Genomic DNA, 56155 nt, shown 5'->3' on the forward strand with positions numbered 1-56155 from the left:
GGGCCGTCGCCCGGGGGAGACTCGTACACGACCGGCGCGGGAGCGGAGGCGACGACCTCGCCTTTGCCCGTGCTGAGCTTCAGGCCGCCGTCTTCGGTGACGCCGAGCGTGACGCCCTCGGTCTGCACGGGAAGCTCGAATCTCACCGGTGCGGTGGGGCGCTGACGCAGGACCACATCGTGGCGGAAACCCGCGGGAAGGGCGGTCACCACGAGATCGGCGTTTCGGCCGGCGGCGTCGGCGTACGTGGCGACGGCGCCCTTCACGGTGGGCCTGGGCAACGCGGTCGGCCACGACAACGCGATGAACCGTCCGTCACCGTAGGACATCTTCGCCAGCGGACGGTCGCCGCCGCCGGCGGAGAATTCCACGTCGGCCTTGGTCGCGCGCGGGCGCAGCACACCGCCGGCCTCGGCCAGCGCCGGGTCCACCGGGACCCACGCCTCGCCCCGCTTGACCCGGGCGATCCCGCCCGCCGCCTCGATGGTGAAGGTGGAGTCGGCATTGGCGTAGGTGAGGTTCGACTCCGTCGTCTCGCCGGTGACGAGGACACGGCTGCCCTGGGAGCGCGCCGCCAGCGATGCCGACACGCGATCCGGGCGCTCGGTCACCGGGACCGTCCGCTCCGGCGACCGCGAGGGAGGGTCCTGTGCGGACGTCCGGTCGGCGGTGACCGGAGTCAGGGCCAGAGCAGGGGTGAGGATCAGCACCGCGGCGCGCCGTGTGAAGCGCCGGTGGCGCACCGTGGCGAAAAAGCTTGTAGGTAATCGGGACATCGGGCTCCGATCTTCGAAATGGGGTGAGGGAGAGGTGTCTTCGCGTGGTTCTTCCGCGCGCCGTTCTGAACGTCCGGCGGCCGGACCGGTCAGGATGAATGCCGCCGTGAAGAATCCGCGGACGAGGAATTCCTGTCATCTGTGCCCGCGGTGAAGGGGGTGGCGATCAATCGCCTTGGGTCTGCACCCATGCCACCCTCGGCGTCTCGTTGCCGGCGCAGGGCGCGAACGATTCCTTCGAGGTTCCGACCCACGGGCCGTATCGAATGACGTCGGTCGTGTATCGACGATCGCAGGAGACCTTGACCCGGTGGCTCCCGGAACCACCCGCGCACGTCGACACCCCGGAACCGCCGGTGAAGTCCGGTGTGTCCGGGAGGACGATGGCCGAGCAGCCGACCGGTCCCGCGTGGGCCGGAGCGGCCGTGACGAGGCTTGTGCCGACGAGCGATACGCAGGCCGCAGCCGATATCGCACACTTGTCGATGAATCGCATCCATGCTCCTTTTCGAGAATTGATGCCGCCCGACACGCCGGCGCGGTCGTGCGGCAGGTGGAGATCTCGGCCATGTCCGGGCGGCGTAAGACGCTACGCGCCGTGCGAAGCGCGCGACCTTGCATAGGATGCCGGAGGGTTCGAGCGGCGTTCTGGCGCCGTACTTGCGGCGCCCTTTTCCTTGTCGGCGGTGCGGCATTCCGAATATGGGATTTCGTCTCCGGTGACTCTCGGAACATTCATTCGCGGCCGGTCGAAATGAATGGGTGTCCGAGGGGACGGCGCTCCGGGAACGTCGCCGGCGTGCCAGGCCGGCCGGGCGCCCGGCCGGATGCGGAGGGAGGGGAAACGGCCCCAGACGCGCCCCAGGTGGCGGACGCCGCAATCTGGAAGGTGCGGGGAAGCCCGTGGGCCCTCAGCATTGACGTGCCCGTACCCGCCGCCGAGGACGTCCGCCGCGCGGGTGCGGTGACCGCAGCCTGGGGTGGAGGAGGACGTGGTGGTTGCTGGGAGCGGGGCCGAGCTGTGGGCGATGGCCCATCTGGGGACGCCCATGGCCGTGCGCGTCGCGGCGACGCTGAGGATCGCCGACCACATCGCCCGCGGCGTGGACACCGCCGCCGCGCTGGCCCCGGTGGTGAACGCCGACGCCGACGCGCTGGAACGGCTCATGCGCTACCTGGCCGCCAGGGGAGTGCTCGCCCGCGACGCCGAGGGCCGGTACGCGCTGACCGCCACGGGCGACCCGCTGCGCGACGACCACCCCGACGGCATGCGCGCCCAGCTCGACATCGAGGCGTGGGTCGGCCGCGCCGAGCTGGCGTTCGCCCACCTGCTGCACAGCGTCCGCACCGGCGAGCCGGCGTTCCCGCTGCTGTTCGGCCACACCTTCTGGGACGACCTGGCGCTGAACCCGGCGCTCGGCGAGGCGTTCGACGCCGCGATGGCCAAGGACATGCCGGTGCGCGCGCCCGCCATCGCCGGGGCGTACGACTGGGGGGCGCTCGGGCACGTCGTGGACGTCGGCGGCGGGGACGGCTCGCTGCTGATCGCCCTGCTGGAGCGGCACCCCGCCCTGCGCGGCACGGTCGTCGACCAGCCGGAGACCGCCGAGGCCGCGCGCAAGGCGCTGGCCGCCGCGGGCCTTGCCGACCGCGCGGACGCGGTGGCGGGCAGCTTCTTCGACCCGCTGCCGCCGGGCGCGGGCGGGTACGTGCTGTCGCTCATCGTCCACAACTGGAACGACGAGGCGGTGCGCGCGATCCTGGGCCGCTGCGCGGACGCGGCGGGCCGTGACGGGCGCGTGTTCATCGTCGAGAACATCGGCGACGACGGGGAGTCGCCGCACACCGGGATGGACCTGCGGATGCTCGTCTACTACGGCGGCAAGGAGCGCGGGCTCACCGACCTCGCCGCCCTGGCGGCGGACCGCGGGCTGGCCATCACCGGGGTCCACCGGGCGGGCAGGTTGTCCGTCGTCGAGCTCGCCGCTCGCTGAGCGGCGGGACGGGGAAAGGAAGCCGAGTGGCGGAGCAGGTGCTGGAGCAGGTCCTCGGACCTGCGGAGATCATCGCGGCCATGGTCGCCCCCGAGGGGCGCCAGAACCCGTACCCCTTCTACGAGGCGCTGCGGGCCCACGGGAACCTGCTGCACGTCAAACCCGGGCTCGTGGTCGTCGTCGGCTACGCCGAGTGCACGCGGGTGCTGCGGGACGGCCGCCTTGAGGTGCAGGACGACAAGAACTACGACCAGATCTACCCGGACTGGCGCTCGCACTCCTCGCTGCGCGGGTTCACCAACTCCATGCTCTACACCAACCCGCCCGACCACGGCCGGATGCGGCGCCTGGTGACCAGCGCGCTCACCCCGCGCCAGGTCAGCGGGCTGCGGCCCACGGTCGAGCGCATGAGCGACAAGCTGCTCGACCGCCTGGCCGAGCTCGGCGCGGGCGGCGCGCCCGTCGACCTGATGGCGGAGTTCGCCTTCCGGCTGCCCGTCGCGGTGATCAGCGAGCTGCTCGGCGTCCCCGAGGACAAGCAGGTGTGGTTCCGCCAGGTGGCGGCCGACGTGATGATCGCGCTGGAGGGGCTGACCAAGCCCGAGGAGCTGGCCATCGCCGACCGCGCGATGGACGACCTGGCGGCCTACCTCAACGAGCTCATCGAGCGCCGCAGCGCCGAGCCGTCCGACGACCTGCTGAGCAGGCTCGTCCAGGCCCGCGACGACGACGGCGACCGGCTCACGCACGACGAGCTGATGGGCAACCTGATGCTGCTGCTCAACGCCGGGTTCGACACCACCACCCACCTCATCGGGCACGGCGTGCTCCAGGCGCTGGAGCGGCCGGACTTCGCCGACCGGCTGCGCGACGAGCCCGGCTTCCCCGTCGGGTACGTCGAGGAGACGCTGCGCTTCGAGCCGCCGGTGCAGGCCACCAGCCGCTGGGCCCCGGCGGACGTCACCATCATGGACATGGAGATCCCCGCCGACACCAAGCTCGTCGTCATCATGGGCGCCGGCAACCGGGACCCGCTCCGCTTCCCTGAGCCGGACCGCTTCGACCCCGACCGGCCCGACATCCAGCCGCTGACCTTCGCCGCGGGCATCCACTACTGCGTCGGCGCGCCGCTGGCCCGCATGGAGGCGCAGATCGCCCTCCCCAAGCTGCTGCGCCGCTTCCCCCACCTGGCCGTCGCCGGCGAGCCCAGCTTCCGGGACCGCTGGCTCGTCCGCGGCCACGACTACGTTCCCGTCACGCTCGGATAGCCCGCCTCGCCGCTCCACCGCCGCCGCCCCCTGCCCGCCGCACGGGGCGGCGTCGTCATGGAGCCGTCATGGCGGGCGTCACGCGGCCGTGCGCGACAGCGCGGTCGCGAGCTCGGCGTCCAGGGCCTCGACCGCCGACAGGAGCTGCGCGTCGGACAGGTAGGGGGCCGGGCCGAGGCGCAGGCGCCCGGCACGGGCGTCGGTGCGGACGCCGCGCGCGGCCAGGCCCGCCTGCAGGCGGTCGGCGTGCGGGGTGCGCAGGGACAGGAACCCGCCGAAGTCCTCCGGGGCGCCCGAGCGGTCCCGGGTGATGACGTCGTCGGGCGCGCCGAGCGCGTCGAAGGCGGCGGTCAGCAGGCCGACCTGGCGCAACGACACCGCGCGCAGGAACGCGGGCGTCAGCCCCTGCTCCTCGAAGAAGCCGAAGACGTGCGCGGCGCGGTAGTGGCTCGTCGGGTCGTAGGTGGAGCCCGCGTACCGGGCGGCGCCGGTGGGGTAGGCGACCGCGCCGGGACGGTGCGCCGCGGACAGCTCGGCGAACTCCGCGAACCAGCCGGTGATCACCGGGCGCAGCGCGTCGGCGTGCGCGGGCAGGCGCAGGAAGCAGTTGCCCTCGCCGAGCTGCAGATACTTGTAACCGCCCCCGACCACCCAGGCGTTCTGGATGCCGTCCACCGAGAACGGGACGGCGCCGAGCGCGTGGTAGGCGTCCACGAGCAGCTCGGCCCCCCGCCGCGCGCACGCGCCCGCCAGCGCGTCCAGGCCGGGGACGACGCGGGCGCTCTCGAACAGCACCGCGGAGACCAGCACGGCGGCCGTGCGGTCGTCCACCGCGGCGGCCATCCGCGCCGCCAGCGTGTCCGCCGGAGTGGCCGGGACCCGCACCACCTCGACGCCCTCCTCGGCGAGGCGGGCGAGCTGCCGCCGCAGCGTGTGGAACTCGCCGTCCGAGGTGACCAGCCGGGGACGCGCCCGCAGGTCGAGCGCGGACAGGAACCGCAGGACGAGGTCGTGGGTGTTCGCGCCGAGGGCCAGCTCGGCGCGCGGGTCGCCGAGGAACAGGCGGAAGCCCTCGCGCACCCGCTCGGCCTTGGCGAACGCCGCCCCCCATTTCTCGTCCACCTCCAGCGCGGCGTCGCGGAACGCCTCGACCTGCCCGGTCAGCGCCACGTCCGGCCACGCCTGGTGGGAGTGCCCGGTCAGCAGCGGCCGCCGCGACACCTGGAAGGCGGAGTAGTGCGGCGCGAGCCGCCCCGACACGTCGCCGGGCGTCTCCGGCGCGAAGGGCGGCGTCCCGGTGAGGAGGACGCCGGTCGCGGTGGCCGTCACATCAACCCCCGCGCCGCCCACAGGTCGGGGAACAAGGGGGTGAACAGCGTGCCGCGCAGGTAGGCCGCGCCGGAGGAGCCGCCCGTGCCGTGCCGCACGCCGATGATCCGCTCGACCATCTTCACGTGCCGGTAGCGCCACTCCTGCACGGCCTCGTCGATGTCCACCAGCCGCTCGCAGATGTGCGCGGCGCCGCTGTCGTCCTCGTACACCTTCGCCAGCACGGCCTGCACCTCCTCCGACGGCTCCCACGGCGTGGAGAGGTCCCGGTTCAGCGCCGCGTGCGGCACGCCGTACCCGCGGATGAACAGGTAGGTGAGCAGCGAGTCGAACACGGAGGGACGGTTCATCGCCCGCTCGACGCGGTCGCGCTCCCGGCTGCCCGCGGGGTAGTGCGAGTACATCTTGGCGTCGCGGCGCCCGAGCGTCGCCTCGATCTCGCGGAACTGCGCCGACTGGAACCCGCTGCCGCTGCCGAGGCCGTCGCGGAAGGCGGTGAACTGGCGCGGGGTCATGGTCTCCAGGATGTCGACCTGCGAGATCGCCACCTTGAGTATCTTCACCGCCCGCGTGGCCGCCTGCATGGCGTTGGCCGTGTGCCCCTCGGTCAGGTCCTGCTGGAACTTGGCGAACTCGTGCAGGAGCTGCTTGAACCACAGTTCGTAGACCTGGTGGACGACGATGAACAGCATCTCGTCGTGCTGCTCGGAGTTCGGGTGCTGGGCGTCCAGCACGTCGTCGAGCGCCAGGTAGGAGGAGTAGGTCAGCACGGCGGGCGGGTCGACGATCATGGCGTCACCATCCGGCCCTGCGCGCGTGGACGGCGGCCTGCGGCGTGTCGCCGGCGCCGAGCGGCGCCGGTAATGACTGCGGCATTTCTCTGTCCTTTCCCCGGGCTGCTTTTCTGATTACGTGGTCCAATGCTGTGCCGCCCGCCGGGGCCGGGCCACACGAAGGAAAGTCAGTTAGTTGCCCGCCGATAGCAGCTTCCTGCCAGGGGAAAGCTGGACAGAATCTTCCTCCGGTGGATCGGGGCGCACCCGTCCCCACCGGCGGGGACGGCCGTGTCCGGCGGGCGGGCCGCGAACACAGCAATTTGAAAGATGCCGGGCGGCCGATTCCGAGGTCACCATGTCGGGTGACGGCCACTCATGCCCGGGCGTGGCGGCTCGCCCCGGCCGTCGGTTCCCGCGGCGTTCCCGAGTTCGTGCGCGGGTTTTCACGAACCGGTCCCGCCGCAGGCCGCAAAATCGCTTGTTCCCGGAGGTCCGATGCGGTACGAAGACGTGCCCCGCGAATTCAACATCGCGTCACACTTCCTCGATCGCAACGATCCCGGCCGCACCGCGCTGATCACCCCGGAGGGCGCCGCCACCTACGGCGAGCTGTCCGCGCGGGCCAACCGGATCGGCCACGCCCTGCGCGCCCTCGGCGTCGGCAGGGGAGACCGCGTCCTGATCGCGCTCGCCGACGGCGTCGACTTCGTCGCCACCTGGTACGGCGTCCAGAAGATCGGCGCGATCACGGCCGAGGTCTACACCTACCTCCAGCCCAAGGACTACCGCTACTACGCCGACTACGCCGAGCCCAGGATCGTCGTCGCCGACGCGGTCACCCTGGAGCGGCTGCGCGTCGCGGGCGTCGGGAACCTGCTGGTCTCCGGCGTGCCCGAGGACCTGCTGCGGCCCGGCGAGCACCACTTCGAGTCCCTCGTCGCCGCCCAGCCCGCCGAACTGGAGCCCGCCCCCACCCGCAGCGACGACGTCGCGATCTGGAAGTTCACCACCGGCAGCACCGGCGCGCCCAAGGCGTGCGTGCTGCCCGCGCGCAGCCCGCTGCTGGCCTGCGAGTGGTACGCCCGCGGCGTGCTCGACATGGGCCCCGACGACGTCGTCCTGCCGGTGCCCAAGCTGTTCTTCGGCTACTCCCGCGACATGACCGCGCTGTACCCGTTCGGCGCCGGCGGCGCGGGCATCGCCTTCCCCGAACGCAGCACGGCCGAGCGGATCTTCGAGCTGATCGCCGCCCACCGTCCGACGATCCTCGTCAACGTGCCCACCATGATGAGCGCCATGGTCTCCCACCCCGAGGCCGCCGCCCAGGACCTGAGCAGCCTGCGCCTGTGCACCTCGGCGGGGGAGGCCCTGCCCGCGGACCTGCACCGCAGGTGGATGGACACCTTCGGCGTCGAGGTGCTCGACGTCATCGGCTCCTCCGAGGTCTACCACGCCTACATCTCCAACCGGCCCGGACGCACCCGCCAGGGCAGCCTCGGCGAGGTGGTCCCCGGCTACCGCGCCCGCGTGATCGACGCCGACGGCGACACGCTGCCGGACGGCGAGGTCGGCCGGCTGGAGATCGTCGGCGAGACGGCCGCGCTGGAGTACTGGCGCGCGCCCGAGAAGTCCGCGGAGACCTTCCCCGCTCCGCACACCGTACGGTCGGGCGACCTGTTCACCCGGGACGCCGACGGCTACTTCTACTACAAGGGCCGCGCCGACGACCTGCTCAAGGTCAGCGGCGTCTGGGTCGCGCCCTCCGAGATCGAGAACTGCCTCCGCTCGCACCCGGCCGTCGCCGAGGCCGCCGTGGTCGGGTACGAGGTGGACGGCCTGACGCTGCCCCGCGCGTTCGTGGTGACCTCAGGCGAGGTGTCCGCCGCGGAGCTGCAGACCTTCGTGAAGACGACGCTGGCGCCGCACAAATACCCCCGTGACGTCAGATTCGTCGACCGTCTCCCCGAGACCGCCAACGGCAAACTCGACCGCAGAGCGCTCAAAGAAGTGGGGTGATCCGAGCGCGCCACCCCGGCGCGATGGACGTTTCCCGCCGCCGCCACCGCGCGGCATCCGTCGAATTCAGCATTTCAGAAGATGTGCCGTGCGGTGGCGGAGCGCGACGATGTCGTCCCCAGTACACCGTCCACAACGGTACGCAAGAACTTGAGCAGGGGAAACGCCCCTGAGGGGAGGAACGCTAATGGCGGCAACCACTCGTCTGAGCGACGTGGAGATCGGCAGTAACAAACGAATTCCCAAGCTCGAGGGCGTGCGCGGCGTCCTCGCGATGGGCGTTCTCGTCTTCCACGTCGCGTGGCAGGCGGGCGCCACCAACTACGCGGACAAGGTGGGCAACGGGATATGGGGGCATCTGGCTGACGGCCTTACCGTCATGCTGCCGCCGTTCTTCCTGCTGTCCGGCCTTTTCCTGTACCGCCCGTTCGCACGGGCCGTCATGACGCAGGACGCCAGGCCCGGCGCGGGAACGTTCCTGTTCCGCCGCGGCCTGCGCATCCTGCCGGCCTACTGGCTGCTCATCGCCGTCGTGCTGCTCGGCATCAACCTGCGCGGCATCGACAGCGTCTGGGACGTGATCCGCCCGGTCTTCGCGCTGCACTTCTACCTGCCCGACGGGCAGCCGAACATCGGCCTCGGCCACAGCTGGACGGTGCCGACCGAGCTCACCTTCTACCTGCTGCTGCCGGTGCTCGCCTGGCTGGCCGCCGTGTTCGCCGGACGCGGCGGCGACGTGGCCAAGCGGGCGCGCGCGGCGCTGTGGCCGGCCGTCCTGCTGTTCGCGGTGGGCATCGCCTGGGTCACCTACACCAACCTGCCCTCGTTCAAGGGCCCCTTCGAGTTCTGGTTCTGGCCGTTCTACTACGTCAGCGCCTTCGCCTGCGGCATGGCCCTGGCGGTCTTCTCGTCCAAGTCCGAGCTCACCGGCGTCACGCCGGCGATCTACCGCGCGGCGGCCAAGCACCCCAACCTGTTCTGGCTCGCCGCCCTCGTCATCTACGTCGTCAACATCCCCAAGCCGTTCGGCGAGCCGGGCATGGGCACGATCGGGTCGCTCACCCAGGAGCTGGTCGGCCACATCCTGATCCTCGTCTTCGCCGTGCTGTTCCTGCTGCCGCTGCTCGTGCCCGAGGCCCGGTCCCGGCTCATGGACGTGACGCTGGCCAACAAGCCGATGCGCTACCTCGGCCGCATCTCCTACGGCATCTACCTCTGGCACATCCCCTTCCAGAACTTCTACGTCGGCAACGGCAACATGTTCGGCAAGACGCCGGTCATGGACGCCGAGCTGCGCGGCACCTCGGGGTTCTGGGAGCTGTTCGCGTTCGTGGCCGTCGGCAGCGTGCTGGCCGCGACGCTCAGCTACTTCCTGCTGGAACGCCCGCTGGTCAACTACTTCACCCGGCGCGCCAAGCGGAAGCTCCAGTCCCGCATCCCGGTGGCGCCCGCCGACGACACGCCGGTTCCGTCCGAGCGCATCGTCAAGTAGAGCCCTTTCCGCACGGGCCGGGCCGGTGGATCCCTCCACCGGCCCGGCCTTCGCACGTGCGACCGGCATCTCAGCGGGCCGTCGCACCCGGGCTGACGTCGCCCCGGAACAGCCCGCCGGGGTCCACGCGGTCGCGCACCCGGTCGGCGCGCTCGGCCTGGGCGGCGCTCAGGTGCCCCTGCGGCTGGGCGAAGTTCTCCACGAACGACGGCGCCGTCCGCCCGGTGTCCCAGGGGGACAGCGCCGCGCGGACCTTCGCGCAGTGCTCCTCGATGGCCGCCGTCACCGCGGCGTCCTCGGCCACGCCCGCGCCCGAGTAGGCGTAGTGCGCGTCCAGGTGGTCCAGCGCGCCGCCGCCGGGGGAGGGCCGCCCGTAGGCGCCGCCGAGCTGGCGCAGCCCCGCCACGACGAACGGCGAACCCGAGCCCGCGCCGAGCAGCCGCAGGAACGCGGCGGCGCCGTCGTCGCCGATCTCGCGCAGCAGCATGTGGTCGCCGACGATCGCGATCGGGTCGTCCGGCTCCATGTGCGCGCGCAGCACCGCCGACGGCTCGGTGAGCTGCCAGTCGTCCATCACGGGCTCGGCCACCGCGCGCAGCGGCCCGAGCAGGTCCTCCGCCTGCCGCGTGGCCGCGGTCACGTCGTCGTCCAGGCTCAGCACCGCCCCGTCCACGCAGATCACCGGCCCGGCGGCCAGCGCGGGCGGCACCCCGGGCACCGGCGGCAGGTTCATCACCCGCAGCGACGTGGTCACCTCGTCCGGCGCGTCCAGCGTCCACCGTCGCCAGGCCGCCAGCAGGCCCTCGGCGTGCGCGGCCGGCCAGTACGTCGCCCCGGTGATCACCTTGGCGGCCGGGAACAGGGCCACCTCGACGGCGGTCACCACGCCGAAGCCGCCGCCACCGCCGCGCACCGCCCAGAACAGCTCCGGGTCGGTCTCGGCGTCCACGCGGCGCTGCTCGCCGTCCGCGGTGACCAGCTCGACCGCGCGGACGCTGTTGATCGCGAGCCCGATGTGCCGGCCGTAGAAGCTCAGACCGCCGCGCAGCAGGTAGCCGACGACGCCCACGGTGGGGGAGGAGCCGTGCGGCGCGGTCAGCCCGTACGGGGCCGCGGCGTCCACGACGTCGCCCCACAGCGTCCCGGCCGGGACCCTCGCCACCCGGCGCGCGGCGTCCACCTCGACGCCGCCCTCCAGGTTCGTCCGGATCAGCAGCGCGCCGTCCATGGGGCGCGCGGTGCCGGAGGCGTGCCCGGTCGTGTGCACGCGCACCGGCAGCCCTTCCGCCCGCGCGTGCCCGATCGCCGCACGGATCTGGTCGATGGTGCGCGCGGTCACGGCCGCCGCCGGCCGGGCCGGCGTGGCCAGGTTGAACACCCGCGTCGCGGCCTCGAACGCCGGGTCGCCGGGACGGGCGACTCCGGTGTCCCGCTCGTCGATCGTGGTCATGAGTGACACGCCTTCCGGAAACACCCCCGGAGAAGAGGGTGAGGGAAATGTGATTACACGCCGAACGCCGTCGAGTCCGGCGGTGCGGTCAGATTCACACGCGCGCGCCCGCCCGCGCATCTCCGTGATTGCGCTGTGATCCCGGCCGGGCCCAGGTCAGGACGGCACTCTCGGAGATGTCGCCGCGCCCGCGGCCCGCACACCATTAGTGCAGATCATTCTGTCAATCGCTGTCTTCCCCGGGTCCGGCCATCCCGGTCGGCAGCACCGAGGTCATGGGGCCGCTCGACGGGAGCGACGTATTCATGGGTAACGAAGTCATCGACACGGCCGTCATCGGCAGGCACTACGACGAGCGCTCCCCGATCGGGGACGAGCTCCGCGACGGCCAGATTCATATGTGGTACTGGTATGACGACGATGACGACGCCCCGCTGACCGAGGCCGTCCATCGCGTCAGCCGCAAGGTGACCGACACGCTCGGCCTGCGCGCCGGCGAGCACGTCCTGGACGCGGGATGCGGGCCCGGCGCCACCGCCGTCTACCTCGCGCAGGCCTACGGCGTGCGGGTCACCGGCGTCACGGTCAGCGCCTTCGAGATCGACAAGGCCCGCGCCAGGGCCGCCGCCGGCGGCGTCGCCGGCCTGGTCGGCGTCGAGTACGGCGACTACGCCGCGCTCTCCTACGCCGACGGCGCCTTCGACGCCGTCCTCGCCCTGGAGTCGCTGCAGAACGCCGCCGACCTCGGCCAGGTACTGCGCGAGCTGTACCGCGTGCTGCGGCCCGGGGGCAGGCTCACCTTCTCCGACTTCAGCCTGGAGTCGGACTCCGAGCCCGCCCGGGTGGCGAAGTTCATGGACAGCCTCAAACTCCACCGGCTCCCCACCATGGCCGAGTGGCTCGGCCACCTGCGGGACGCCGGATTCCAGATCGAGGAATACACCCAGTGCGGACCGCGGGTGTTCGGCAGGAAGTCGAAGTACCTGAAGTCGGCGATGGGCCGCAGGGACGAGGTCGCCGAGAAGTTCGGCGAGGACGCGGTCGCGCAGTTCTCCCAGAGGCACCTGGGCTTCTTCGCGCCCCGGAAGGAACAGATCGGGTACGTGATCGTCTCGGCCCGCAAGCCCCGGACCTGAGACCGCCAGCCATAGGAACGCCGCCGAACGCCCGCAAGCCGCCGAAAGCCGCCGCAGAGCCGGCACCCGGCGTGTCGCGAGCGGGCGAACGCCCCACAGGCCGGTCGACACGGCCATCCATCAGGAAAGGACCCGCACATGAGTGTTTCCACGGCCCACTCGACCGCCACCGAGGTGGTCGACGCCTTCACCGGCGCCGGCCGCGACCGCCTCGCGCCGGAGTTCCACCGGCTCGTCGCCGCCCTCTGGGACGACGGAACCCTGACCGACCTCGCCGTGCCCGCCGTCCCCGTCCTCGTCGAGCGGCTCGGCCAGGTCGACGACGAGCGCAAGGGCTTCATCGCCGTCCTGCTCGGCATCCTCATCGAGGCCGAGTACCCCGACACCGAGGGCCCGATCACCACGGCCGCCCGGCAGGGCGTCGACCTGTACCTCGACCTGTGGCGCACCGCCCCCAACGGGCAGTCCCTCTCGGTGGCCCTGACGTACCTGGTCGCGCACTTCCCCTCCCACCGCGACCGCGTGCTCGCCGCCGCCGACCACCGCGACCTGCACATCGAGGACTACACCCGCCTCGAGCGCGGCGTGCAGGAGCTCGACCCGGCCAACCCCGTCCTCGGCCGCGTCTTCCCCTCCCCGGCCGTCTGGGCGCTCATGGACGACGACGAGAAGTCGTTCGACCAGACCTGGATCCGGCAGATGACCGCCGAGCAGATCGCCGCGAACTGGGAGAAGGACACCCGCACCGTCTGGGGCCACGCCGGCGCCAAGGCGTACTGGGCCGTGCTCAACGGCACCCCCGCGCCCGTCGTGCTCGGCACCGTCCCGCCCCGCGACCAGGTGCCCCAGCTCCGCGAGCAGAGCGCGGACATCTTCGCCCCGCACGCCGAGGCCCTGCGCTGCCCGAACTGCGGCGGCGGCATCGAGGTCTCCGGCGAGACCGTCCGCTGCGTGAGCTGCTCCACCGCCTTCCCCGCCGCCCACGGCATCCTCAACCTCTCCGAGGGCGCCCAGAACAACCCCGGCGACTTCCTCTACAAGCTCGCCGAGCTGCCGAGCATGGGCCTGTTCTACGAGGCGTACGCCCGCCCGAACTTCCTGCGCATCGCCGGCACCAACTGGGGCGCCCAAGTCACCCCCGAGGACGAGCGCCGCTACATCATCGACCACGTCGTCCCCGTCGAGGGCCCCGTGCTCGACCTCGCCTGCGGCGCGGGAACCTGGACCGAGATGCTGGTGGAGGCCGTCGGCGCCGAGCGCATCATCGCCCTGGACGCCTACGCCCCCATGCTCACCGCCACCCGCAACAAGCTGCCCGAGCTGCCCGCCGTCATGGCCAGCGCCAAGGCCCTGCCCTTCCACGACGCCAGCGTCGGCGCCGTCCTGTGCTGGAACGCCCTCCAGGCGTTCCCCGACGACGCGGCCGCCGCCATCGCCGAGGTCGGCAGGATCCTGCGCCCCGGCGGCACGTTCTCGCTGCTCACCTTCCGCATGCACGACGACCGGCTCGCCCGGTACTTCCAGGCCTCGCACTACTTCCCCGGCCACCAGGAGGGGATGCAGCTCTTCGAGCTCGACGACGTCAAGCGGTGGCTGGCGGACGCGGGGCTCACCATCCGCGACGAGTCCGGACCCGGCACCTTCATCATCATCACCGCCGAGCGCCCGCGCTGACCACCCGCGCCGGTCGCGCCGCGCCACCGGAGCACGCAGCCACCGAGTCACCGAGCACGAGACATATGGGAGAGCCCACATGACCACCGACCAAGTCGCCGCGCCCTCCGCGCCTTCCTCCGAGGGGACGGCCGAGTTCTACGACGTCTTCAACCTCCTCCTCATCGACGTCTGGGACGAGAACTTCCACCAGGGCTACTGGGAGGACGAGAACGACGAGAGCTCCAACCGGCGCGCCGCCGAGCGGATGACCCAGCTCCTCATCGACCACTCCGGTCTGGAGAACGGCGGCCGCGTGCTCGACGTCGGCTGCGGCATCGGCCTGTCGGCGTTCCAGCTCGCCGGCGCCACCCCCGCCGAGATCGTCGGCATCTCCAACAACCAGGCCCAGATCGACGAGGCCAACCGCCGCTCCCGCGCCCAGGGCCTCGCCGACCGCGTCACCTTCGAGTACGCCGACGTCTACGCCCTGCCCTACCCCGAGGGCTCCTTCGACGTCGTCTGGGTCTTCGACGCGCTCCTGCACATGGACCGCCTGCGCACCCTGCGCGAGCTGCGCCGCGTCCTGCGCCCGGGCGGCCGTGTCGTCGTCACCGACAAGCTGCAGACCGGCCCCATGAGCCCCGAGGACGAGCGCGCCGTCAGCGAGTTCATGACCGACCTGCAGGCCAGCCCCATCCTGTGGGAGAACGAGTACCGCGCCCTGGTCGCCGAGGCGGACCTGGAGGTGGCCGAGCTGCTGGACATCAGCAAGCACACCTACAAGTCCTCCACCCGCACCATCGAGGCCGTCAACGCCAAGTACGACGCCCTCATCGACCGCTACGGCGAGCAGGTCATCCCCATGCTGGAGCTCCTCCGCAACCCGGTCGGCCTGGTGAAGGAACTCGGCTACTTGCTCTGCGTGGCCAAGAAGCCCGCCTGACCACCACCCCCGAACGGGCGACCTCCCCGAGGAGGTCGCCCGTTCCCGTATGAACCAGGCCGCGCCCCGGAAATGGGCCTCGCCTCCGGCTCGGACTGTGCTTTCCAGTGGCCTCCGGCCCCGAGGGAGCCCCCTCGGACTCCCCATCAGAGTGACGGCTTCAGCCGCGCCCAGGGATCGCCCACCCACACTGCACGGATGGGCTGGTGGGAGACGCAGGACTCCAGACGGCTAAGAGATTGGCCCGTCCTGGAAATGGGCCTCGCCTCCGGCTCGGGCTGTGCCTTCCAGTGGCCTCCGGCCCCGAGGGAGGCCCCTCGGACTCCCCATCTACCAGGGCAGGTGTCGGCGGTGATCGTCAGTCGCTGCACCGACATCCACGATGCCGTTCCAGCGTGGACGCCTCCACGTCGCCATGGACATGGGACGTTCGTATGGGAGTGCCTATCCCTTGCGCTACTTGAGGCTCGTCCCCGAGATCTCGAACCACACCACGCGGCTCGGGCCGTCCTGCCGCCATCCCCACCCGGACGACAGCTCGCGAACCAGCCACAGCCCGCGCCCGCCCTCGCTCAGCGGGTCCACCTGTGCGGGAATCTGGGGAACGGTCTCTTCTGAGCCCTCGTCCACCACCTCGACGCGTACGGTCCTGCCGTCGTCGTGGACCAAGAGTCCGACCACGCCGCCCCGCCTGTGCCCTGACGCCGAGTGCTTCACCGCGTTGGCGACGACCTCACCCGACAGAAGCACGATGTCGTCCACGGTGCTGCCCGGTATCCGACGCTCGGCCTTCTGCAGCACCTCGCGCATGTACATTCGCGCGAGCCCGATCGAGCATGTGGCGCCAAGAAGGTCGATCTTTCCGAGGAGCACGGGCGTCACCGCGCGACCTCCCAGATACGCTCGGCCGCGTCGTCCGCCACCACCGGCACTCGCTGCGCTCTTCCTCGCCCCCAGGTGTAGAGCCATGCCCCCTTATGGGCGAACGCCATGATGCGAAGTACGCCGGGCTCGCGAGGCACCATCAGTACCGGCTCTCCCTTCGACGGCAGATCCACCACCGCTCGCACCCCGCGCTTGTTCAGCTCCCATCCCAGCCGGACGAGGTGGCGGTACTGCTGTTCTTTGGCCGCTTGGGGACCTTGCCGCGCACGGGACGGTGGGGGGTTCTCGCTGCGAGGTCGAGGACGGTCGATGCCTGTCATCTTGGGCTCCATCGACGTGGGGAGATTGTCGGATAAGTGTCGTGATCTCTCTTGGCGGCGCGTTTGACACGCCCAGAATGCATGCCGGGGGAGCGAATTGAAGTAGCGAAATGCGCGACAGTCCTCGACCATTAACCCCACGCCTTGTAGTGGTTGTCACTATCCTGTCGATGAAGTCCACATGGGATTAGTGCCACTGTGGAGGTGGGTGTGGTGACTGATCTTGAATCACGCATGACCCCTGTCGAGCGTTTCGGTCGTGAGCTGGCCAGATCCCGAAAGGGAAAAGGCTTGTCGCAGGCCAGGCTCGCCGAACGACTCGGCTGTTCGCCTTCGCTTATCGGGCATATCGAGACAGGTAATCGCAGACCGCAGCTAGACTTCGCAGAAGGGTGTGATCGTGTCTTCGATCAGTCCGAAAGCAAGCGATTTGTTAGGTTGTACCGGAGAATCGTGGATTCTCCGTCGGGACCGGAATGGTTCGTCCGCTGGCAGGATGAGATCGAGCCTCAAGCCGTGACCGTGCGTACGTGGGACCCGCTCTTGATCCCCGGCCTACTCCAGACGGAGGCGTACGCACGAGCCGTCTTCCGTGGCCATCTCGCGACCTCGGAGGCGGAGGTGGAGGAGCAGGTCAGATCTCGTATGCAGCGAAGCCTCATTCTGGGCAGGGATGACCCACCGGTCCTTTGGGTTCTCATAGACGAGTGGGTACTGCGCCGGCCGATAGGTGGACCTGAGACGATGCGGGAACAGTTGGGGCACCTGGTCGCCATGGCGAGCCGCCGTCATGTCACGGTGCAGTTCGTCCCTTTCGACAACCCGTGCACTGACGGCCTGATGTCCGGATTCGCGATTGCGGAACTTGCTGACGCGCCCGTTACTGTGTCCGTAGAGTCCGCAGGGACGGGTGAAGTCGTGACTGATCCCGTGGTCGTCTCCGTCATCTTAGGGCGGTATGACGCGATACGAGCACAGGCGTATCGTCCAGGTGAATCGCTCGAAATCATCAAGGAGGCGGAGGCTCTATGGGCGCAAAAGACCTGATTCCAGCGGAGCTTGCTGGGGTTGAATGGAAGAAGAGTTCTCGCAGTGGCAACAGTGGCGGCAACTGTGTGGAGGTCGCAGGCGATCTTCGCGGCGCCGTAGGAGTTAGGGACAGTAAGAATCTGGCCGGACCGGTGCTCGTCGTACGCCCTGCCGCCTGGTCGGCCTTCCTGACCGGCATCAAGGACGGCATGCTCGACGGTTGATCCCGTTATGGCCGAAAGCAGAGGCGACAGAGAGCTCTCGCCGATACGAGGGCTCTCTGTGTGGGCTCCTGTACCGCGAACCTGGAGGCGGCCAGGCTCAGTTGAGTGCTCGGTGTGGAGCGTGGCTTATGGCAGGACGGACGGCGTCGTCGACAGGCCGATCATGACGAAGCGGATCAGTGGATAGATCAGCGCGACAAGGAGCCACCAGGAGCGGATGCGCCACCCCATGATCCATCGGGAGGAGGCGACGGCGATCAGACCGGCGGCCAGGGAGAGTAACAAGCCGGGGATACCTGCTACGGCCTGTGGCCAGCCTGGACGTGCGAGGGAGTAGCCCGTCCAGGCGGAATAGAAGACGTGCCAGAAACCAAAGAACAGCAGGCTCCCCGTGGCACCGGCGGCTCTTAACACCGTGATCACGCGGCCGTCCTCCGACGTGCGATTACGCATGAAATCGCCCCTTCCTCGACCGAGGGCAGGTCGGTCGACGTGCCTCCGGCGTATCACCATCACATCGATGATCTACTCGCCGACGGCCCTACCGCCTGTTTTCGGGAAAGGTGGAGAACGACTTGGGGGCAGGCTCCCTGCCAACTACAAAGTGCTCATGTCAGTTCAGTCGCGGTCAACAGCCTGGACGGTGATCAGGCAGGCGAACGCGGCGAGCGCGAGTGCGGTACGGACGAGGTGCAGGTTCAGCCACCGCCGTCGGGTCTCCTGCCAGTCGGCGGGTAAGGGGTCGGGGTTCCAGGCGTCCACCGCCCGGTTGAGGGGCTCCAGGCCCGTCAGGGTGAGGACCACGGTGAGGATCACCATGATCAGGGCGGCCGCGCTGACGCCCAGAGCGAACCATCCACGGCGCCACGACAGGGCGGTCACGACGATCAGCGCCGCGATGCCCGTCAGCAGCAGCGGCGGCATGGCGCGGCCGTAGTCGACGTTGAGCGCCTGCCAGTACCGGACGTACGCGGGCCCCCACAGGCGAACCACGGACGGGGCGAGCACCGTGAAGACGACGCTGCCCGCGTACTGCGCACCCTGCGCGAGCTGCGCCGCGTCCTGCGCCCGGGCGGACGTGTCGTCGTCACCGACAAGCTGCAGACCGGCCCCATGAGCCCCGAGGACGAGCGCGCCGTCAGCGAGTTCATGACCGACCTGCAGGCCAGCCCCATCCTGTGGGAGAACGAGTACCGCGCCCTGGTCGCCGAGGCGGACCTGGAGGTCGCCGAGCTGCTGGACATCAGCAAGCACACCTACAAGTCCTCCACCCGCACCATCGAGGCCGTCAACGCCAAGTACGACGCCCTCATCGACCGCTACGGCGAGCAGGTCATCCCCATGCTGGAGCTCCTCCGCAACCCGGTCGGCCTGGTGAAGGAACTCGGCTACTTGCTCTGCGTGGCCAAGAAGCCCGCCTGACCACCACCCCCGAACGGGCGACCTCCCCGAGGAGGTCGCCCGTTTCCGTATGAACCAGGCCGCGCCCCGGAAATGGGCCTCGCCTCCGGCTCGGACTGTGCTTTCCAGTGGCCTCCGGCCCCGAGGGAGCCCCCTCGGACTCCCCATTTGCCATGCCGAGTTCACCGGATCGGCTCGGCAGAAGATCTCAGCCGAAATCTCGGCGGATGAAGTCATCCTTCGTCGCCGACTCCTCCCACTCGCCGTCGCTGAGGGGATCGAACCCTAGAAACACGGCCATCGCATCCACCTCCGCACGGGACATATGCCTGTCGGCCAGGAGCGCCTTCGCCCGCCGCCACGCCTCTTCCGCCTCGCGTGACAGGCGTACCGTCTCGACCGCCATGCGGATCGTGCCCTTGCCGACGAGGTGACGCTGATCCTCAGGCGGCCGGCTCCGGTCCCAGAGGAAGAACGACATCATTGCTGATCGACCGGATGGACTGGATCGGCCGGTCGCCGCTGCCGGGGAAACCACGCCGCCACGTCGTGGCCTTCGCACGCGTACGGCACCTCGAACCACAACGTCCGGCCGGCCTCGTGTTCCTCGACACCCCATCGCCGGGCGATCGCGTCCACCAGCACCATCCCACGTCCGCCCTCGGCCACTGGGCTCCTGGGGACACGCGGAGCCGTCCGTCCGCCCGCGTCGGCGATCTCCGCGTAGATGAATGCGCCACAGTCGGCCAACGCCAGCCTGACGCGGCCACCGTTCGTGGAATCGGAGTGCAGCACCGAGTTCGTGACGGCCTCCGACACCAGAAGCGTCACGTCGTCCCGAACCGGGTGGTCCATGCCGAGAATCCGCCGTACGAAAGCACGCGCTTCGTGTACCGATTCGGGAGCACCGAGCAAATCGATAGCGCCCAGTTGGATGCCTTTCGCCCCGCTTATATAGGTGGATGTCTGGCCCTTGGTCCGTGCCACGGATCGCACCTCCAGAATGCGCTCCAGGGACCCGGTGTACGACGAGAAGCGTGGTGCGGGTCCGGTCATTCACGCTGTGGGCTTTCATCACATCGCTCTGTGCGCATGCGGTGACAGTGTGCGTAGGGGAGACTGGGGGAGACAGCCGGATTCCGCCGTTTCCCCCGAGGAGCTTGCGATGAGCGATATCCCGGCCTGGGCCTCGCGCCTCCGAGCGCTGCGGCGTCATAACCTGTGGACGCAGCGAGAGATGGCGAAGCGGCTCGCCGACGCCGCCGACGAGCACACCCGCGCGCGCCTGCCCGAACGTGACTCTCTCATTCGCATGATCAAGTATTGGGAGGCGGGCACGCACCGCCCCAAAGACCCCTATCCGGTGCTGTACTCGCGAGCTTTCGGCATGGACGAAGAGGAATTGTTCGGTACTACAGCGGCGCTGGCACGCCATGATTCCACGGATGCTCTGTCGCAGATCCTTCGCGAAGAAAATCCCCTTACTCCGTACGCCCGCCGCAAAGGCTCACGTATCGGTGCGGAAACCCTCGCCGATATGTCGGCGCGAGTCCATGGTCTGCGGCTCGCCGACGATGTCCTCGCCGGACTCGATCTCATCCAGCCCGCCTTCCGCGAACTCGGCACGGCCGTCCGGATGTTCAGAGACTCGGCGCACACCGAGGAGGCAGGCCGGGACCTGTTGGTCATCATCGGGGAGTTCGCCCAGATCGCCGGCTGGGTGGCAGGTGACGCGGGACGGGCCGACCAGGCGGCGCGCACGTACAAGCTGGGCATAGGCGCGGCCCAGGACGCCGGTGACGGCACCCTCGCCTCGTACCTGATCGGATCGCTGGCCTATCAGGTTTCCGGAGGCGACGACCCTGGCGAGAGCGTGGCCCTCGCGCAGGCGGCGCTGGACGCGGCCGGGACCTCCGCGCCTCCCCGGGCACGCGCCCTCTGCTGGGATCGGCTGGCGTGGGCGAACGCGCGGGCGGGTGACGCGCAGGCGACCATACGAGCCCTCGGCGAGGCGGACGAGGCCCTCGTCCGTGACTTCGGCGGTACGGAGCCCGCTTACCTGTACTGGGTGGACGAGAACGAGCTCCAGATCATGAAGGCACGCGCGTACACCGAACTACGACGACCGCTGCGCGCCGTCCCACTCCTGACCGATGTGCTCAGCCGATACAACCCCGCACATTCACGAGAACTCGCCTTGTACCTGTCATGGCTGGCCGTCGCACTGGCGGACGCCAACGAACCCGAAGAGTCGGCACGAGTGGCCGCCAGAATGCTGGAGCTCTCAGCAGACGTGGCCAGCGACCGCACCGCCCAACGCGCCCGCGTCGTTCTGCATCGCCTCCAGCGCTATCGGGACGTGCCACAAGTACGAGAACTGCTCATGGCGTACGGCTGAAGTCCGCGGCGGTGGAGTGTGGCTTGTGGCAGGGCGCTGGTCTGCGCTGCTCGCCCGGCGGTGCGGACGAGCCCTGCCCCGAAGGCGGGAACTACGCGTCCTTCTCGTCGCGCCAGCCGCCGGGTTCGGGATGGTAGCCGTAAGCGGCGGCCCGCACCGTTTCCTCGTCCTCCAGCCCGGAGCCGATCGTGCCGCCGACGGTGGCGAGCGAGCTGATGATCCAGGCCAGTATCAGGTAGTCGGTGAAATCGACCGACCGGTGCAGGGTCTGTTTCAGCACGGATGTGTCGATCAGCAGCGCTGCGGCGAGTGTCGTTCCGGCGAACAGCACCAGATAGGACACCGCGGTGGCCAGGGTGAGGGTGAGGATCGTGCCCAGGTTGAACAGCCGGGCCAGCTCAGCCGGTGTCTCCCGGTCCGGTTTCTTCCACAGGTCGTGCGCGACGATCAGCCAGGTCACCAGCGCGGTCAGCCCGAGAATCATGATCACGGCGAGGCGGAGTCCGCCGAGCGCGTCGCCCATCTGCCAGATGGTGTCGGTGGTGAGCGCGAACGCGGCCGTGCCGAAGGCGCCGACCAGCAGTTTGGACAGGCCCAGCAGGGCGCGCCCCGGGCGGTTGGCCCGGACCATTCCGGTCACCAGCCGCAGCCGGCCGATCAGCCGCGAGGCGACGTAGCCCAGTTCCCCGGCGTCAGCCCCGCCGACCACCCGGTGAATGGCGGCGACCTGGCCGGTCAGCTCGGGCGGTGCCCAGCCGGCCAGCAGCACCCGCTCCTCGGTGGCGTCGGTGAGCAGCCGGCCCACGAGATTCGGCACGGCTGCGCGGACCGCTCGCAGCTGGCGCAGCCCCAGCGCGGGCAAGGAAACCAACGCGACTCGGCGCCGGGCGGACATCTGCGCGACCAGCGGCACCCGCTCGGTGTGCAGCGGCAGGTCGGTCAGGCAGATCGCGACGTCCCACCCGGCGTCGGCGCGCCGGCGGGCAAGATCGTCGAGCAGCCCCTCGACGCCGCCGTCGCGGCGCGGAGCCACTTCACCCCAGCCTTCGCGGACGATCCACCGCACGTCCGCGTCCACCTGCTCGGCGAGCCGGTCGGCCAGCTCGGCGGTGAGCCGCGCCACCACCAGGGCCGGGTAGTCCGGCGGGGTCGCCACGAGTCCGACGACGATCTCCGGCCGACGCTGATCACTGGTGGCCATTGGCGCTCCTCGCCGGTAGCCGGGCGACGGCCGTCCCTCGCCTGCGGATGATCAGTGATCGTCGAAGACGAGTTCGCCACCAAGCTGGCTGTACAGTTCGAGTTGGTCGTAGTAGATCCGATGAGTAATGATCTTGTTGTTGCCAACGGAGCAGGCGCTGGTGCCGCGAACGGCGACATGACGGCCGGTTCCGTCCAGCACACCTCCGCTGGGCAGCACCAAAGGCCCGTTATGCGTGCCGGTGAGCATCCATTCGGTCACCGCGGGATCGGTGCAGAACACGGTGTGCCAGATCGTCATGCACAGGTCGGGAAACCCTGCGAAGATCTCCTCGTAGAACGAAGCGATCTGGTCGTGTCCTTCCGCGACGCCCCCGGGGGTCACCAGGACCGCGTCCCGGCTGTGGCACTGAAGAACAAGATCCAGATCGTGGGCGTTGAAGGCCTCGAGCAGCTTGTCCTTGAGCGCGCGAGCGTCGCCCATGGTCATCACCCCCTCGGTAGGGCCCTTCCAGCGATGGACGCGCCATCACGGCGGCCGGCCCTCGCCCGGGGCCGGCCGCTGTTGGCGTGCGCACTGGCGGCGGTGGCCGGGCACCGCGTGTCAGCTGAGCCGGTCGGGATGGATGACGACCTTGGTCCAGCCGGGATCCCGCCGGTCGAAGTGCTCGTAGCCACCCGGTGCGTCGTCCAGCTCCAGTTCATGCGAGACGACCCAGGACGGCCGGGCCTTCCCTTCGTGGATGAGTGACATGAGCGCCCGGTTGTAGTTCTTCACGTTGCACTGGCCGTTGCCGATCGTCTGGCCCTTGAACCAGAGCATCCCGTAGTCGAAGGCGATCTCGCCCTGCTTGTAGAGATCGTCCGGGCTGCCGGGGTCGGTGGGAATGAAGACGCCGACGACGCCGATGGTCCCGGTGAACTTGACCGATTTGACGAGGTTGTTGAGCGTCATGTTGGGGTGCTCGTGCCCCTGCGGGTCGTGCGCCTGGTAGCCCACGCATTCGCAGCCCCGGTCGGCGCCCAGGCCCTTGGTGAGCTCCATGACCTGATCGACCGGCGGCGACTTGGAGTCGTCGATCGCGATCGCGCCGATCTCCTCGGCCTTGGCGAGCCGGTCGGGATGACGGTCGACGACCATCACCTTGCTCGCGCTCTTGAGCGTGGCGGAGTAGGCGGCCATCAGCCCGACGGGCCCGGCCCCGTAGATCACGACGGTCTCGCCCGCCTGCACGCAGGCGAGCTGCGTCGCGTGCCAGCCGGTGGGCCAGATGTCGGCGAGCATCACGTAGTCGTTCTGCTTCTCCTTCGCGTCGTCCGGAAGGACGAGGCAGTTGACGTCGCCGTACGGCACGCGCAACAACTCGGCCTGGCCGCCGTTGTAGGGCCCCATGTCCGCGAAGCCGTACGCCGCCCCGGCCATGCCCGGCTCAGGATTGGTGGTGAGGCAGTAGGCCGTCAGGCCCCTCTCGCAGTTCGCGCAGAAGCCGCAGGAGATGTTGAACGGCATGCAGACCACGTCGCCGACGCGGACGTGGTCGACGGCCGATCCGACCTCGACCACTTCGCCGAGGTTCTCGTGGCCGAGGACCCGGCCTGTCTCGAAGTCGGTCCGGCCTTCGTACATGTGCAGGTCCGACCCACAGATGTTGGTCGTGGTGACGCGGACCAGGACATCGGTGGGCCGCTCTATGCGCGCGTCGGGGACACTCTCGACCTCGACCTGCCGAGGTCCCTTGTACACGACTGCTCTCATGCTTTCCTCCCCATGCGGTTGATCGCGAAGGATCGCCTTACCCGTCGACGACAGGACGAGAAGTCCCCCGCCGTACAGCAGTCAACGGTTCGTTCCTCCTTCCTCGCTCGCCATGACCGCGCCCCTGGGAGGACGCGGCTCCGAGTTCGCCGGACGTTCGGAGCTGATCGCCGAGGCAGTCCCGATCGCCTCAGAGCAGCAGGTCGAAGACATCTATCGCGCGCTCCCACTGCTCGGTCGCGGGGTTCTTCACGTCCGGATCCACGATCTTGAAAGTCCGGGCCAGTGCCACTGACAGGCCTCCGACGATCTCGGGCAGGCGGCCGATGGTCTCCTCGCCGATCGACAGGTCGAGCGGGGGCAACGCGGCGAGCTGCTCCAGGATGGGTTTGAGCTCGATGTCCTCATCGAGGAGGCCGAATCGGTGGATGCTCTCCTGAAGGCCCTTGGTGACGGGCAGATCCCAGGGTTCGATGATGTCGCGACGGTTGGCCTTGGCGTGGGCCTGGCCGATCAGCAGAAGGTCGTGGACCTTGCCGTTGACGAAATCGCCGTAGCGCCGCAGGTCGTCCTTGTCGACGTCGACCCCTGCGGCGCTGCGGAAGAGGCGTTCGAATCTCGGCACCGCCATGACGACCATGGAGGTCTCCTTTCTTCCGGCCCGGAGTCACTCTCCGGCCTGGAGGTACTCGTGGATCAGCCGTACGGCCATGGCGCCTTCACCGACCGCCGCGGCCACCCGCTTGACCGACCCGCTCCGCACGTCCCCGGCCGCGAACACGCCTGCGCCGCTCGTCTCCAGCGGGAACGGCCGGCCGACGGAGTCGGGCACGCCTTCCTTGCCCGACCGGCCGGCGTCCGCGCCGGTCAGTATGTAGCCCCGCGGGTCGAGCGCGATCTCGTCGGCCAGCCAGGTGGTGTACGGCTCCGCGCCGATGAAGATGAACAGCGCGCGGGCCTCGATCGTGAAGCGCTCGCCGGTGCGGTTGTTCTCGGCGATGACCGCGGTGAGCCTCTCTTCCCCGATCAGCTCCCGGACCTCGGTGTTCAGCATGATCTGGATCCGGGGGTGCCGTTCGATCTCGACGGCCAGGTAGCGGGACATGTTCCTGGACAGCGATTCGTCCCGCACGAGCAGCCGGACGCGGGCGGCGTGCCGGGCCAGGAACAGGGCGGCCTGACCGGCCGAGTTGCCTCCGCCCACGACGACGATCGGGTCCCGCTCGCACATCTGGGCTTCGAACATGGTCGCCGCGTAGTAGACGCTCGTGGGCTCGAACCTTTCCAGGTTCCCGACGTCGAGTCTGCGGTAGCGGACGCCGGTCGCGATGATCAGGGTGCGCGCGTGGATCGTGCCGCCCTCCCCGACGGTGACGATGTGATCGCCCGCGTTCAGGTGCAGTCCGCATGCCTGTGCGGGGACGTGGAAACGCGCGCCGAACTTGCCGGCCTGGATCGCCGCCCGCTCCGCCAGCTCACCGCCGGAGATCCCGGACGGGAAGCCGAGGTAGTTCTCGATCCGTGAGGAGGTGCCCGCCTGGCCGCCCGTCGCGACGTTGTCCAGGACCATCGTCGCGAGGCCCTCCGACGCCCCGTAGACCGCCGCCGCGAGCCCCGCCGGCCCGGCCCCGATGACGAGCAGGTCGCAGTGGGTCTCCTTCTGTACCTGTGGTGCGGGGAGCCCGATCGCCCGGGCCAGCTCCGCGTTGCTCGGGTTGCGGAGCACCGTCTCGCCACGCCAGATCACGACCGGGGTCTCCTCCGGGGTGACGCCCATGCTTCGCAGGAACCGCTCGGCCTCCTGGTCCTGCTCCAGGTCGATCCACCGGTGCGGCAGCCGGTTGCGTGCCGCGAACTCCCGCAGCCGCCGGGAGTCGGCCGAGAAGCGGGAGCCGATGACGCGGAAGCCGGCCCCCAGTCCGATGAGCATCGTGCGGCGGATGAGGTAGGCCCGCAGGATGAGGTCGCCGAGTTCCGGATCCCCGGCGACCAGGCGGCGGAGCGCGTCCGCCGGCACGGCGAGGACCTCGCCGTCCTCGGCCACCACACCGGTGACGAAGCCCACCTGGCCGGTGAGCACGTTGAGCTCTCCAAGGAACCGGCCTGCCCCGTGGACGCCGATCACCTGATCGTCGACGCCGAATCCCTCGACCGTCGCCACCTTGCCGGCCAGGACCGTGAAGAATTCGGCGCACGGAAGGCCCTCCGCGTACAGGACCTCATCCTGGTGGACCCGGCGCCGCTCGCCGTGCGGGGCCAGCGCCTGGAGCTGCGCGTCGCTCAGCCGGGGGTAAGCCCCTTGCGGGTCCGGCGTCTCGCAGAGCTCAGGCGGCCAGCGCATGGTCCACCCATTCGCGTGGGGCGGGAGCCGGCGCCGCGCCCGATCGCCGGGTGAGGACCCGGCCCTGATCGATCACGACAAGCGTCGGGATGGCCTGTACGGTGAAGCGTTCCGAGAGCCGGGGCGCTTGGTCCGCGTTCCCCGCGCCGGCGCCGGCGGCCGAGAGCAGGCGTGGGACCAGCCCTTCGGGCGGTTCCAGCAACGCGAACAGGAGATGCTCGCCGTCGACTTCGGTGCGCCCGAAGCGGGTCGCCTTGGTCTGGGCGCCCTGCAGGGCCTCCTGTGACTTCTGAGTAAGGCGGTTCACGTCCACGGGAAGCCTCCCGGAGTTCTCGTGCGGCTCCGCAGAGCCGCTTCGAGCTCCGCGACGCGGTCGAGGAGGTCCGCCACCAGACCCAGCAAGGCATAGTCGACGGCCGGTTGCGTGTGCGGCCGCTGGAGGCGCCCGGCGGCGGCAAGCTGGGAGGACGGGAACCACAGATCCCCCGTCGCGTCGCGGAAGGTGCCCCCGCAGGCGCAGGCGGCGTCCGGAGGAGGAACCGGGCGGAACCATGACCTTCGCCTCGCCGCCCTGACCCGCGAGCCGGATTCGCTGCCCGTTACGGACGCCAGGGGGGATCGTGATCTCCAGCGTCCGGGAACCTCCGCGGTGGGGAAGGGTGATCGTGCGGCGGCCGCAGCGGTAGGCCTCCTCGACCGTCAGCGGCAACTCGGCCTCCTGGTCGGCGCCGGGCATCGGACGCCAGCCGCGGCCCGCACGTCCCTCCCGCCCTCCGAACATGCCGCCGAACAGCTCCTCGAAGTCGATGCCCTCTCCGGTCTCGAACCGGACCTCCTGCCCGGCCGGACCGCGTGCCCATCCGTCCCGGCCTCCTGCGCCCCACCCCGGCCCCGGCCCGGGCGTACGCCGCCGGGTCCACGCCCTCGGGCACCGCCGGGAGCAGCCCCCCGACCTCTGATCTCTCCATCCAGTCAAAGGGCCCGGATCGCTCCCCGAAACCCCCAAATGCCCATTTTCTGATCAAACAACAAAGGCGGCAGGCGAGGGCCGGACTCCCTGGACTTGACCCGCCCGTGGTCGCGGAGGCGGCCGCGGAGAGGATCTTCCGCCTTCCCTCCACGAGTCCGCCGATGTGATCTCCCTTCAGCCGGGAGCGCGCGGCCGCGGCGTTCTCCAGGTTCAAGAAACGGTCCGGCGCGTGCGCGAGAGCCGGTGGCGGGAACGATGAAGGGAAGTTCACGAAGCGTCGGGGGTGACGGCCATGGCGATGCTGGTCGAGATCGCCGTGGAACGTTACAGGTTCGTCTGCGGGCGCTGCGGGCACACCTGGACGGCGGACTACGACGTGCAGTACGTGAGCGACGACCTCGGCGAGGTGTTCGCCTTCTACCGGCTCGACGGTGTTCCGGTTCTGGCCCCCACCGGCGACGAGATCATCTGCCCGAACTGCGGCGCCATGGGCGTCAGGGCCATCCTGGAAGGGCGCCGCGACAGTCCACCCGCACGCTTGGACACCGACCAGCCGCGCCAGCGGGTCACGACCAGCCCGGAACAGCGCCGTGCCTCGGTTCCGCACCTGCCGGCGGCCGGCGGGCCGTGACGACGGCCGCAGGAACCGGGCCCGCAGAGAGTCCTGGTCCACCCGCGGATACGCCGGATGCTCCGCGGCGTACTCACCGGTCGCGGCGATGATGAACGGTGTCCTGGCCTTGCCGCGCTCCACGACCTCGATCACCTGACCTGGACGCAGCGGTAGGCGGGCTTGTCGACCTTGTGCCCCTCGACGCGGATGTGGCCGTGGCTGACGGCCTGGCGTGCCCGCTTGACGGCGCGGCGCGGACGAGCGGTCGCGACCGTGCGCTGTCCAGACGGATGTGCGGCGACTGCGGCCTGGACTACAACCTCATCGGGGGCCGGCCCCGGCGCGAGGGCGTCTGCGACTCCTGCGGCGGCCGCCTCGAGGCGCGGGAGGTCGACACCCCGGAGGCGCTCACCGCCCGGATCGATGACCATCGGGAGAGCATCGCCGCCCTGCTGGACCGGCTCCGGCGCAAGGCTCCGGTCTTCGTCGTCGACGCGAGCCGCGATCCGGACACCGTCCAGGAAGAGATCCGTACGCTCCTTGGGCTCCCCTCTTAACGTTTCGGCCATCGGCAAGGCGGGCATAAGGCCAAATTAGGCATATTCAGGGGGGAATTATGCCTTATCAATCAGTCAATCCTTACAGTGGCGAGGTCGTCGCCACATTCTCGGAGATCACCGACGCGGAACTCGAGGACGCCCTTTCACGTGCTCGGTCGACGTACGAGAAGTGGCGGCGGCGAAGCTTCGACGAACGAGCGGCCGTCACCCGACGCGCGGCCCGGATCCTGCGTGAGCGGCGGGACGAGTTCGCCCGCCTGCTGACCCTGGAGATGGGAAAGCGGATCGGCGAGAGCATCGAAGAGGTGCTCCTGAGCGCGGACATCTTCGACTACTACGCCGACAACGCCGAGGACTTTCTCAAGCCCGTCCCGATCGACACGCGTAAGGGCGAGGCGGTCGTCGTCAGCAGCCCGCTAGGTGTCCTGTTCGGCGTGCAGCCGTGGAACTTCCCGTACTACCAGCTGGCGCGATTCGCGGTACCCAACGTGATGACGGGCAACGTCGTCATGGTCAAGCACGCGTCGAGCGTTCCCCGGTCCGCGCTGGCCTTCGAGGAGCTCTACCGCGAGGCCGGTGCGCCGGACGGCGTCTACACCAACCTTTTCGTCACCAAGGAACAGGTGGGGAAGGTGATCGACGATCCGCGCGTGATGGGGGTGGCCCTGACCGGCAGCGAGGAGGCGGGCGGTGTCATCGCGACGCGCGCCGGCAAGGCGATCAAGAAGACCACCCTCGAACTGGGTGGCAGCGACCCGCTGATCGCCATGCCCGACGCCGATGTGGGTCCGACGGTCCACTGGGCCGTGTGGGGCCGGCTCAACAACTGCGGGCAGTCCTGCGTGGCCACCAAGCGGCTCCTCATCCACGAGCAGATCGCCGACAAGTTCCTCGAGGAGTTCACCGCGGCCATGAGCGGGTTGGTCGCCGGGGACCCGATGGACGAGCGGACCACCCTGCCGCCGATGTCGTCCCAGTCGGCCGCCGACAAGCTGAAGGCGCAGGTGGCCGAGGCGGTCGAGCACGGTGCCCGGGCGACCGAGGTCGGCCCCCCGGTGCCGGAGATCGGAGCGTTCGTCCAGCCGACGATTCTCACCGACGTCAGCCGCGACAATCCGGTCTACGGCCAGGAGCTCTTCGGCCCAGTGGCGATGTTCTTCAGCGTCAGGGACGAGGATGAGGCGATCGCCATCGCCAACGACACGGGCTTCGGGCTCGGTGGCGCGGTTTTCACCTCCGACATCGAGCACGGCAAGGAGATCGCCCACCGCATCGAGAGCGGCATGGTCTTCGTCAACCATCCCACCTGGACCGCGCCGGAGTTGCCCTTCGGTGGCATCAAGCGGTCCGGTTACGGGCGGGAGCTGTCCTGGCTCGGCATCCAGGAGTTCGTCAACAAGAAGCTGATCGACGTCGTTCCGCTCGACGCCGCGCCGTGAACATGCCCGGCCACGAGCGCGCTGTGGGCAGGCCGGACAACGCCTGGATCCGCACCTAACCGCGTGCCGGCGGGTGCTCGGCTGGGCGGCGTCCCCAGGCCGAGATCAGCGGTGCGAGTGTCAGGTCGAGTTCGCCCGCGTCGATGGCGGCCAAGTGCGCGTCGAGCTCGGCGTCGTCGGCCAGGCCGGCCGCGAGCAGTTCGCCGCGCACGTGCCGGATGGTCGCCGCCTCCAGCCGGTCGCAGGCCGGTCCGCCGACCGGGAAAGAGCCCGCGGCGGCGACATCTACCAAGCCGGCCTCACGCAATGCCCGCGGCAGTGTCCGGCCGTAGCGCAGGTCCGCGCCGCGGCGCGTCAGCAGCTCCCGGACCGCGTCGCGCAGCCGGTTGGCCCGCCGCTGCGCCGGGCCGCTGTCGTCCAGGCATGCCAGTGGCTGCAGAGCGGTATCGGCGTCCTCGACCAGCAGCCAGCCGCCGGGCCGCAGCGCCGCCGCCATCGTGGCCAGCGCCCGAGCCCGGTCGGGTACATGGACCAGCACGAGCCGGGCGTGCACCAGGTCGAACGTCCCCGGCTCCGGAGGCGGATCAGCGGCGACGTCGTGCCGGCGCACCTCGTACCCGCCGCCTGCCTTCAGCCACGACGGGTCGATGTCCGTGGCCAGCACGTGCCCGGTCGGACCGACGGCCGCCGCCAGCGCCTCCGGGATACTGCGGCCACCGGCCCCCACCTCCCAGCAGCGCGAGCCGACCCCGACCCCCAGTCGAGCGAAGTGCCCCCGCGTCACACCGTCGAACAGCTCGGCCAGCTGAATGAACCGCTCGCCCGCCTCGGCGCGCGCGTTGTCCAGCAGGTACCCGCGGGCGGGAGCGGGCTCTCCGCCGAGCGCGGTAGTCCCGCCTATCGGATCCGGTCGGCCATCGACGTGCGGCGGGCGGGGCGAGGAGGTCATCACTACATGGTCGTCTCCCCAGACCACCAGCGCCACGAGGACGAAGGAGGCATATCTCACACAGCCAGTGACCCCGCACATCTTCCAGCACGGTTCTGCTCCGTGACGCGCCGGAAGGGGTACATGTATCCGGCCCCCACAGCCAGCGCACCAGGTGCGGGACAGCGCGCTGACCGGACTGTCGGCTAAGGCCGTCATCGCCCGGGGAGATCGAGTCGACCCCGCGTGTGCGGGGATGCCCTGGACATGGTCTCGACCGGGGGCAGGTCGGTCGGCCTGCCCCCGGCGTATCGCCGTCACATCGATGATCTACTCGACGGCGGCCCCACGGCCTGTTGCCTGGGAAGGGGGAGAAGAACCTGGGGGTCGGGCTCCTCACCGACGATCGAGGTACTCGACGACCGTGACCTGCTGGAGGAGCGCTCATTCACGCCGTTACCCAGACCCTGGGGAGGCTGGAGCGACGGTGCCGGCGTCCCGGCCAGGCGCTCCCGCGTCACGGGTAGGTCTTGAAGATCTCCTGATAGGGGTCGACGCACGTCCGATCCAGGATGACGTCGTACTTTCCCACCCAGCACGCCTTGGCTTCGAGCTTGTAGACGTCCTCGTGCTCGAAGGCGAAATGCACCCGCTCTCTCGGCACGCAGCTGCGGTAACCCTTGTTCGTCTGCTTGGGCGTGGCCTTCTCGTAGTCGTAGTAGGCGATGCGGAAGAGCACCCAGGTGCAGTGGTCGTCCGTGGGGCTTCCGACATCGGCGACGAACCCGGACAGAGAGAGTTTGCCGGTGGGGTGGATGCGGTTGGGGTCCAGGCCAGTGATGCTGTAGCCGCCGAAGGCGGCCGCATATCTCTTGCCACCCGAAGTCGGCTTGTAGGCGATCCATAACTTGTTCACCACGTCGGCGTTCGCCGGAGGTGTGGTGAACAGGGTGAACGCGGCAAGCAGGGCGCCGGCGAGGAGGGCGGCGAGGGTTCTTCTCATGTCATCTCCGTTTCGATTCGTTGGTCGGCATCCGCGCGCCACGACAGGGCGGTCCCGACGATCAGCGCCGCGCGGACGGCTCCGCGTCACGGGTAGGTCTTGAAGATCAGCTGGTAGGGGTCGGCGCACGTCCGGTCCGGGATCTCGTACATCCCCTTCCAGCACGGCTTGGCCTCGAGCTTGGAGACGTCCTCGTGCTCGAAGGTGAAAGGCACCCGCTGTCCGGGCACGCAGCTGCGGTACCCCTTTTCCGTCTGCTTGGGCGTGGCCTGCTCGTAGTCGTAGTAGGTGATGCGGAAGAGCACCCAGGTGCAGCGCTCGTCCAGAGGGTTTCCGACATCGATGACTCCCCCCGACAGGGCGAGTTTTCCGGTGGGCTGGATGCGGTTGGGGTCCAGGCCCGTGACGTTGTAGCCGCCATAGCCGGCCCAATATCTCTCGGTACCCACGCTCTGCTTATAGGTGACGAACCACCTCATGTTCAGCATGTCGGCGTTCGCCGGAGATGTGGTGAGCAGGGTGAGTGCGGCCAGCAGGGTGCCGGCGAGGAGGGCGGCGAGGGCTCTGCTCATGTGGGCTCCGTTCATGGGTCTGGGGCGGCGTTCAGCCGCGGTCGAAGGCTTGGACGGTGATCAGGCAGGCGAACGCGGCGAGCGCGAGTGCGGTACGGACGAGGTGCAGGTTCAGCCACCGCCGTCGGGTCTCCTGCCAGTCGGCGGGCAAGAGGTCGGGGTTCCAGGCGTCCGCCACCCGGTTGAGGGGCTCCAGGCCCGTCAGGGTGAGGACCACGGTGAGGATCACCATGATCAGGGCGGCCGCGCTGACGCCCAGAGCGAACCATCCACGGCGCCACGACAGGGCGGTCACGACGATCAGCGTCGCGATGCCGGCCAGCAGCAGCGGCGGCATGGCGCGGCCGTAGTCGACGTTGAGCGCCTGCCAGTACCGGACGTACGCGGGCCCCGGCAGGCGGGCCACGGACGGGGCGAGCACCACGAAGACGACTCCGCCCGCGTACAGGCCGACCAGCAGCAACGCGACCATCCTGGACGCGGCGAGCGCTAAGGACACCGCTCCTCCTTCCATGAGAAGGATCAACTAGAATCGCACTTTTTCATTAGATATAGTTCTAGTCAATGTGGTTCTGGAATCATGGTGCACGATGACCGAGCAGAAAAAGCGCCGCGCCTACTCCAGCGCTCTACGGCAGGAGCAGGCCGAGGCCACGCGGCAGAAGATCGCGGGCGCGGCACGGAAGTTGATGATCAAAAAGGGGTACGCCGACACGACCATGGCCGAGGTCGCCCGCGAGGCCGGCGTGGCGCTCCAGACCCTGTACACGTCCTCTCCCGGCGGAAAACCCGCCCTGGCCAAGCTCGTCTACGACACCACACTGGCCGGCGATGCCCGGCCCCTGCCGCAGAGCGACCGCCCCGAGGTCCAGGCGATCATCGACGAACCCGATCCCGCGCGCAAGCTGGCCCGGTACGCCGCCATGGCCACCGGGATCCTGCGGCGCATCCAGCCCGTGCACCGCGTCCTGCGCGCGGCCGCCGCCGCCTCCCCGGCCGACGCGGGACTCCAGGAGGTCCTGGCCGACATCGAACGCGAGCGGCTGAAGGGCAGCCACGGGCCGGCCCACCACCTGCACGCGCTCGGGGCCCTGCGGCCCGGCCTCACTCCGGCCAGAGCGACCGAACAGATCTACGTCCTCACCTCGACGGAGAACTTCGAGAAGCTGACCGAGGTCTGCGAGTGGACCGAGGCCGAGTACGAGGAATGGCTCGCCTGGATCCTCGCGGCCACCCTCCTCCAGGGCTGACGATCCCACCCGCGCGCCCGGACCCGGCCACGTCGCACGTCGATGTGCGAAGGCCGGACCAGAGGGGCGGTCAGGTGGCCCGGTACGCGGCGGCTCGGGCCCTGTAGTCGTCCTTCTCCTGGGCGAAGTCGGGGATGTCGGCGCGGTCGAGGCCGCCGGGCGCGAATGCCTGGTGCAGGGCCTCGATGCCGTCGCCGAAATCGGCGGCGCGGGTCTGCATGGTCTTCTCGTACGCGGTGACGGCCTCGTCGAGGTCGTCGTGCCGGGCCAGCGCGAGGGCGAGTTCGGCGCCGTCCAGCATGGCGTAGTTGGCGCCGTTGCCGCCGAACGGGGTCATCAGGTGGGCGGCGTCGCCGAGCAGGGTGACGCCGGGGGAGTGCGGCCAGAAGTGCGGGGCGGGGATGGCGTAGAGCGGACGGCTGACGTAGGGGCCGTCGTTGTCGGTGATGAGGGGGAGCAGGCTCTCGTCCCAGCCGGCGAACCGCTCCAGGAGCGTGGCGCGCACGGCCTCGGTGTCGGCCGGGTCGAGGCCGGCGGCGCGTTGCCAGTCGGGCTCGTCCCGGATGCCGATGTAGACGCAGACGCGCCCGCCGCTGTTGCGCTGCGCGATCAGGCCCTTGGAGTCGCCGGTGGCGAAGATGTGCCCGTCGCCCACCAGTGTGGCGACGGCCGGGTGGGCGCGGTCGACGTGGTGGAACCATGCCTCCACGAAGGTGACGCCGGTGTAGCGGGGAGTGGCGTCGCTGACCAGCGGGCGTACCTTCGACCAGGCGCCGTCGGCGCCGATGACCAGGTCGGTGTGCGTCGTGGTGCCGTCCTCGAAGAGCAGGCGGTGGGTGCCGTCGCCGTCGCCGGTGATCGACGCCAGCTTCCGGCCCCATCGGATGGTGCCCGGTTCGAGGGCGTCCGCCAGCAGGGCGCGGAGCTGTCCGCGGTCGATCTCGGGGGCGCCGTCCTCGTCCTCGTCGGGCCGATAGTCGACGACGACCTCGCCCTGCGCGGTGAGCCCCCGCTTGGCCTGCCCGGCGGGGCGGGCCAGGGTGCGGAACCGGTCGAGGAGCCCTGCCGCCTCCAGGGCGATCTGCCCGCTGTCCGCGTGCATGTCGAGCGTGCCGCCCTGGGGGCGGGCGTCGAGGGAGGCGTCGAGCTCGTGGACGGTGACCTGGACGCCGTGCCGCTGGAGGGCGCGGGCGCAGGTCAGCCCGCCGGGGCCGGCTCCGATGACGCTGATGCGTGGCGCGGTGGGGGTCATGGGATCACTCCGATTCGCCGGGTGTGGGTGTCGGGGGCTCCGACCTCGCCAGGAAAGCACAGCGATTGAAAAAGTGCAACGAGTCAATCTTTTATCTCAGGCAATCTCCGGATAGAGTGAACCCGTGAGTGAGACGACATCGCCCCCGGGGCGCCGCGAGCGGAAGAAGGCCGCGACCCGCCGGGCCATCGCCGACGCCGCCCTGAACCTGTTCCTGGAACACGGCTACGACCAGGTGAGCATCCGGGACATCTGCGAGGCCGCCGACGTCTCCACCACCACGCTCTTCAAGCACTTCACCGGTAAGGAGGCCCTCGTCTTCGACGAGGAGGGCGACCAGGAGGCGGCCTTGGTCGCCGCCGTCCTGGAGCGCCCCGCCGGCCGGTCCGTCGTCGCGGCCCTCCGTGCGCACATGCTGAGCCGCCTGGACACCGCCGCCGACCCGGCCTTCGCCTCCTACGAGCGGCTCGTCGACGGCACCCCGGCGCTGCGCGAGTACTCCCACCGCATGTGGATGCGCCACGAGACCGCCCTGGCGCACGCCATCGCCCACGCCTCCGGCGCCGCCGCCGACGATCCCGCCTGCTCGGCTCTGGCGCACTTCGCCCTTGAGACACTGGCCCTGGCACACGGCCGGGACGATCCTCGCCTGGCCATCGAGACCGCCTTCGACCTCCTCGAACACGGCTGGCACAGGTCCACCTGACGGCGACCTCGCCGGACGGCCGCAGGGCAACGGGTGCGGGCGGGCGCCTCATTGACGACGACAACCCGGCCGTCGCGTCCTCGCCGTCCTCATCCACCTGAACAAGCCCTGAGGTGCTTCTCAAGCGGCGCCCTCCGGCAGGATGCGGTGGCCCGCCGGGAGGCGACGTGGGCCGAGGTCAGATCCGGGTCATGGTGGATTCGTATCCGCCGCCGCCGGGGTAGACCCATGCGCCGGTGACGGTGGTGCCGTCGGCGCTGAACGTGCCCTCGTAGTAGGCGGGGCCGCCCTTCGCGCCGCCCCAGATGGTCAGTTTGCCGCCGACCAGCTCGTACACGTAGTCGAGCGTGTTGCCCGTCGAGTCGTAGAAGCGCGACATCACGTCCGCGCCGGCCGGTTCGCCGAACGGGCGCAGGTTGCCGATCACCTCCAGGCCGGTGACAGGCTGACCGAACTGGGTGAGCTCGACGTGCTGCAGCAGGAAGAAGCCGCCCCGCATCCACTCGTACCGGACGGTTCCCTCGGCGCCGCCGGTGACCGCCCAGGTGCCGACCAGGCGGTCCAGGGCCTTCACGTCGGCGCTCGGCTCGTAGCTCTCCGGCATCTCAGACATCTCATCCTCTTTGTGTGTCGTGGTGACTGGTCGCCGGTACCTCGGAGGCGGCTCACGCGCCTCGACACGTCCGCGATGTGTTTCACATCACAGTGCGGAGGTGTCGAGAGGCCGGGGCGTGCCACGAGGTAGCGGCAGGAACCCACCAAGGAGGAAGTCATGGTCACCACCGAGAACACCGCCGAGACCACCACTGCGACCGCCACGCGCGTCCCCGCCGTCCGCCGCTCATCCGGTCGCCTGCTGCTCGCCGGCGCCCTGGCCGGGCCGGTCTTCTTCGCCTCGGCCCTCGCCCAAGCGCTCACCCGCGAGGGCTTCGACATCACCCGCCATCCGATCAGCCTGCTGTCCACCGGAGACCTCGGCTGGGTCCAGATCACCACGTTCGTGCTCGCCGGCGTGGGCGGCCTCGCGCTGGCCGCCGGCGTCAGGCTCACCGTCACCGAGGGGATCGGCCGGCGGGCGCTGCCCATCCTCGTCACGATCTTCGGCGCCGGGATGATCGCCGCCGGTCTGCTCCCCATGGACCCGGAGAACGGCTTCCCCGCCGGAACCCCCGACGGGCCGGTGGCCGAGATGTCCTGGCACGGCGTCGCGCACTCGGCCGCGGCCGCCGTCTCGTTCACCGCGCTGGCCGTCGCCGCCATCGTGCTGGCCGTGCGATGCGCCCGCCGCCGGGCCGTGCCGGCGGCCATCGGCAACGGCGTCGCCGCGCTCGTCCTGCTGCTGCCCATGTCGCCGGACCACATGAGCATCCAGATCGCCGTCAACGGCCTGGTCGCCTTCACCTGGACGACCGTCCTGGCCGTGTCACTGGCTCGGTCGCCGCGCCGCTCCGTCTGACTTCACATACCCTTGCCGGACGTTCGACAAGAGGATCCACCATGAAGTACCTGCTGCTCAGCTACACCCCGGCCGCCGCCTGGGACGCCGCGACCGCCGACACCCCGTCCGAGGAGGCGCTGGCGGCGTTCGCCGCCTACCAGGAGTTCGAGCGAGAACTGATCGCCACCGGCGAGTTCGTCGGCAGCGAGGGCCTCGGCCATCCGGCGGTCAGCGCCACCGTCCGCAGGACCGCCGACGGCGTGGTGGCGACCGACGGGCCGTTCGCCGAGCTGAAGGAGGTCCTGGCCAGCTTCGCCGTCATCGACGTGGCCGGCCGGGAACGCGCCGTGGAGATCGTCTCGCGGATCGTCGAGGCGTTGGGCGAGCCGATCGAGATCCGGCCGATCATGGGCGAGGACTTCACGGCGTGACTCCCGACATGCCGGGCGGTGCCCGGTGCGCGCGGACGGCCGCAGCGACCGCGGGATAGGCGCACGCAGCGTGAACGCCGACATCGAACGCCTGCTGCGCACCGAGACGCCCCATGTGCTCGGCGCGCTGGTACGGCGTTTCGGCCGCTTCGACATCGCCGAGGACGCGGTGCAGGAGGCGCTGCTCGCCGCGAGCCGGGCCTGGCGGGCCGACGGCGTGCCGGACGATCCGCGCAGCTGGCTGATCCGCGTCGGCTACCGGCGGATGGTCGATCTGCTCCGCGCCGACCAGGCGCGGCGCCGGCGCGAGCGCGAGGCCGGCCTCGCCGAACTGGCCATGCACGAGCCGGCCCGCCAGGCGGGCCCGCCGCGGGAGAGCGACGACAGCCTCGCCCTGCTGCTGCTCTGCTGCCACCCCGCACTGAGCCCCACCTCCCAGGTGGCGCTCACGCTGCGCGCGGTCGGCGGCCTGACCACCGCCGAGATCGCGCACGCCTACGGCGCCCCCGAGAGCACCATGGGCACCCGGATCAGCCGCGCGAAGCAGCGGCTGGCCCGCGCCGGAGCCCGCTTCACCCCGCCGGTCGGCGCCGACCGGGACAGCCGGGTGGCCGCCGTGACGCAGGTGCTCTACCTGATCTTCAACGAGGGCTACACGGCCTCCGCCGGAGCCCGTCTCGCCCGCGTGGACCTGACCGGCGAGGCCATCCGCCTGACCCGCATGCTCCACGCGTCCCTGCCCGCCGACGCCGAGGTCACCGGCCTGCTCGCGCTGATGCTGCTCACCGAGGCCCGCCGTCCGGCCCGAACCGGCGGCCACGACGAGCTGGTGCCCCTGGACGAACAGGACCGATCGCGATGGGACTCCGACCTGATCCGCGAGGGCACCGCGCTGATCGACGGCGTCTGGAACCGCCGCGAGGTCGGCCCCTACCAGCTGCAGGCGGCGATCGCGGCGGTGCACGCCGCGGCCGCCTCGCCCGAGCACACCGACTGGCCACAGATCGCGGCACTTTACGTGTGGCTCGAACGACTCCACCCCACCGCGCCGGTCCGGCTGAGCCGCGTGGTGGCGGTGGCCAAGGCGTACGGCCCGGCCCGAGGCCTGGCCCTCCTCGACGACCTCAACCACCGCTTCCACCTCGACCACGACCCACTGACCCGCCAACGCGAACGCGCGGTACGCGCCCACCTGCTGCGAATGACCGGCAACACCGCCGAAGCAGCACGCCTGTACCGCGAGGCAGCCACCCTCACCGGCAACCAGATCGAACAGCGATACCTCCTCGACCAAGCCGACCGCCACGCCTGAGGACGCGGCCGTAGTGGGGGTTGGTCTGGTGGGAAAGGCGCGTAGGCTCCTGGAGCCATGAAGGTGCTGATCTCTGTGGACATGGAGGGCATCTCGGGGATCGTCCATCCCACCGAGACGAATCCGGATCGCTACGACTACGAACGCGGCCGGGCCCTCATGACGGCCGAGGCGAACGCCGTCATCGCCGGGGTCCTGGACGCCGAACCCGATGCCGTGGTGTGGGTCGCCGACGCGCACGGGCCGTTCCGTAACCTGCTGCCGGAGGAGCTCGACCGGCGGGCACATCTGGTGCGGGGCCGGCCGCGACCGCTGGGCATGCTCGGCGGCCTCGACGAGAACACCGGCGCGGTCCTGCTCGTCGGCTACCACGCCCGCGCCGGCGGCGGCCCGGCCGTGCTGGCACACACCATGAGCGGCGACATCCTGGACGTGCGGGTGGCCGGACGTTCCCTCGGAGAGATCGGTCTCAACGCCGCCATGGCCGGACACCTGGGCGTGCCCGTCGTGCTGCTCAGCGGCGACGACACCGCCTGCGCCGAACTGGCCGACCTGGTGCCCTCGGCCGTGACCGTCACGGTCAAACAAGTCCTCGGCCAGGCCGCCGCCGTCGCCCTGCACCCCGAGGAGTCCCGCGAGCGGCTACGCGCCGCAGCCGCCGACGCCATCACGCGGCGTGGACAGGTTCCACCGCTGACCATCGCCGGACCGCTGGACGTCGAGGTCGACCTCTACAGCCCCGCCACGGTCGACCTGGCGACGCTCGTACCAGGCGTCTCGCGCGCCGGCGGCGACCGTACCGTCACCTTCACCGCCGCCGACGTCGCCGAGCTCTACCGGCTGGTCCTGCTGCTGGTGCAACTGGCGACCATCAAACCCGGCTAGGGGCCGGCGGCGGGGAAGGTCGATGGTCCGCATGCGGACGTGTCAGGAGGGGTGGGAGAGGGGGTGCTGATCGGCAGGAGTCATCTTGCTTGAGCGGTTCGCGGCGTGGGCGGTGAGGGCGCCGGTGGCGCATGTTCCAAGACTGGCATTGAACCTGTGCCGGAGACTTTCTCCCGCCCGCGGTCGGCCGCGCTGGACCGTCGCACGAAAACCCTCAACCTGCGGGGGAACATCGCCGCGTCTTCGCCGGCGTCCGTGCGCCGTCCTGCTCGCGGATCGGAGGTGCGCGCCGTGCCGGTTACGGAGGCAGGCGCGCGCCTTCGGCCTATTCGTGCGTCGGTTCAGGGGATGTAAATGTTGAAGTAGTAAGCGGCTCGGACGACTTGGTCGCCCGCGTAGTAGTAGCAGTTGCCCACGGCGTTGAATTGGCCGTTGGCGAGGGCGTCGGCACGGCCCACGCGGCACTCCGCCAGGGTGGGGTAGTCGGGCGACCGGTACCAGTCCGGCGGCGCCAACGCGGAGGTGACGGCATGGTCGGCGACGGGGGCGGCCGCGGCGGGCGCGGCGGCGGCCAGGACACCGGCGCCCAGCGCCATGGCGAGCACGGCTACGGCCTGAAACCTGCGAACTCTCACTACGCGGGACTCCTCACGCGTTCAGCGAAACGGGGCACCTCCAGATGAGCACCGATCACAGGGGACGAGAAGCAAACACTTCTCCATATTTCGGCTGTATGACTCACATTACGGCTAGGACCCTTCGGGACGGGCGCATTCAGTGAGCTGCGGACATTCGGCTATCAGGCCCATGACCTCCGCGCCCGATCCGGTCGCGGAAACCGAGCCCCACCTGGCCGGCCGGTCACTCGTCTGACACGGCAGGAGGCCGCGTCATCAGATCTTCGATCTGCTCGACCAAGGACCGCACGTCTTCCACGGACTTCCGGTCCAGCGCGCCGAATCCTCGGTTCCACGGTTGTTCCAGGACCCACTCCAGGTGGTGGACATGGTCGACGTGGTGTGCGTGCAGAACCTCTAGCATCGAGTCGCCTAAGCGCACGACCGCGTCATCGGGATTCGCCCTTTGCTTGATGCCGAAGACCGTGGCGGCGCCTTGCCGGAGTTCTGTCAGGCGGTAACAGATCACCGTGTCGTAGACCTTGAGCCCGAACCCCGAGAGCCGCATCAGTGGGACCAGATCGGGATCGCGCGCGAAAATTCTCCGCTCCGTCCGCTCGATCAGTTGGTAAGGCCCTGGCATCGAACCGCCCTGGCTGGGGGGCACACCGAGTTTCCAAGGCTGGTTGGTGAACGTCACCAGCAGATGCAGGCCGCTTCGACGTTGTCCGGCGATCAGGAAATATTCCGGGGGGAAATCGACTCCGTAGCACCGCCGGAGCACCTCACGTGGATGTGCGCCATGAGCGTAGAGTGCTTTGGCGAGACGGGCCATTGAGGCGTAGTCCGCGCGTGATGCCTTCGCATGAAGGCGTTCGATCGCCTCATCGGTCACCGCGGCCCACCCCGGCTCGGCGGCGGGTCACGCAGGATGTCGTCCAGTAGCCTGCTCAGCCTGGTCCAAATCTCTCTGACCTCGTCCGCCGTCATGGCGTTGATCATTGCCCGTGTCACCTCACGGGCCTTCTCGATCACTTCGGCGGCAGCAGCATCGCCTTGACCATCTGCAAGCACCTCACCGGCCGCATCATCGAGGTCGTCCAAGTGTCGCATGATCTCTGGACTGGCTGGTGTCAGACTCGGATTGTCCGCCATCATCCTCGCGACCTGCTCGACGTGTTCGAAGACCTCTGTCTGCAACCTGGCCCGCATTTCGGAGGTGATCGGATGCGTATCGGCGAACGCCGACGCGAGCCTGAAGGCGGTGAGAACCGTCTGCGACTGCATGAGAGCCGCGTAGACCGCGTACCGGGGAACGTCTCCTCGGGCCTGGAACCGAGGATGGCCGGCTTCGGATACGAAGAGGTGGACATCCTCGGGGGTCATCGTCAGGCCCCGTGTCGGGCTTTCCGGCAGTGGGCTCGTGGTGAGGGCCGCCTCGGGCAGGTGGGCGACCGAGACGCCGTGTCGCCTCTTCAGCCATTCCCCGATGTGCCGCCCCTCGCCGGCGCCCACGCCCCAGGGCTCGCCCTGGGAGGCTCTGAGCGTGGCCAGGAGCTTGGGGTCCTGGAAGAGAAGTTTGATCTTCCGCGAGGTGTCCCGCTCCCACACTTTGATCAGCATGTTCGGCTCTGCCGGGTACAAGATCTGCGGGTACACCTTGCCGATGGCGACCTTCATGGCGCGGTCCAGCCTGTTCGCAAGCAACGTCAGCTGCATCGTGCGGGACTTGGCCAGCGGGCCCCAGTCGAAGCCCTCGAAATGATAGCCGCCGATGACCAATATCTTATTGTTGTCGGCATCCCGGAGAGCCTCTTCGTAGACGTGAAGGAAACCCAGCTTGCTCGGGATCGTCACCTGGGTGTCCGGATCCTGGGACACGATATAAACCTGTTGGTTGACCTTGCCGAGGATGTCCACCGCCCGCTGGGTGTACGAGGACAGGAACACGGTCTCGTGGAAGATCCCGTATGGCAGCTTCTGCCCCGGCTGCCAGCCTCTTTCGTTCCTGGCGACGGCCTGCGCCTTCTCGGCGCTCGTCAGTCGCATGTACGCCCTGCGCACTTCCTCCATCGAGGCCGGTCGGCCCTCGGTCTTGTGCCGCCATGAGGGGGTCCACGCGAAACCGAACGCCGCGACGAGGAGCTTGGCCGGCCGTTTGATCCTTCGCACCGCGTTGCCGACCTCGGCCTTGGCCTCGCGGTCCTTCGCCGGCTCCAGATGCTCGAATGTGTTGACCCCGATCACGACGGCCGTTTGTGCCGCCGTCAGGTTGTCCGCGCCCTTCCCCTTCCATGCGTCTACGCGATATCGGGCCGCGATATCGGGCCTCACCTCGCCCGGTGTCGCCGCCATGTTGACGACGAAACCGGTCATCGGATCGCGGCGGTGCATCGGGATGCGAATCGGGCGGAGTGTATCGATCACCGCGGGCAGCCTGATCACCCTCACAGGTGCTTCGGCCTTGCCGATCTCGTAGGGGAATCTCTTCTCGGAGAACTTCCTAGGCCTGGTTCGTTTCCTCGGGTTGATGGTCAGCGCGATGTAGTACGAGTCTCCGGACTCGTGTACCAACCGGATACTGGTCAGGCGGTGCCGTCTCTTGATCTCCGGGAGTCCGCGCCGCACGCTCTCCACCGTCGCCGACTCCGCCTGGAGGAGCCGTGTGGCCTCGCGGAGCGCGGCGTCCAAGGCACGCTGCCTGGCCTTATCGGAGCGCCGGTCGCGGCGGGGGTCCTTGCCGCGGTCGGGGCGTCGCCGGGGCCTGCGGCGGTCCGCCCTGCGGCGGTCGGGGCGTCGCCGCCCCGGCCTGGCGTGGTCCGCGGCCGGGCCCGGCCTCTTCGGCCGCGGCTTGGGCTTGGGACGCTTGCGCTTCTTCAGGGCGGACTTGAGCTTGGCCCAGAGCTTCTTGACCAGGGCGGCGATCTTGTCGATCACCGCGTCGACGGCGCGGTTCACCGGGCGGGAGAGTTGCTGGAAGATCTGGCGGACGCGGCCGGCGATGCCGCCGATGCCGAGGAGGGCCGCCAGGGCGCCGATCAGGACCGGGATGGAGCGGGCGAGGGCGCGTTCGACCATGGCCGGGACGCCGCCGGAGCCGCCGCGGGCGATGGCGATGACCGCGTCCAGGACGGCGTTGACGAACTCGATGATCTGCCGGGCCTGGGTGACGACGAAGCGGACGATGTCGATGATGAGCTTGACCGCGCGGACGAAGGCCGAGGCGGGGTTGAGCAGGGACAGGATCCAGGTGATCCCGGCGATGAGGATGGTCGGGGTCAGGTACTGGACCAGGCGGCCGATCAGGTCCTTCTTCAGGTCGCCGACCCGGGCCCTCAGCTCCTGCCACATCCCGGCCACGCCCTGTCGTTTGACCTGGACGAGCAGGGGGACGCTGGCTTCGGCGGCGGTGACGGCCTGGTCGGGGACCTTGCGGGTGAGGCGGGCGCGGATGTTGGACCAGCTCAGCCCGAGCAGCCCGGCGATCATCAGCAGGATGCCGCGCACGTCGAACCGGGCGGGGATCTGCAGGCCGGCCGACCCGGCGGTGCCCAGCAGCCAGCCCAGCACCCCCTGCTTGAGATGGGTGCCCGCGTTGCGCATGAACTGCCGCAGCCCCGCGCCGACCGCCCTCACCAGGTTGCCGAGGAAGCCGATCGGGTCGGCCAGGATGAGCATCACCGCCTGGGCGGCCTTGGCGAGCACCCCCAGCAGCAGCCGCTTGAGCTCCATGATCGTCTCGATGGCCCCGGCGACGGCGTCCGCGGCCTTGGACACCAGGCCCTTGTTCTTCTCCTTCTCCGCGGCGATCTCGGCGTCCACGGCCTTGACCGCGTCGGTGTACCGGGTGGCCAGGGTGTCGACCAGCTCGGTGCCCTTGTCGTTGACGGTGTCGGCGAGCTCCTCGAACCTGCCGGCGAACTCGGAGGCCGCCTCCCGGCCGATGGCCCGCAGGTCCTTGGGCAGCCGGTCCACCGCGGCCCGCAGATCCTCGCGGCCGTCGGCGATGCGCTTCTTGGCGCGATGCAGCTCGCGTTCCACGGTGTCGGCGATGCCGGCGATGACCTGGCGCATCGCGGTCAGGTAGTTCGCCTTGGCCCGCTCGTAGATGCGGTTGGCCTCCTCGGGCAGGTCCGCGAACAGGTCGCGCACCCAGCGGGCCTTGCCGGCCAGGCCGGAGTACCGCTCGTCCTTGTAGCGGCGCATGCCTTCGGTGTGCTCGGCCGTGAACCGGTCCCTGGCCTGCTTCTCACCGGTGGTGAACTGCCGGTCGACGGCCTTGTCCAGATCCGACAGGATCTTCTCGACGTCGGTCTTGGTCTGGTCGAACACCTTCTGCAGCAGCGCGGTGACCTGGGTCCGCCTGTCCTCGTCCCGGCCTTTGGCGCCCTGCTTCCCGGCGCCGACCCGCCGGCCGGTCGCCATCCGCGTGCCGTGCATGGACGCCATCGCGGCCGCGCCGGTACCGGCCGCCGCCGTCCTGACCTGCTTGATCTGCCGCGATTCCGTGCCGCGCAGCCGCGTCGGCGCGGTCTCGGCGTGTGCCTCCATCGCCTTCTTGTCGCGCACCGCCTTGTCGAACGACGGCTCGCGCGCGTTCTTGAACGACAGCTGCCGCTCGGTCACCCGCGCCTCGGCCATCTGCCGGTTCACCCGGGCGGGCCCGTCGGACATGTCGGTGGCCGAGGCCGGCAGCGCGTCCGGCACGGCCTGATCCGGGTCGGGCGCGCCCGGCCTGCCCGGCACCCGGTCGGGGACCAGCGGCACGACCTTCTTGGCGTCCGGCGCGGGTTCCGGCACCTGCGCCGTGGTCTGGGCGATCTCTCGCGCCGAGGCGTCCTTGCCCGCGCCCACCTCGCCCTGGACCTCGGCCTTGACCTCCTCGGCCTTGCCGGAGTCGCCGAACTTGTCCGCCTCGTCCAGGTTCTTGGGGGCCCGCTTGGCGATCGCTTCTTCGACCGCCTTGATGAACGCGGCCTTGTCGAACTCCTTGGGCTGCGCGGCGTCCATGTCCTCGGCGTGCGCCGCCTTGCCCCGCGCCTCCCGGTCGTCCGCGGGTGGCACCGCCGCCGCCTGCGCCGCACCCGCCTCCACCGCCGCCGGCGGGTGACTGGACCCCACCGCCCTCTTCTTGGCGGAGACGTCCTTCTTCAGCGCCTGGAACTTGGGGTCGGCGCCGGGGGAGCGGCGCCCCGTCGCTTCCTTCGACCGATCGGGCCGCTCCGCCGTGGACCGGCCGGCGTCGGCCAGGTCGCCGGCCTCGGGGCCGGGCGCGGACGGCGCCTTCCCCTTCGGTCGGGGCGGCGGAGCCTGAGCCGGCTTAGGAGACGCGGTGGCGGCCTGGACCGCGACCGCCTTGTTCCCGACGAGGCTCTGCCCGGCCAGCAGCATCCCGGGCCATCGCGGCTCGGCCCCGCCCGGTGGCCCGCCCAGCGCCGTCGCCATCGCCGCGTTGCCCACCACGGGCTGCGCGCGTCCCATGTCGTCCGGTGTCCGCCCCGCCCCGTTCGCGGGCGCCGTGCGATGTGCGCCGGAGACGGGAGCCGTGGTCGTCGCGGGCCGTGGCGGCGTGCGAACCTTCACTGGAAGTGGCATCCGACGCTCGCCCTCCTCGCCAGGCGCCAAGATCGTGCCTTCGGAGCAGGATGGCAGCCGGCGCATCGCGGGTTCGCGATCACGGCGTCACTCCCGCGTCACCGGCGCGTCATGGGTCCGCCGGAACGCCGAACGGCCGTCACGCGCAAGATGCGTCTTACGCGCGACGGCCGCGGGGCCCGTTCACCGGACGAGCGGGACGATCGTCAGCGGCCGAGTTTGACGATCTTCTCCAGGTCGGCGGCGGAGTAGTCGCGGCCGGCGGCGGCGGTGGCGAAGTGTTCGACGCGGAGGCTGGTGCCCTTGATGGGGCCGCCGTCGAGGCGGTCGGCGTGGTAGGCGTCCAGGAGGTTCTGGGCCTCGACGGTGGCCTCGGCGAAGCGGGTGAGCGGGTCGGCGCCGCGGGCCAGGACGTCGCCCATGGCGCGGGTCATCACGTCCTGGTTGCCGGCGAAGTCGCCGAACTGGGCGCCCTCCGACAGCGGGACGTCGCCGGAGCCCGCCGCCCGCGTCGCGCCGGCGGGGAAGCTCAGGACGTGGTCGCTGGCCACCCGGTGGTAGGGGTGCTGCTCGAACCAGCCCTCCTGCTCCAGGACGGCGTGCGACGCGTGGGTGAGCGGCATGAAGCTGTTGGCCTTGTGCCGGTCGGCGGCGACGCGCGGGCTGTGCAGGTACATCAGGAAGGCCAGCGCGCCGTCCTCGGCCTCGTCGCCGAGCCCGTCCTTGAGGAAGATGGACGTGCCCGCGACCGCGTTGCCGACGTAGGGGACGTCGGCGTTGTACGGCATGAGGCCGACCTCGATGTCGAAGCCGTTGGCCTTGGCCGCCTGGACCATGTAGTTGACGTCGTTGGAGGAGGTGATGCGGAACACGACCTCCTGCTCGGCGAACGCCTTGAACGTGCCGGCCCAGTCGGGGATGCGGTCGGTGTAGAGGTAGTGGCCGTCCCGGTGGAGGCGGCGCCACCACTCGACCCACGTCATCATCGCCTCGGAGGTCAGGTCCACGGTGGTGGCCCGGCCCTGCCTGCCGTTGTGGTTGTCCACCAGCAGACCGCCCTGCGTGGCCAGGGCCTGCTGGAAGAACGTGCCGTGGTTGGACCAGCCGATCGGGTACGCCGGGCGGCTCGGGCTCTTGGCGATCGCGCGGCACGCCGCGTCCAGCTCGTCCCACGTGCGGGGCAGCTCGGACAGGCCGCACGCGCGCAGCAGGTTCTTGTTGGCGTAGATGAGGCTGGTCGTGCCGACCGACGGCATCGAGATGAGCTCGCCGCCGAGGCTGTAGTAGTCGCGCAGCGGCTTGAGGATGTCGTCCAGGACGACGGTCTCACCGAGGATCTCGGTGCGGCCGCGCACGGCCCGCTCCAGCGAGGTGAACGTCGGGGTGCCGTCGCCGTTGAGCATGTCCCGCGCGCCCTCGGCGGTGTAGAAGTAGAACTCGGCGAGCGCGGGCGCGCGCCCTTCCGCGGCCGCCTCGGCGACCTTCTGCGGGAACGTCCAGAAATCCTGGCCGACGACCTTCACGTGGTATTCGGGGTGCAGCCTCTCGAAATCGGCCGCCTGCTCGTACCACCGGTCCATCCAGCCCGGAAAGGTGAGGTCGGGGACCCAGACTTCGATGACGATCCTGTTCTTCACTCGTTCCTCCTGAATTTCAGGGCATGGCGTCCCGATCGTGCACGCGACGAAGTCGTCCGCCGGAATATCTCGGCCTGTCCTGTCAGATGGCCCGGGGCATGCGCCCGACCAGGTCAGGGCGCGCCACGATGCACCCTCGAATGCTTTCTCACGGCGTGGCGCCGGGCATCTCCGCGATTGCTGTGTCGGCGCATTCGAAAAGATGCGCCGCCGGAGGCGCCGATGTGAGGCTGACTGGCATGGCACGGTGTGGCGCGACGCCCGCGTGCGGCCCGGAGTCGGTGGACCATCGCGAGACCAAAGGACCTGTGGCAATGACGGTTATCACGAACGTTCGCGAGCGGGCGGTCGCCGCGCCGCCCGAGCCCGGCCTGACGCCCGAGGAGATCATCGCGCGGGCCGAGGCGATCGCGCCCACCTTGGTCGCGCGCCAGGCGGAGACCGAGGCGCGCACCTACTACGCCCAGGACACCCACGAGCTGTTCGCCGAGGCGGGCCTCTACCGCATCCTCGTCCCGAAGCGGTACGGCGGGTACGAGTTCGGCGTCGACACCTTCTTCCGCGTGGTCATGACGCTGGCCCGCGGCTGCCCGTCCACGGGCTGGATGTACTGCCTGGGCGCGGCGCACGCGCTGGCCGTGGCCACGCTGTTCGGCGAGCGGGCCCAGGACGAGATCTTCGACGGCGACTTCATCTGCCCGGCCACGATCATGCCGAGCGGCACCGCGGAGCGCACCGAGGACGGCGACTGGATCATCAACGGGACGTGGGCCTACTGCTCCGGCTCCCCGTACGCGACGCACTTCGTCGGGCACACGCTGGTCGCGCCCGAGGAGGGCGCCGAGCCGGTCCCCATGCTGTTCATCGTGCCGAGCTCGCAGTTTCGGCGGCTGGACGACTGGGGCGGCCAGCTCGGGCTGAAGGGCAGCGGCTCCCACAGCATTAAGATCGAGAACGCCCGCATCCCTGACCACTTCACGATCAAGTCGCACATCAGCCAGTTCGACGTCAGCGGCGGCACGCCGGGCCTGACGCTGCACGGCAACCCCCAGTACGGCGGCGGCCCGCTCAGCATCATGATCCTGGAAAGCGCGGTGCTGGCGGCCGGCATCGCGCACGGCGCCCTCGACGCCTACGAGGACCTGATGCGCGCCAGGACCACCTCCTTCCCGCCGATCACCGGCCGCACCGAGAACCCCGACTTCCAGTTCTGGTACGGCCAGGCGGCCGGCATGCTCGCCACCGCGGAGGCGGCCGTGCTGAACGCGCTGCAGCAGTGGAAGGACGCCTGCGCGCGTGGCCCGGAGGCGTTCACCCCCGAGCTGGAGCTGCGCATCGCCGGGATCGGCCGCGAGGTCGTGCGCCTGAGCTGGGACGCCGTCCAGCGCTACCTGTTCCCGACCGCCGGGTCCAGCTCGGTGCGCGTCGGCGAGCGCGTCGAGCGGGTGTGGCGCGACCTGTCCACCATGCACAGCCACGCCGGCGTCGCGATCTATCTGAACGGCCTGGCCCCCCGCGAGTACGCGATGGCGCGGTTCGGCATCGAGGCGCACCACTGACGCGCCCCCGGACCGGCGACCGCACGAGCCCGCCCGCACCCCCGGGCAGGGCTCCTCGCCCCCACGCCGGCCGCGCTCCGCGACGGAGCGCGGCCGGCGTTTCTTTTCCCAGGGAAATGACGGCGGCGGTTTCCCGATTCCGCCCGGCGAAATACGGCGCCGCGCATATGGGCGGGCCCGCCGCGGACCGCAGCATTCCAGGAGATGCGGCGCTCCCGGCCCGCGCGTGACCATGTAACGGTGAGGATGAAGCATTCCGGTCGAATCGAATCCGGACGGAAAAGCCACCGCGGAAACAGCGGGCCGTTCGCCCTCCGCTGACGCGGGGCGAAATCAGGAAAAGCATCCCTCACGCGACCGCCTGTTTCTCAGGAGCCCGCCTCCGCGCGGTCGCCGGAAGGCGAAAGGGAACACGAGTGACTGAGGCGTCTCGCGCACGCGGGTCCGGGACACGGCGCGCGGTTACCTCCTGCGCGCAGGACGGGCTGTGGTTCCTCCACGGCACCGCGCCGTGCGCCCCCGCGTACACCGTCGGCCGGGCCTACCGGGTGACCGGCGAGCTCCAGGTGCCGGCGCTGCGGGCGGCCTGGCGCGCGGTGGTCCGCCGCCACGAGAGCCTGCGCACGACCCTCGTCGAGGAGTCCGGGCGGCCGGTCCAGGAGATCGCCCCCGAGTGCGACCCCCGCGCGTTCGCCGACCTCGGCGCGGCGGCGGGCCCCGACCCGGACGCGACGGCCGCCCGCCTGTACGCGCGCATGGCCTCCGAGCCGCTGGACCTGGCGGCCGGGCCGCTCGCCCGCCTGGGCGTCGCGCGGCTCGGCGCGGACGAGCACCTGGTCCTGATCCTGCTCCACCGGGCGGTCGCCGACGACGCCTCGATGGCGATCGTCGTGGAGGAGCTGTCGGCCTGCTACGCGGCCGCGACCGCCTGCCGTCCCGCCGGGTCGGCCAGCCCCGCGCTGCCGCCCCGGTACGCCGACCATGCCCGAGAGGAGCGCGTACGGCTCGCCGCGCCGGGCCTGGGCGAGCGGTTGGATCGGGCGGCGGCCGAGCTGACCCCGCACCCCTCCCCGGCCGTCCCCCCGCCCGACCGGCCCCGCCGCGTCGTCCCCGAGTACGAGGGCGGCGCCGCGCGGTTCCACTGGGGCGCCGAGCTGGCCGGCCCGGTGCGGGAACTGGCGGAAGCGGAGGGCGTGCCGCCGTACGCCGTCCCGCTCGCGGCCTTCCAGGCGCTGCTCGCGCGGTACGCCGGCGAGGATCGGGTGGCCGTCGGGGTCCCCGTCGCCACGCGCCCGCCCGGGTTCGAGCGGGCGGTGGGGTGCTTCGAGAACCTCGTCGTGGTCTGTACGGACCTGTCCGGCCGGCCGTCCTTCCGTGACCTGCTCGGCCGGGCGGCCAGGAGCGCCGAGGCGGCCTTCGCCCGGCGCGACGTCCCCTTCGACCGGCTGGTCCGGGCGCTCGGCCCCGACCGGGAGGCCGGCCGCGTCCCCTTCTGCGATGTCCTGGTCGCCTTCGAGGCGCCCGAGCCGGTGCCCGACCTGCCCGGCGCCGTCGTGCGCCGCCTGCGGGTCGAGGACGCCTACGTCCGCGCCGACCTCGCCCTGACCCTGGGCGAGGCGGCGACGGGCTCGCTGGCCTACCGGACGGCCCTGTACGACGACACGACGGCGCGGCTCGTGCTGCGCCACCTGCGCACCTTGCTGAGCGCCGCGCTGCGCGACCCGGACGCGCCGGTGGACGCGCTGCCGCTGGAGACCCCCGAGCGGGCCCGCCTCGCGGTGCGCGCCGCCGATGGCGTCACCGGGACCGCGGCCCCTGACCTGCCCGTCCACGAGCTCGTCCGCCTGCGCGCCCGCCGCGACCCGTCCGCACCGGCGCTGTCCTGGGACGGCGAGGTCGTCTCCTACGGCGAGCTGGACCGGTGGGCGGGGCGGGTGGCCGCGGCGCTCGGCGCGCCGGACGGCGTCGCGGGCAGGCCCGTCGCCGTCCGGGCCGCCTCCGGCCCCCGCCAGATCGCCGCGTCGCTCGGCGTGCTGCGCGCCGGGGGGCGGCTGGTCTGCCTCGGGACCGGCGACGTGGGGGAGCGGGGCCGCATGGTGCTCGGCGACGTGCGCCCGGCCGTCCTCGCGCTCGACGGCGACCCGGACGGCGACGCGCTCGCCGCCTGGTACCGCGACGAGCTGGGCGGCACGGTGCTGGACCTGACCGCGGCCGGCCGGGAACCGGCGTCCGGCCCACCACGAGACCCGGCCGCCGCGGCGGTCCCCGGCCCGCCGGAGACCCCGGCGCCGGCCCCCTCCCGGCTGGATGAGGCGGCGTACGTCACCTACACCTCCGGGTCCACCGGCAGGCCGAAGGGGATCGCCCAGACGCACGCCACGTTCGCGCAGTTCGTCACCTGGTTCGCGGACGAGTTCCGCATGGGCCCGGGCGCGCGCGTGGCGCAGTGGGCGGCGCCGGGGTACGACGCGAGCCTGGTGGAGGCGTTCTCCGCGCTCACCGCCGGGGCCACGCTCTGCACCGTCCCCGACAAGATCCGGGCGAACCCCGACAAGGTCGTCGAATGGCTCGCCGATCAGCGGATCACCCTCTTCCAGACCGTCCCGAGCTTCGCACGGCAACTGCTCGGGCTGATCGAACGGCGCGGCCCCGCCGAGCCGCCCCTGGCCCTGGACCACCTCCTTCTGGCCGGGGAGCCGCTGCCGGGAGAACTGGCCGGCGCGCTGCGCGCCGCGCTGCCCGGCGTGCGGCTGGTCAACCTCTACGGGCCCACCGAGTCGATCCTCGCCACCTGGCACGAGATCACGGGCCCGGTGCGGGGGATCGCGCCGATCGGCGGATCCATCCCGGGACGGCAGGTGCTGGTGCTCGACGACCGGGACCGCCCGTGCCCGGCCGGCGTCACCGGGCAGATCGTCATCATCGGTCCCTACGTGACGTCCGGCTACGTCGGCGCCGCGGCCGGGGACCGGGCCTCCTTCCAGCCGGTTCCGGCCATCCCGGAGCTCGCGCTGGACGGCGGGCACTGCTACCGGACGGGAGACCTGGGCCGCCGCCGCTGGGACGGATCCCTGGAGTTCGGCGGGCGCAGGGACTTCCAGATCAAGTTCAACGGCGTCCGGGTCGAGCTCACCGACATCGAGACGGCGCTGGCCGCCGAGGAGTCGGTGGCCGACTGCGCGGTGGTCCCGGTCGCCGACACCCACGGCCTGGTGACCCGCCTGGTGGCGTACGTCGTGCCACGGCCGGGGGCCGAGGAGCCGGGACCCTGGCGCGCCGCGCTGCGCAGGCGGTTCGGCGGATCCGCGCTCCCCGTCTCCTTCAAGATCGTGGACGGGCTTCCCCGCAACGCCGGCGGCAAGGTGGACCGGCGCGGGCTTCCCCGCCCCGGCTCCTCGCCCGCGGGCGCCGCGGGAACGCGGCGGACGCGGGTGGAGCGGGAAATGGCCGCGCTCTGGTCGGAACTGCTGGGCGGCGATCCGAGCGCCCCGGACGATGGCGTCCGTTTCTCGGGCGACACCTTTTTCTCGGCGGGCGGGCATTCGCTGCTCGTCCCCGTGCTGCTGCGCCGGATTCGCGAGCGTTTCGGAACGGCGGTGTCGCTGCCCGAGTACCACGCGAACCCTACATTCGTCGGCCTTTCCGCCCTGGTCGACGCGCAGATTCCTTCAGTAAAAGCGGCAAGCGCCATCATGATGGGGTGAGAGAAACGTGACTCTGGTCGACACCGAAGTTTCCGTTGATTTCGACGGCGAGACCTTGGACATTCCGCGGATCAGGCGGGTCGCCGAGAACGGCGCGCACGTCACCGTGTCCTCCGGGGCGCTGGCCCGCGCCGCGGCGAGCCGGCGGGTCTTCGAGGACACCGTCCGGCAGGGCCTGCCCGTCTACGGGGTCACCACCGGGTACGGCGAGATGATCTACATGCTGGTGGACACCTCCAAGGAGGTGGAGCTCCAGACCAACCTGGTGCGCAGCCACAGCGCCGGCGTGGGCCCGCTGTTCGCCGAGGACGAGGCCAGGGCCATCCTCGCGGCCCGCCTGAACGCCCTGGCCAAGGGCTACTCGGCGGTGCGCCCCGAGCTGCTGGAACGCCTCGCGCTCTACCTGAACCTGGGGATCACCCCGGCGATCCCGGAGATCGGCTCCCTGGGCGCGAGCGGCGACCTGGCCACGCTCGCGCACATCGCCGTCACCGTCATCGGCGAGGGCTACGTGCTGCGCGACGGCCGCCGCGTCGAGACCGGCGCGGTGCTGCGCGAGCACGGCATCGAGCCGCTGGAGCTGCGCTTCAAGGAGGGCCTGGCGCTGATCAACGGCACCTCCGGCATGACGGGCCTCGGCTCGCTGGTGGTCGGCCGCGCGCTGGACCAGATCCGCCAGGCCGAGATCGTCACCGCCCTGGTCGTGGAGACCCTGCGCGGCTCGACCAGCCCGTTCCTGCCGGAGGGCCACGACATCGCCCGTCCGCACGGCGGCCAGATCGACACCGCCGCCAACATGCGCGCGCTCATGCGCGGCAGCGGCGTCGCCGTCGAGCACGCCGAGCTGCGCCGGCAGGCCCAGGAGCAGCGCTCCGACGACGGCGTCTCGCGCACCGAGGTCTACCTGCAGAAGGCGTACACGCTGCGCGCCATCCCGCAGGTCGTCGGCGCGGTCAGGGACACCCTGTACCACGCGACCGAGAAGCTGCAGATCGAGCTGAACTCCTCCAACGACAACCCGCTGTTCTTCGAGGGCCAGGAGATCTTCCACGGCGCCAACTTCCACGGCCAGCCGATCGCGTTCGCGATGGACTACGTCACGATCGCGCTCACCCAGCTCGGCGTGTTCTCCGAGCGCCGCACCAACCGCCTGCTCAACCGCCACCTGAGCGACGGCCTTCCCGAGTTCCTCGTGCAGGGCGACCCCGGCCTCAACAGCGGCTTCGCCGGCGCGCAGTACCCGGCGACCGCGCTGGTGGCGGAGAACAGGACCATCGGCCCGGCCAGCACCCAGAGCGTCCCGTCCAACGGCGACAACCAGGACGTGGTCAGCATGGGCCTCATCTCGGCCCGCAACGCCCGCCGGGTGCTGAACAACAACACCAGGATCCTCGCCGTCGAGTTCCTGGCCGCGGCCCAGGCCGTCGACCTGTCGGGCCGCTACGAGGGCCTCAGCCAGGCGGGCAAGGCCACCTACGACCTGGTCCGCTCGCTGGTGCCGACCCTGGAGCAGGACCGCTACATGTCCGACGACCTGGAGACGGTGGCCGCCGCGATCGCGCGCGGCGACTTCGTCCGGGCCGTCGAGGGCGCCGGCGTCGAGCTGCGCTGACCCCGCCACGAGGACGACGCCTTCCCGGGACCGCGCTCCCGGGAAGGCGTTCCTCTTCCGCCGGGAAATGCGCCCGCGATTCGGCAACGTGGAAGAACCCATTTCTCCGGCGGCGTAGTTGAATAACCGGTATGACGGCCCGCGCGGCGTTTCCCGCCGGCCGCGCGGGCGCCGTCGATTCACCGGAAAGAAACGCGGCGCCGCCCCGCGAAATCGAGCAGCCGTGCGGCGCCGCGAGCGTGCTTCCGCGGTCCGATCCCGCGCAGGCGGACCTGAAAGGGGTTCGAGGCCTCATGAGCATTTCTGAGACGATCGACGCGCCGGAGACGACGCGGATTCCGCTGTCCTTCAACCAGGAATTCCTGTGCATGTTCGACACGGGCGGCGACGACGGGCCCTTCGGCTCGCACTACAACATCGTGTACGGCTGGCGGCTCGAAGGCCGCCTGGACGTCGAGGCGCTGCGCGAGGCGCTGAACGACGTCGTGGCCCGGCACGAGGCGCTGCGCACCTCCATCGAGACCGACGAGCACGGCCGGTACCAGAAGGTGCTGCCGCCGGCGCCGGTCTCGCTGGAGGTGCGCGACCTGTCCGGCACCGACCCGGTGGACCGCGACCGCATCGCCGGCGAACTGGTCAACGAGGCCGAGGCGGGGGCGTACGGCATCGAGGAGATGCCGCTGCTGCGCGGCGTCCTCGGCCGGTTCGACGCCCGGGACGCGGCGCTGGTGCTCATCGCGCACCACTCCGCCGTCGACGAGTGGTCCATGCGGCTGCTCATGCGCGACCTCGCCCTCTGCTACGCGGCGCGCCGGGGCCAGGACGCGCCCGCGCTGCCCGAGGTGCACCAGTACCAGGAGTTCGCCCGCTGGCAGCTCGACACGCTCGCCGGCGGCGGCAAGGCCCGCGCCTACTGGCGCGAGAAGCTGAGCGGGGCCCAGGTCTCGGCGACGCGCACCGACCATCCGCGCTCGGAGAACCGGCCGAAGACCACCTCCTGGCACCGGTTCGCCATCGGCAAGGACACCACCGCGGGCATCCTCAAGCTGTCCAGGACGACCCGCAGCTCGCCGTTCATGATCCTCCTCGCCGGGTACAGCGTGCTGCTCGGCAAGGTGAACGACTCCACCGACATCGTCGTGCCGACGTTCGCCTCCGGCCGGGGGCAGGCGCGGTTCCACGACACCGTGGGCTCCTTCTTCAACTTCATGCCGCTGCGCACCGACCTGTCCGGCGCCGGCACCTTCCGCGAGGTGGTGAAGCGCGTCCGCGCGACGTGCATGGAGGCCTACTCCAACGACATCCCCTTCGCGCAGGTGCTGGAGGAGGTCCCGGCCCTCATGGCGCCGCTCGGCGAGGACGACCGCGCCGTGGCCGCCTTCCAGGTGTTCCGCTCCCCGTTCGCGAGCGACCGCGAGGTGGCGGGCGACCTGGAGTACGCGGAGATCCCGCGCCGGATCGACCAGCCGGTGGGCGGGGACGTCCCCGACGGCGCGCTGTGGCAGCTCGAGATCGACTCCTCCGGGGAGATCCTCGCGACGCTGGGGTTCAACAGCAACCTCTTCGACGAGAGCACCTTCACCGCGCAGGCCGCCGAGTTCACCCGGCTGCTGCGGGCGGCGATCGCCGACCCCGACGCGCCCCTGAGCTGAGAAGACACCGCCCACACCGGAACGACACGC

52 protein-coding genes and 1 pseudogene (1 of these 53 cut by a window edge) are annotated in these 56155 nt (G+C 70.4%); 24 read left to right on the forward strand and 29 right to left on the reverse strand.

Annotation, left to right across the window (positions count from 1 at the left end; translation table 11 throughout):
* Together BJ981_RS29495 and BJ981_RS29500 are read right to left on the reverse strand one after the other, a co-directional pair.
* Window positions 1-611: the 5' end (the start) of a DNRLRE domain-containing protein gene (locus BJ981_RS29495; protein ID WP_184616699.1), read on the reverse strand. The gene continues 5416 nt to the left of window position 1, outside the view; 611 of the gene's 6027 nt are visible here — the first part of the coding sequence; its start codon is at window positions 609-611; its stop codon lies off the left edge, out of view.
* A gap of 331 nt (window positions 612-942) precedes the next feature.
* Window positions 943-1272 (reverse strand): hypothetical protein, encoded by a 330-nt coding sequence (locus BJ981_RS29500; RefSeq protein WP_184616700.1) that lies wholly within the window; start codon window positions 1270-1272, stop codon window positions 943-945.
* Between the two features lie 499 nt (window positions 1273-1771).
* On the opposite strand from BJ981_RS29500, the gene BJ981_RS29505 reads away from it, so the two are divergent.
* The gene (locus tag BJ981_RS29505) at window positions 1772-2770 is read left to right on the forward strand and encodes a methyltransferase (RefSeq protein ID WP_239139815.1); all 999 of its coding nucleotides are present in this window, start codon (window positions 1772-1774) and stop codon (window positions 2768-2770) included.
* Between the two features lie 26 nt (window positions 2771-2796).
* Window positions 2797-4038 carry a cytochrome P450 gene (locus BJ981_RS29510; protein WP_239139816.1) on the forward strand — a complete coding sequence of 414 codons (1242 nt, stop codon included), beginning with the start codon at window positions 2797-2799 and terminating at the stop codon, window positions 4036-4038.
* A gap of 78 nt (window positions 4039-4116) precedes the next feature.
* Here BJ981_RS29510 and BJ981_RS29515 read toward each other — a convergent pair whose 3' ends face one another.
* Window positions 4117-5367, reverse strand: a complete 1251-nt coding sequence (locus tag BJ981_RS29515) for a kynureninase/PvdN C-terminal domain-containing protein (protein ID WP_221315407.1) — start codon at window positions 5365-5367, stop codon at window positions 4117-4119.
* Window positions 5364-6158, reverse strand: coding sequence for a tryptophan 2,3-dioxygenase (locus BJ981_RS29520; RefSeq protein WP_184616701.1), 795 nt, complete (start codon window positions 6156-6158; stop codon window positions 5364-5366). Before BJ981_RS29520 ends, BJ981_RS29515 begins: the two co-directional genes overlap by 4 nt.
* A gap of 480 nt (window positions 6159-6638) precedes the next feature.
* Between BJ981_RS29520 and BJ981_RS29525 the strand changes: the two genes are divergently transcribed.
* Both BJ981_RS29525 and BJ981_RS29530 read left to right on the forward strand, forming a co-directional pair.
* Window positions 6639-8159, forward strand: a complete 1521-nt coding sequence (locus tag BJ981_RS29525; protein ID WP_184616702.1) for a benzoate-CoA ligase family protein — start codon at window positions 6639-6641, stop codon at window positions 8157-8159.
* A 187-nt stretch (window positions 8160-8346) separates the two neighbouring features.
* Complete coding sequence (locus tag BJ981_RS29530) at window positions 8347-9651, forward strand: acyltransferase family protein (protein WP_184616703.1); 1305 nt, start codon at window positions 8347-8349, stop codon at window positions 9649-9651.
* Between the two features lie 70 nt (window positions 9652-9721).
* Here the strand turns inward: BJ981_RS29530 and BJ981_RS29535 are convergent, their stop codons facing one another.
* On the reverse strand, window positions 9722-11101 hold the full coding sequence (locus BJ981_RS29535) for an FAD-binding oxidoreductase (protein WP_184616704.1): 1380 nt from the start codon (window positions 11099-11101) through the stop codon (window positions 9722-9724).
* A 305-nt stretch (window positions 11102-11406) separates the two neighbouring features.
* Here BJ981_RS29535 and BJ981_RS29540 point away from each other — a divergent pair, with 305 nt between their 5' ends.
* The 3 genes from BJ981_RS29540 to BJ981_RS29550 all read left to right on the forward strand — a co-directional run bounded on the left by BJ981_RS29540 (window position 11407) and on the right by BJ981_RS29550 (window position 14836).
* Window positions 11407-12237 (forward strand): class I SAM-dependent methyltransferase, encoded by an 831-nt coding sequence (locus BJ981_RS29540; protein WP_184616705.1) that lies wholly within the window; start codon window positions 11407-11409, stop codon window positions 12235-12237.
* Between the two features lie 138 nt (window positions 12238-12375).
* Window positions 12376-13911 carry a class I SAM-dependent methyltransferase gene (locus BJ981_RS29545; protein WP_184616706.1) on the forward strand — a complete coding sequence of 512 codons (1536 nt, stop codon included), beginning with the start codon at window positions 12376-12378 and terminating at the stop codon, window positions 13909-13911.
* Window positions 13912-13990: 79 nt separating this feature from the next.
* On the forward strand, window positions 13991-14836 hold the full coding sequence (locus BJ981_RS29550) for a methyltransferase domain-containing protein (protein ID WP_184616707.1): 846 nt from the start codon (window positions 13991-13993) through the stop codon (window positions 14834-14836).
* A 456-nt stretch (window positions 14837-15292) separates the two neighbouring features.
* Here the strand turns inward: BJ981_RS29550 and BJ981_RS29555 are convergent, their stop codons facing one another.
* Window positions 15293-15718 (reverse strand): ATP-binding protein, encoded by a 426-nt coding sequence (locus BJ981_RS29555; protein WP_184616708.1) that lies wholly within the window; start codon window positions 15716-15718, stop codon window positions 15293-15295.
* Window positions 15715-16041, reverse strand: coding sequence for a hypothetical protein (locus tag BJ981_RS29560; RefSeq protein ID WP_184616709.1), 327 nt, complete (start codon window positions 16039-16041; stop codon window positions 15715-15717). Before BJ981_RS29560 ends, BJ981_RS29555 begins: the two co-directional genes overlap by 4 nt.
* A 213-nt stretch (window positions 16042-16254) precedes the next feature.
* On the opposite strand from BJ981_RS29560, the gene BJ981_RS29565 reads away from it, so the two are divergent.
* Both BJ981_RS29565 and BJ981_RS29570 read left to right on the forward strand, forming a co-directional pair.
* Window positions 16255-17088, forward strand: coding sequence for a helix-turn-helix domain-containing protein (locus BJ981_RS29565; protein ID WP_184616710.1), 834 nt, complete (start codon window positions 16255-16257; stop codon window positions 17086-17088).
* A complete protein-coding gene (locus BJ981_RS29570; RefSeq protein WP_184616711.1) occupies window positions 17070-17294 on the forward strand; it encodes a DUF397 domain-containing protein in 225 nt (74 codons plus the stop codon). The genes BJ981_RS29565 and BJ981_RS29570 overlap by 19 nt, the downstream gene beginning before the upstream one ends.
* Window positions 17295-17420: 126 nt before the next feature.
* On the opposite strand, the gene BJ981_RS29575 is transcribed toward BJ981_RS29570, so the two are convergent.
* Complete coding sequence (locus tag BJ981_RS29575) at window positions 17421-17747, reverse strand: hypothetical protein (RefSeq protein WP_184616712.1); 327 nt, start codon at window positions 17745-17747, stop codon at window positions 17421-17423.
* Window positions 17748-17912: 165 nt separating this feature from the next.
* On the reverse strand, window positions 17913-18302 hold the full coding sequence (locus tag BJ981_RS29580; RefSeq protein WP_311745802.1) for an anthrone oxygenase family protein: 390 nt from the start codon (window positions 18300-18302) through the stop codon (window positions 17913-17915).
* A 105-nt stretch (window positions 18303-18407) separates the two neighbouring features.
* Between BJ981_RS29580 and BJ981_RS29585 the strand changes: the two genes are divergently transcribed.
* The gene (locus BJ981_RS29585; RefSeq protein WP_184617793.1) at window positions 18408-18716 is read left to right on the forward strand and encodes a hypothetical protein; all 309 of its coding nucleotides are present in this window, start codon (window positions 18408-18410) and stop codon (window positions 18714-18716) included.
* 187 nt (window positions 18717-18903) lie between these two features.
* Here the strand turns inward: BJ981_RS29585 and BJ981_RS29590 are convergent, their stop codons facing one another.
* Both BJ981_RS29590 and BJ981_RS29595 read right to left on the reverse strand, forming a co-directional pair.
* The gene (locus tag BJ981_RS29590; protein ID WP_184616713.1) at window positions 18904-19179 is read right to left on the reverse strand and encodes a hypothetical protein; all 276 of its coding nucleotides are present in this window, start codon (window positions 19177-19179) and stop codon (window positions 18904-18906) included.
* Complete coding sequence (locus tag BJ981_RS29595; protein ID WP_204070314.1) at window positions 19176-19682, reverse strand: ATP-binding protein; 507 nt, start codon at window positions 19680-19682, stop codon at window positions 19176-19178. The genes BJ981_RS29590 and BJ981_RS29595 overlap by 4 nt, the downstream gene beginning before the upstream one ends.
* A gap of 178 nt (window positions 19683-19860) precedes the next feature.
* Here BJ981_RS29595 and BJ981_RS29600 point away from each other — a divergent pair, with 178 nt between their 5' ends.
* Window positions 19861-21093: an NsdA family TPR-like regulatory protein gene (locus tag BJ981_RS29600; RefSeq protein WP_184616715.1), complete on the forward strand. Its 1233-nt coding sequence runs from the start codon at window positions 19861-19863 to the stop codon at window positions 21091-21093.
* Window positions 21094-21184: 91 nt separating this feature from the next.
* Here the strand turns inward: BJ981_RS29600 and BJ981_RS29605 are convergent, their stop codons facing one another.
* The 7 genes and pseudogenes from BJ981_RS29605 to BJ981_RS39715 form a co-directional block, all read right to left on the reverse strand.
* A complete protein-coding gene (locus BJ981_RS29605; protein ID WP_184616716.1) occupies window positions 21185-22294 on the reverse strand; it encodes a DUF2267 domain-containing protein in 1110 nt (369 codons plus the stop codon).
* A gap of 51 nt (window positions 22295-22345) precedes the next feature.
* Window positions 22346-22783 carry an ester cyclase gene (locus BJ981_RS29610; RefSeq protein ID WP_204070313.1) on the reverse strand — a complete coding sequence of 146 codons (438 nt, stop codon included), beginning with the start codon at window positions 22781-22783 and terminating at the stop codon, window positions 22346-22348.
* Between the two features lie 114 nt (window positions 22784-22897).
* Window positions 22898-24049, reverse strand: a complete 1152-nt coding sequence (locus tag BJ981_RS29615; RefSeq protein ID WP_184616717.1) for a glutathione-independent formaldehyde dehydrogenase — start codon at window positions 24047-24049, stop codon at window positions 22898-22900.
* A gap of 190 nt (window positions 24050-24239) precedes the next feature.
* Window positions 24240-24689, reverse strand: a complete 450-nt coding sequence (locus tag BJ981_RS29620; protein ID WP_184616718.1) for a DUF1931 family protein — start codon at window positions 24687-24689, stop codon at window positions 24240-24242.
* Window positions 24690-24716: 27 nt separating this feature from the next.
* Window positions 24717-26390, reverse strand: a complete 1674-nt coding sequence (locus tag BJ981_RS29625; RefSeq protein ID WP_184616719.1) for an FAD-dependent oxidoreductase — start codon at window positions 26388-26390, stop codon at window positions 24717-24719.
* A complete protein-coding gene (locus BJ981_RS39485) occupies window positions 26374-26703 on the reverse strand; it encodes a thioredoxin family protein (RefSeq protein WP_239139303.1) in 330 nt (109 codons plus the stop codon). The genes BJ981_RS29625 and BJ981_RS39485 overlap by 17 nt, the downstream gene beginning before the upstream one ends.
* A 285-nt stretch (window positions 26704-26988) precedes the next feature.
* A pseudogene (locus tag BJ981_RS39715) lies at window positions 26989-27171 on the reverse strand (DnaJ C-terminal domain-containing protein); the annotation flags it as partial.
* A gap of 481 nt (window positions 27172-27652) precedes the next feature.
* Here BJ981_RS39715 and BJ981_RS29635 point away from each other — a divergent pair.
* Window positions 27653-27991 (forward strand): hypothetical protein, encoded by a 339-nt coding sequence (locus BJ981_RS29635; protein WP_184616721.1) that lies wholly within the window; start codon window positions 27653-27655, stop codon window positions 27989-27991.
* Between the two features lie 131 nt (window positions 27992-28122).
* Here the strand turns inward: BJ981_RS29635 and BJ981_RS39720 are convergent, their stop codons facing one another.
* Window positions 28123-28182, reverse strand: coding sequence for a hypothetical protein (locus tag BJ981_RS39720; RefSeq protein ID WP_372436915.1), 60 nt, complete (start codon window positions 28180-28182; stop codon window positions 28123-28125).
* A gap of 6 nt (window positions 28183-28188) precedes the next feature.
* Here BJ981_RS39720 and BJ981_RS29645 point away from each other — a divergent pair, with 6 nt between their 5' ends.
* Complete coding sequence (locus tag BJ981_RS29645) at window positions 28189-28530, forward strand: adenylate kinase family protein (protein ID WP_184616722.1); 342 nt, start codon at window positions 28189-28191, stop codon at window positions 28528-28530.
* A gap of 59 nt (window positions 28531-28589) precedes the next feature.
* A complete protein-coding gene (locus tag BJ981_RS29650; protein ID WP_184616723.1) occupies window positions 28590-29972 on the forward strand; it encodes an NAD-dependent succinate-semialdehyde dehydrogenase in 1383 nt (460 codons plus the stop codon).
* Window positions 29973-30027: 55 nt separating this feature from the next.
* Here the strand turns inward: BJ981_RS29650 and BJ981_RS29655 are convergent, their stop codons facing one another.
* From BJ981_RS29655 to BJ981_RS29670, 4 genes are all read right to left on the reverse strand, one after another.
* Window positions 30028-30981, reverse strand: coding sequence for a methyltransferase domain-containing protein (locus tag BJ981_RS29655; protein WP_204070311.1), 954 nt, complete (start codon window positions 30979-30981; stop codon window positions 30028-30030).
* A 436-nt stretch (window positions 30982-31417) separates the two neighbouring features.
* On the reverse strand, window positions 31418-31903 hold the full coding sequence (locus tag BJ981_RS29660; protein ID WP_184616724.1) for a hypothetical protein: 486 nt from the start codon (window positions 31901-31903) through the stop codon (window positions 31418-31420).
* An 86-nt stretch (window positions 31904-31989) separates the two neighbouring features.
* A complete protein-coding gene (locus BJ981_RS29665; protein ID WP_184616725.1) occupies window positions 31990-32475 on the reverse strand; it encodes a hypothetical protein in 486 nt (161 codons plus the stop codon).
* Window positions 32476-32506: 31 nt separating this feature from the next.
* A complete protein-coding gene (locus BJ981_RS29670) occupies window positions 32507-32974 on the reverse strand; it encodes an anthrone oxygenase family protein (protein ID WP_239139302.1) in 468 nt (155 codons plus the stop codon).
* A gap of 91 nt (window positions 32975-33065) precedes the next feature.
* Here BJ981_RS29670 and BJ981_RS29675 point away from each other — a divergent pair, with 91 nt between their 5' ends.
* Entirely contained in the window at window positions 33066-33725 is a 660-nt protein-coding gene (locus BJ981_RS29675) for a TetR/AcrR family transcriptional regulator (RefSeq protein WP_184616727.1), read from the forward strand.
* Window positions 33726-33795: 70 nt separating this feature from the next.
* On the opposite strand, the gene BJ981_RS29680 is transcribed toward BJ981_RS29675, so the two are convergent.
* Window positions 33796-34977 carry an FAD-dependent oxidoreductase gene (locus BJ981_RS29680; protein WP_184616728.1) on the reverse strand — a complete coding sequence of 394 codons (1182 nt, stop codon included), beginning with the start codon at window positions 34975-34977 and terminating at the stop codon, window positions 33796-33798.
* 124 nt (window positions 34978-35101) lie between these two features.
* Here BJ981_RS29680 and BJ981_RS29685 point away from each other — a divergent pair, with 124 nt between their 5' ends.
* Window positions 35102-35683: a TetR/AcrR family transcriptional regulator gene (locus BJ981_RS29685; RefSeq protein ID WP_184616729.1), complete on the forward strand. Its 582-nt coding sequence runs from the start codon at window positions 35102-35104 to the stop codon at window positions 35681-35683.
* A gap of 178 nt (window positions 35684-35861) precedes the next feature.
* Here BJ981_RS29685 and BJ981_RS29690 read toward each other — a convergent pair whose 3' ends face one another.
* Window positions 35862-36296, reverse strand: coding sequence for a hypothetical protein (locus BJ981_RS29690; protein ID WP_204070310.1), 435 nt, complete (start codon window positions 36294-36296; stop codon window positions 35862-35864).
* A gap of 159 nt (window positions 36297-36455) precedes the next feature.
* Here BJ981_RS29690 and BJ981_RS29695 point away from each other — a divergent pair, with 159 nt between their 5' ends.
* From BJ981_RS29695 to BJ981_RS29710, 4 genes are all read left to right on the forward strand, one after another.
* Window positions 36456-37139, forward strand: a complete 684-nt coding sequence (locus BJ981_RS29695; RefSeq protein ID WP_184616730.1) for a DUF998 domain-containing protein — start codon at window positions 36456-36458, stop codon at window positions 37137-37139.
* Between the two features lie 41 nt (window positions 37140-37180).
* Window positions 37181-37552, forward strand: a complete 372-nt coding sequence (locus tag BJ981_RS29700) for a YciI family protein (protein ID WP_184616731.1) — start codon at window positions 37181-37183, stop codon at window positions 37550-37552.
* 70 nt (window positions 37553-37622) lie between these two features.
* A complete protein-coding gene (locus BJ981_RS29705; protein WP_184616732.1) occupies window positions 37623-38864 on the forward strand; it encodes an RNA polymerase sigma factor in 1242 nt (413 codons plus the stop codon).
* A gap of 63 nt (window positions 38865-38927) precedes the next feature.
* Window positions 38928-39749, forward strand: a complete 822-nt coding sequence (locus tag BJ981_RS29710) for a M55 family metallopeptidase (protein ID WP_204070309.1) — start codon at window positions 38928-38930, stop codon at window positions 39747-39749.
* A 341-nt stretch (window positions 39750-40090) separates the two neighbouring features.
* On the opposite strand, the gene BJ981_RS29715 is transcribed toward BJ981_RS29710, so the two are convergent.
* The 4 genes from BJ981_RS29715 to BJ981_RS29730 all read right to left on the reverse strand — a co-directional run bounded on the left by BJ981_RS29715 (window position 40091) and on the right by BJ981_RS29730 (window position 47598).
* Window positions 40091-40384 carry a hypothetical protein gene (locus tag BJ981_RS29715; protein ID WP_184616734.1) on the reverse strand — a complete coding sequence of 98 codons (294 nt, stop codon included), beginning with the start codon at window positions 40382-40384 and terminating at the stop codon, window positions 40091-40093.
* 226 nt (window positions 40385-40610) lie between these two features.
* Window positions 40611-41261 (reverse strand): hypothetical protein, encoded by a 651-nt coding sequence (locus tag BJ981_RS29720; protein WP_184616735.1) that lies wholly within the window; start codon window positions 41259-41261, stop codon window positions 40611-40613.
* Window positions 41258-45847 carry an MCP1 family protein gene (locus BJ981_RS29725; RefSeq protein ID WP_184616736.1) on the reverse strand — a complete coding sequence of 1530 codons (4590 nt, stop codon included), beginning with the start codon at window positions 45845-45847 and terminating at the stop codon, window positions 41258-41260. The genes BJ981_RS29720 and BJ981_RS29725 overlap by 4 nt, the downstream gene beginning before the upstream one ends.
* A gap of 320 nt (window positions 45848-46167) precedes the next feature.
* On the reverse strand, window positions 46168-47598 hold the full coding sequence (locus tag BJ981_RS29730) for an extracellular solute-binding protein (protein WP_184616737.1): 1431 nt from the start codon (window positions 47596-47598) through the stop codon (window positions 46168-46170).
* A 314-nt stretch (window positions 47599-47912) separates the two neighbouring features.
* On the opposite strand from BJ981_RS29730, the gene BJ981_RS29735 reads away from it, so the two are divergent.
* From BJ981_RS29735 to BJ981_RS29750, 4 genes are all read left to right on the forward strand, one after another.
* Window positions 47913-49157 carry an acyl-CoA dehydrogenase family protein gene (locus BJ981_RS29735; RefSeq protein ID WP_184616738.1) on the forward strand — a complete coding sequence of 415 codons (1245 nt, stop codon included), beginning with the start codon at window positions 47913-47915 and terminating at the stop codon, window positions 49155-49157.
* A 416-nt stretch (window positions 49158-49573) separates the two neighbouring features.
* Complete coding sequence (locus BJ981_RS29740; protein ID WP_184616739.1) at window positions 49574-52861, forward strand: non-ribosomal peptide synthetase; 3288 nt, start codon at window positions 49574-49576, stop codon at window positions 52859-52861.
* A 7-nt stretch (window positions 52862-52868) separates the two neighbouring features.
* Window positions 52869-54473, forward strand: a complete 1605-nt coding sequence (gene cmdF / locus BJ981_RS29745; protein ID WP_184616740.1) for a tyrosine 2,3-aminomutase — start codon at window positions 52869-52871, stop codon at window positions 54471-54473.
* A 293-nt stretch (window positions 54474-54766) separates the two neighbouring features.
* Window positions 54767-56125 (forward strand): condensation domain-containing protein, encoded by a 1359-nt coding sequence (locus BJ981_RS29750; RefSeq protein ID WP_184616741.1) that lies wholly within the window; start codon window positions 54767-54769, stop codon window positions 56123-56125.
* Window positions 56126-56155 lie beyond the last annotated feature (30 nt).

Origin of the sequence: Sphaerisporangium krabiense, assembly GCF_014200435.1 — a bacterium.
In the GTDB taxonomy this organism is placed as follows: Bacteria; Actinomycetota; Actinomycetes; order Streptosporangiales; family Streptosporangiaceae; genus Sphaerisporangium; species Sphaerisporangium krabiense.

Bases quoted from the DNA above. Each gene is read 5' to 3' on its own strand.
- BJ981_RS29675 (WP_184616727.1), top strand. From the start codon at position 33,066: ATGACCGAGCAGAAAAAGCGCCGCGCCTACTCCAGCGCTCTACGGCAG.
- BJ981_RS29560 (WP_184616709.1), bottom strand. From the start codon at position 16,041: ATGACAGGCATCGACCGTCCTCGACCTCGCAGCGAGAACCCCCCACCG.
- BJ981_RS29750 (WP_184616741.1), top strand. From the start codon at position 54,767: ATGAGCATTTCTGAGACGATCGACGCGCCGGAGACGACGCGGATTCCG.
- BJ981_RS29530 (WP_184616703.1), top strand. From the start codon at position 8,347: ATGGCGGCAACCACTCGTCTGAGCGACGTGGAGATCGGCAGTAACAAA.
- BJ981_RS29690 (WP_204070310.1), bottom strand. From the start codon at position 36,296: ATGTCTGAGATGCCGGAGAGCTACGAGCCGAGCGCCGACGTGAAGGCC.
- BJ981_RS29695 (WP_184616730.1), top strand. From the start codon at position 36,456: ATGGTCACCACCGAGAACACCGCCGAGACCACCACTGCGACCGCCACG.
- BJ981_RS29525 (WP_184616702.1), top strand. From the start codon at position 6,639: ATGCGGTACGAAGACGTGCCCCGCGAATTCAACATCGCGTCACACTTC.
- BJ981_RS29620 (WP_184616718.1), bottom strand. From the start codon at position 24,689: ATGGTCGTCATGGCGGTGCCGAGATTCGAACGCCTCTTCCGCAGCGCC.
- BJ981_RS29500 (WP_184616700.1), bottom strand. From the start codon at position 1,272: ATGCGATTCATCGACAAGTGTGCGATATCGGCTGCGGCCTGCGTATCG.
- BJ981_RS29545 (WP_184616706.1), top strand. From the start codon at position 12,376: ATGAGTGTTTCCACGGCCCACTCGACCGCCACCGAGGTGGTCGACGCC.
- BJ981_RS29735 (WP_184616738.1), top strand. From the start codon at position 47,913: ATGACGGTTATCACGAACGTTCGCGAGCGGGCGGTCGCCGCGCCGCCC.
- BJ981_RS29550 (WP_184616707.1), top strand. From the start codon at position 13,991: ATGACCACCGACCAAGTCGCCGCGCCCTCCGCGCCTTCCTCCGAGGGG.
- BJ981_RS29520 (WP_184616701.1), bottom strand. From the start codon at position 6,158: ATGATCGTCGACCCGCCCGCCGTGCTGACCTACTCCTCCTACCTGGCG.
- BJ981_RS29615 (WP_184616717.1), bottom strand. From the start codon at position 24,049: ATGAGAGCAGTCGTGTACAAGGGACCTCGGCAGGTCGAGGTCGAGAGT.
- BJ981_RS29650 (WP_184616723.1), top strand. From the start codon at position 28,590: ATGCCTTATCAATCAGTCAATCCTTACAGTGGCGAGGTCGTCGCCACA.
- BJ981_RS29605 (WP_184616716.1), bottom strand. From the start codon at position 22,294: ATGGCCACCAGTGATCAGCGTCGGCCGGAGATCGTCGTCGGACTCGTG.
- BJ981_RS29540 (WP_184616705.1), top strand. From the start codon at position 11,407: ATGGGTAACGAAGTCATCGACACGGCCGTCATCGGCAGGCACTACGAC.
- BJ981_RS29590 (WP_184616713.1), bottom strand. From the start codon at position 19,179: ATGATGTCGTTCTTCCTCTGGGACCGGAGCCGGCCGCCTGAGGATCAG.
- BJ981_RS29665 (WP_184616725.1), bottom strand. From the start codon at position 32,475: ATGAGCAGAGCCCTCGCCGCCCTCCTCGCCGGCACCCTGCTGGCCGCA.
- BJ981_RS29570 (WP_184616711.1), top strand. From the start codon at position 17,070: ATGGGCGCAAAAGACCTGATTCCAGCGGAGCTTGCTGGGGTTGAATGG.
- BJ981_RS29610 (WP_204070313.1), bottom strand. From the start codon at position 22,783: ATGACCATGGGCGACGCTCGCGCGCTCAAGGACAAGCTGCTCGAGGCC.
- BJ981_RS29725 (WP_184616736.1), bottom strand. From the start codon at position 45,847: ATGGGACGCGCGCAGCCCGTGGTGGGCAACGCGGCGATGGCGACGGCG.
- BJ981_RS29680 (WP_184616728.1), bottom strand. From the start codon at position 34,977: ATGACCCCCACCGCGCCACGCATCAGCGTCATCGGAGCCGGCCCCGGC.
- BJ981_RS29575 (WP_184616712.1), bottom strand. From the start codon at position 17,747: ATGCGTAATCGCACGTCGGAGGACGGCCGCGTGATCACGGTGTTAAGA.
- BJ981_RS29625 (WP_184616719.1), bottom strand. From the start codon at position 26,390: ATGCGCTGGCCGCCTGAGCTCTGCGAGACGCCGGACCCGCAAGGGGCT.
- BJ981_RS29600 (WP_184616715.1), top strand. From the start codon at position 19,861: ATGAGCGATATCCCGGCCTGGGCCTCGCGCCTCCGAGCGCTGCGGCGT.
- BJ981_RS29660 (WP_184616724.1), bottom strand. From the start codon at position 31,903: ATGAGAAGAACCCTCGCCGCCCTCCTCGCCGGCGCCCTGCTTGCCGCG.
- BJ981_RS29635 (WP_184616721.1), top strand. From the start codon at position 27,653: ATGGCGATGCTGGTCGAGATCGCCGTGGAACGTTACAGGTTCGTCTGC.
- BJ981_RS29700 (WP_184616731.1), top strand. From the start codon at position 37,181: ATGAAGTACCTGCTGCTCAGCTACACCCCGGCCGCCGCCTGGGACGCC.
- BJ981_RS29585 (WP_184617793.1), top strand. From the start codon at position 18,408: ATGAGCCCCGAGGACGAGCGCGCCGTCAGCGAGTTCATGACCGACCTG.
- BJ981_RS29535 (WP_184616704.1), bottom strand. From the start codon at position 11,101: ATGACCACGATCGACGAGCGGGACACCGGAGTCGCCCGTCCCGGCGAC.